The sequence below is a fragment of the Streptomyces racemochromogenes genome (genome assembly GCF_044129415.1).
GTDB classification, from domain to species: domain Bacteria; phylum Actinomycetota; class Actinomycetes; order Streptomycetales; family Streptomycetaceae; genus Streptomyces; species Streptomyces racemochromogenes_A.
Window position 1 is genome coordinate 1 of record NZ_JBBDHD010000044.1, and the last position, 53,599, is coordinate 53,599.

Sequence of the window (53,599 nt, forward strand, 5' to 3'; positions counted from 1 at the left end):
GGCCCGTCGGCCACGGCCGTCCCGGAACAGCCCAGCGGCCGTTCGCTGTCGTTCGGATACCCCACCAGCCGCGGCCGGCTCCGGCTCGGCGTCGGCGGCGGGTTCCGGCTCGGGCTCGGCGTCGGCGGCGGGTTCCGGCTGGGTGGCGTCCGCGTCGGTGCTCCGCACGGCCAGGGGCTCCGGGTCCTCCGCTACGGCGACGGCCTCGGGGGTGCGCGGCTCCTCCGCCTGCGGTGCGGGCTCGGGTTCCGCTTCCACGACCGCGTCGGCGGCCGACGGTGCGGGCTCCACCTCGGGCTCGGCGGCTGCCTCCGGCGCCGGGGCGGTTTCAGGTTCGGCGGTGGCCTCCGGTTCGGCGGCGGTGGCCTCCGGTTCGGCATCGGCCTCCGGCTCGGGGAGGGCCGGCTCGGTCGCCGCGGCGGGCGCCTGCTGCGGCTCCGGGGCCTCCGCTACGGCGGCGGCCTCCGGCTCGGCCGTGGCCGGCTCCTCCGCCTGCGGTGCGGGCTCCGCCTCGGCGGTGGCGGGCGTCGGCTCGGCCTCGGGCGCGGCCGGCTCCGTTTCCGCGGCCGGTTCGGCCTCGGCGGCCGGTTCCTGGGCCTCGGGGGCCGACTCGGGCCCCGGGGGCGGGGTGGGGCCCTGCGGGGCCGGGGGCGACGGGCGGCGGGCCTCCGGGACGGTCGGCTCCGTCGTCGGGGCGGGGGCGGTGAGCAGGGCTCCCGCCTCGCGGTCGCGCGGCGCGGACTGCGGCGGCACCGTCGGGTTGTCGAAGGACGCCGCCACCAGTTCGGCCGCCGACTCCAGGGGAGTGCGTTCGGCCTGGCTGGGGAGGGCCGCCGCTGGGGCGTCCGACGTCTCGGGGACCGGCTCCGCAGCCCTTCCGAACACCTTGCGCAACAAGCTCCGAATACCCATGGGCCAGGCCTTTCGCATGAGTGCGTGCGTCATTTGTCCGTGCTGCGCGGTTGATCCCTGCCCAGAGTGGACACGTAAGGTTATCGGCCCCTTGGCTGGAACATCGGCAGGGGCGCCCTTCGTGGTGCCCGTCCTACCACCCAACCCGTCCGCTCGCACGAACTGGCCCTCCGCCGTGCCGGGTTCATCCACCGTTCATCCCCGCGCCGCCGCACCGGCTCTGCGGTCCGAGACGTTTCACGTGAAACCGGCCCCGTCAACTCCCCTCCGGCAGCCGCCCCACCGGGAGCCGGAGCGTGGTCAGGGCGCCGCCGTCGGGGGCGTTGGCGAAGCTGAGGGCGATGTCCAGGACGGCTGCCTGGCCCACCGCGATCGTCAGTCCCAGACCGTGACCGCGACCCCGGCCGGGGTCTCCCGTGCGGAACCGCTGCGGGCCCTGTTCGACCAGTTCCGCCGGGTAGCCGGAGCCGTGGTCGCGGATCACGACCACCGGCCCCTCCACCGTCACCTCGACCGGTGGCCTGCCGTGCTTGTGCGCGTTGACCAGCAGGTTGGTCAGGATCCGGTCCAGGCGCCGCCGGTCGGTGAGCACCACCGCGTCCCGCACCACCCGGACGTCGGCGGCGAGCCGGGACCCGGCGACGGCCCGCCGCACGGCCCGCCCGAGTTCCACCCGGGCCAGGTCGGCCCGTTCCACCCCCGAGTCCAGCCGCGAGATCTCCAGCAGGTCCTCGGTGAGCAGGTGCAGGGCCCGCAGCCGGTCCTCGATCATCTCCTTGGGCCGGCCTTCCGGCAGCAGCGAGGCCGCCGCCAGCGAGCCCGTCAGCGGGGTGCGCAGCTCGTGCGCGACATCGGCCGTGAACCGCTTCTCCGCCTCCAGCCGTTCCTGGAGCGAGGCGGCCATCGAGTCCAGGGCCTGGGCGACGTCCCGGACCTCGTCGCGGGAGCGGTGGGGGCCGGAGGCGCCCCGGTCGGCGGGGAAACCGACCCGGGCGTCCAGGTCGCCGGCGCTGATCCGGCGGGCGACGGCGGCCGTGGTGGTGAGGCGGCGGCTGATCCGGTTGGCGAGGAACAGGCCGGCCAGGGCCACCACCCCGGCGGCGAGTGCCGAGGAGGCGAGGATGGCGGTGTCCAGGTCGCGCAGCCGGGCGCGGGTGTTCTCGTACGGGACCCAGACCGCGAGGGCCTGGCGGTCGGCGGGCCCGGCCGCCCACATGACGGGAATGCCCTGGCGGGTGCCGACCATGCTGCCCGTCCGCCCGTGGGCGACGAGGTCGCGCAGGGGGCCCGGGAGCCCGGGCGGGTCGAGGGCGGCGTGGACGTCGCCGTGCGCGGTGCCGTACTCGTAGTGGCCGAGGGCGTGCTCCAGTTCCCGGTCCGCCTCCTTGCGGACCTCCCCGACGACCTGCCGGGCGACCACGTTGTGCACGGCGATCCCGAGCGCGGCGGCCACCGTGCAGCACACCAGGGTGGTGGTCAGGGCGATCTTCCAGCGGAGGCTGCTCAGCGCGCGCATCGCTGCCGGTCCGCACTCAGCGGGACGTCGGTGAGGGTGGGGCAGTCGTCGAGGGTGAGCTGCGACAGGCTCATGCTCTTGGTGTTCGGGTCCCAGACGTAGTCGGAGACGGAGATGTACGCCGGGTTCGAGGTCGGTTCGCGGACCGCGAGGTGCTCGGCGGCGACCTCCACACCCTCCAGGACCCCGCGTCGGGAGAGGATGCGGGCGATCCGGCCGTCGTCCTGGACGGTGTAGACGCGCAGTTCGGAGAGGCGGCCGTCCACGTCCAGGGCGGTGATCAGCTCCTCCCTGCCGTTGCCGGTCAGATCGTGCAGGACGCCGGGCCGCACCGGGCAGTACGGGCCGCCGTCCACAGCCTGTGTGCAGAGCGCGAGCCGCCGGACGGCCCGGGGGTCCACGAGGCGGCCCGTACCGCCGTCCTCGGCGGTGGCGGAGGTGATGTCGGCCCGTACGACGGCCAGGGTGTCCACCCCGCGCATGGTGAGCCCCGGCACCTTGGGCAGGCCCGGGACCACGGCCGCCGCGCCGGGCTGCTGGCCGGGGTCCGGCGGGTCGGGGAAGTGGCCCTTCCACAGGGTCCTGGGGGCGTGGACCGTGCCGCGGTCGCCCTGGCTCTTCAGGCCCGCCACGTCGGCGCACCCGGCGGCCGTGACCGCCAGGGCGGCGGCCAGGGCCGGGGCGGCCAGACGGCGGCGGGGGCGCATGCTTCGATGCTGCCGTGCGCCAGGGGCCCAGGCCCTCGGTTAGTGCTCCGGTTGGGCGATGGCCCGGGCGGCCGCCACCTCCTGGTGGAGGGGGGACAGGACGCCGGCCTCCTCGGGTTCCGCCGGGATGTCGACCCGGTACAGGGTGGGACTGCTGCGGACGCCGTCGGCGAGTTCGCGGAGCTGGCCGGCGATCCGGGCCACCTCGGACGGGGGAGGGGCGGGGGCTCCGTGGTTGACGCGGACCCGGGCCGCCGTCGTGGCGTCCACGATCCGTTCCACGGCCACCACCAGCGGCCACCAGGCGGCGGCGCGGCTGCCGGTGGGCGGGGGCTCGGTCAGGGCCCGCTGGAACTCGCTGCGCACCCCCGAGAGGTCGCGGTAGATCCGCCGCCGGCTCTGGAGCCGGGATTGGCGGGCCGCCCGCAGCGCCGCCTCGTCCGCGACCGGGGCGAAGGCGCACTCCACGTAGCGGGCGGCGTCGTCGACGGCGTCGGCGAGACGGTCGCCGACCCGGGTGTGCCAGCTCTCGGGCCACAGCAGGTAGCCGAAGACCAGGGCGATGGCGCACCCGATCAGGCTGTCCAGCAGCCGGGGCCGGATCAGGTCGAATCCCTGGTGGTTGAGGAGGTCCGACAGCAGCAGGATCACCGGGGTGATGGCCGCGGTCTGGAAGACGTACCCCTTCGCGGAGAACGCCGGGATCAGCGCGGCGAGCAGCATCATCACCGGCACGTCCCACCAGCCGCGCGGGACCTCCGCCAGCACGGCGGCGGCCAGGACCAGTCCGGCGGCCGTCCCCAGGGCGCGCAGCACGGCGCGGGAGAACACCGAGCCGAAGTCCGGTTTGAGGACGAAGGTGACCGTCAGCGCCACCCAGTACGAGCGCTCCACCTCGATCAGGGAGACCAGCGACTGGGCCAGTCCGATGCACAGGGCCAGGCGCAGCCCGTACCGCCAGGAGGCCTCGGACAGCATCATGTCGCGCACTGCCCGCCCGGCCCGCACGCGCAGGGCGGCGGGCCGGCCGAGGCGGTCGTCGGCGTGGTGCGGATCCGGTTCCGCGAGGGGGACGACCGTCGCCGCGTGCCGCAGGGCGGCGTCCACGGCCCGTTCGGACCGGCTTCGGGGGGCGGGCAGGTCGAGGGCCGGGGCGCCGGTGCGGCCCTCCTCGACGGCGGCGGCCAGCTCCCGTACCGCCGCCGGGACCTCCGGGGGCAGCGGCCGGCCGTGCAGGTGGGCGGCGGGGGCGGCCTCGACCAGCGGGATGAGCACGTTCAGCTGGGCGAGGATCCGCACCAGCGAGGCGCTGCGCCCGTGCACCCGGGCGCGGCGGCCCAGGACGAGGTCGTAGGCCTGGTTGAGGGCCTGGGTGACCTGCTGCCGGCGTTCGTCGTAGGCGGGGGCCGGTCCGCCCGCGGCCTCCAGGGCGTCGGCGACGGCCCGGTAGGCGGTCGCGACGGCGGCCCGTTCGGGCTGCCGGCCGCGCAGCGGCCAGCCCAGCAGGGTGAGCAGCAGCACGAACAGGCCGCCCGCGGCGAGCAGCAGCGGGGCCGTCCACCAGGGTTCGGGCAGCGGCAGGCCGGCCCCGACGACGGCGTTGAGCAGGAACACCAGCCCGGACGCGGAGGCGACCGTGCCGATCGAGGAGATCATCCCGGAGAGCAGGGCGATCAGGGTGAGGACCGCGACCGCGACCCAGCCGTGCCCGTAGACCAGGGTGCCCAGGGCCACCCCGATCGCGCCGAGCAACTGCGGGAACGCGATGTTCAGGATCCGCATCCGGTAGGCGTCGGCGGTGTCGCCGATCACCCCGGAGAGGGCGCCCATGGACACGAGCGCGCCGTACTCGGGCTCGTCCAGGGCGAAGCCGACGGCGAGCGGGACGGACAGCGCGATACCGGCGCGGACGGCGGCGGCCCAGGGGACGGGGGCACGGTTCGGCCGCAGGCTCGCCAGGAGCCAGGCGGGGGGAGCCAGGGGGTGGGTCCGGGTCCGTCCGTGCGGTATGTGCTCGGTGGGTCGTTCGGTGGTCATTCCGCTTCCGTGTCACCGCTCGCGAATCGGTTTTTCTGGGGCGTTCTGCGGAGGATGGGTATGTTCCGAGCTTATGGGGTGCGGCGCAGCCGGCCTGCCAGCCATGCGGTGAGCGCGGTGCCCAGTCCGACGGCGAGGAGCACCCAGGCGGTGGTCCGCAGGAACGCGGTGAGCGCGTCGTACACCGCTCCGGCGGCGGCCCGGTCGAGGTCGGCCGGGAGGTCGTCGAGGGTCAGTCGGCGGCACACGGTGACCGCGACGCCCAGCAGGACGGCTCCGGCCGCGACGCCGAGACCGGTGGCCAGCACGGCGCGGCGGCGGTGCACCGCGACGGCCACGGCCGCCGCGGCGAGCAGCAGGGTCAGCACGGGGAGCCAGACCCCCGCGATCTGGAGCATCCGGAACCCCTTCCGGAGCGCGCCGAGGTCGTCGTACTCCATGACCTTCACCGACAGGTGCGTCTCGGGGATGCGGTCGGCGAAGGGCACCCCGTCGGCCACCAGCTCCCCCTTGACGGCGGCCGTCACCGGCGCGAGGTCGATGGTGACGGCGTCCCCGTGTCCGGTGGTGAGGGCGTGGAGGAACGCGGCGTGGGCGGCGCGGTTGGCCGCGTCCCAGGCCGTCCGGTAGGCGGGGGTCCCGGCGAAGGAGCGCAGGGCCTCCCCGATCAGGGCGTCGACCCCGCCCTGGAAGGGGCCCGCGTCGATCTGGCCGGAGAGGGCGCGCGCGGCCTGGGTGACGACCACCCCCTGGACGGCGGGGTTCGTGGCGAGCGGGGACATGGCGGCGGTGTAGCGGTCGGCGTCACCCAGTTGGCGGTCGGCCCAGTACGCGACCGCGCTCGCGGGCACGAGGAGGGCCACGAGCACGATGAGGGCCGCCGACAGGTAGGTGCGCACGTCACCAGGGAAGGCGGGCGCCGGGTCCGGCGCCACCCCGGTTGCTGCGTACGGGGCGCGGCGGGGTCCGGCCCGCGTCCGGAGGGGTGATCCACTTGCCGCTCCGGGACGGCGGGTGTGCCCTGGAGGCGGGAAGAGAGGAGTGCGCCATGGCACACGCGGCCCCCCGCACCATCCAGTGGCACCGTCCGATGACGTCGGCGGAGCACGACCTCCACAGGGGCGCCCTGATCCGCGCCCTGCTGCTCGGCCTCGTCTACGGGATCTGGGCCGCCATGATGAAGCGCGACACCGGTCCGGTCACCGTCGGCAACGTCTTCTACGGCATCCTGTGCGGCGTGCTCTTCGCCGCCGTCATGTACGGCCTCGCGCGGTTCGGGCCGCTGCTCATGCGGGAGCTGCACGCCGCGGCGTACGGGGTGTTCGGCGGGATCGCCGTCGGCTATCTGCACAGCCTCACCAACCAGTCCGTGCTCCGCTCCACCGTTGTCGGCCTGTTCACGGGCATCGGCGTCGGGATCATGGCCTTCTACCGGTACTACACGCGGGAGGACTGAATCCCTGCGCACCACCGTGGCGCCGGTTCCCGCGCCCCGTCGCGGGGCACGGGAACCGGCGCCGCCTCACGGCGTCGCCGGGCCGGTTACGCGGCCGGGCCCGCGGTGGGCCGCTGCGGCTCGCCGTCGGCCGCCGCGCCGGGGGCCTCGGGTGCGGTGTCGCGGGCGGTCTGACGGGCCGGGACCTGCGCTGCGGGCCGGTCCTCGCGGGCCGCGGGGGAGTAGCGGACGGCCTCCGCGCGGATCATGGCGTTCAGGGCGGCGTACGGGTCGATGGGCATGACGGAACCTCACGGTGGTCCGGGTGGGTGTGGGGGGAGTTCTGCCGCTCGGCCCGCTCAGCAGCGCAGGACCACACTCCGGACCGTCCGCGGGGACACGGCCGCCGTGGCCGGCCCGCCCTGGACCACACGGGTGGACTCGCCCGCGTGTTTCACGTGAAACGTCCCCGTCGGCAGCCCGCGCAGGGCCGGCGCCGCGCGCACGACCGTGCGTACGTCCGCCCGGGCGTCGGGATCCGCCGCCGGGTCCGACTGCCCCTCGGCGGGATCGGCCGGGGCGGAGGAGGCGGCACGGGGATCGGTGCCCGCGGTGGCGGCGGCCGCCGCACCGGCGCCGAACAGGCACAGCAGGGCCACGCAGGCCACCGTCAGGGCCCGCGCCAGCACCGACCGCGTGTACCGCGCACCGCTCATGGGGCTTCCATGCCCCGCGGCTCCCGGCGACTCCCCGGCCGCCCCCGAGAAGCCCCCGACCGGGGGACGAGAACACCTCCCCCGGCTGACGGGGCGGCCGGGCGCACCGCGCTCAGCCGGTGCGCAGCGGCCCGGTCAGCCGCGCCAGGACGGACGTCTCGCCGCTGACCAGCCGCAGCCGCGCCCGGCCGCCCCGGTCGGGCGCGGTGGCCCCGTACGGGGAGACCCGCTCGACGGTGAAGACGGCCGTACGGTGGTCCGCGCGCGGGACCTCGATGGTGCGGCCGCGCCGGAGCTCGGCGAGCGGGAGGCCGATGCCGCTGACCACGGCCGTCCCGGCCGACCCGGGGGCCGGGCCGGCGGTGTCCCAGCCGGCCGTGCCCTCGCCGCGCGGCTCGCCCTCGGTCAGCGGGAGGTCCACCCCCAGGCTGGGGATCAGCAGTCGCAGCGGCTGTGAGGGGCGCAGCGGTCCGGCGGCTCCGGTCCGGCTCCTGCGGGCGGGGACGTGGCCGTGGGTGCCGGAGTGCTCCAGCTCGCGGACGAGGCGGCGGTGGCCGGACAGGCCCAGCGCCCGTGAGGGCAGTGCGTCCGTGATGCCCGAGTTCCCCGGCTCGGCGCCCTCTCCTCCGCGCAACAGGGCGATGCCGGTACAGAGCAGAGTGACCGTCAGCGCGGCGGCCGCCCATCGGGCGCGGGACATGGCATTCCTCCTGGAGGCCGGCACGGGCGGCCGGTTCCTGGGAGCCTGGCCCAGTCGAGGGGGGTCGGCACGTCGGCGGTATGCGTGAGTTGACGGGGCGTCATCGGTGTGTCGGGGGGTGCGGCGGGAGTCTTCGCAGTTGGCGGTGGGGGGCGGAGGCGGTTGCGAAAGCGGGAGCCCGTACATCCGAAAGGGTGAGGGCGTCGCTACGGAAGGGGTTCCGCGGGCCAGTTCAGGAGGCGGGCCCCCAGGGCGGCCGTCTGGAGGGTGTAGCGGTGGGTCGGGTTGCCGGGGTCGTGGGCCGTCAGGCTGCGGATGCGTTCCAGGCGGTACGTCAGCGCCCGTACGCTCAGCCCCAGCCGCCGGGCGGCTTCCGCCGTCACGCAGCCGGCGTCGAACCAGACGGTCAGCGTGTCCAGCAGCGGGCCGGCCCCGCCGCGTCCGGCCCGCAGCGGCCCGAGGACGCTCAGCACCAGGTCGGCCAGGGCGTCCCGGTCCCGGGTCAGCACCGGGAAGACGAGCAGCTCGGCGGCGCGCACCAGCGGCCCCTCGAAGCCGAGCCGGTCCGCGAGGTCGAGGGCGCGCAGGGCCTCCGCGTAGGAGGCGGCCACCCCGGCCAGCCCCGGGTGCGGGCGCCCGACCGCGACGAGCCCGCCGGGGCCGCGCTCCGCCCGCGCCCGCCGTGCGAAGCGGGCCGGCACCCCCTCTTCCTCGCCCGGGGCCACGCAGACCAGCCGGCCCTCCTTGGTGGCGAGCAGCACCGCCCCCTCCAGTGCCCGCTCCAGCCGCCCGACCCCGGGGCTCCCGTCCGCGTAGGGGGTCGCCGCACGGGCCACGGCCACCGTGTAGGTGCGGGCCGGGCGGAGTCCGAGGTCCTCGGCGCGCTCGCCGAGGCGGCCGGGGTCGCCCCGGCCGAGGAGGAGGTCGTCGACGAACTCGCGGCGCGCCGCCTCCTCCTGGCGCACCGCCAGCCGCCGGGCCCGCTCCCAGCCCTCGGTGAAGGCGTCGACGGCCTGTTCCGCGGCGTGCAACAGGGGGTCCGGGGCGGCCCGGCCGGCGAGCGCGGCGCGGGTGGCGGCCAGGTGGGCCCCGACCAGGGCGGACAGTCCGTGGCCGGCTTCGGCGGCCCTCTCGCCGAGGGCGCGCCGGGCGTCGAGCTCCTCGCGCGCGGGGCGGCGGCCGGTGGCCGAGACCTCCCCGAGCATGTGCACGTACCCGGTCAGGTACTCCTCGGGTATGTCCCGCCCTGCCGCCGTCACACCGGACCCCGTTCCGCTCGAAAAGCCCCATTCTTCCTCGGCGGACGGGCAGTTCGGCGACGGGGGCGCGGGAGGGCGGGGCCGCGGGCTTGGGAGGGCGGGGCCGCGGGCGAGGTCAGAGCACCACGAAAACCACCGCCGCCGCCCCCATGAGGGCGGCGGCGAGGTGCATCGCGGGGTGGCCGTAGTCGCCGTACCAGAGCTGGCGGGCCAGTCCGCCGAGGGCGGCCAGGGCGGTGATGACGCCGATCTGGGCGAAGAGGGGGATCGCGGTGAACGGGGCCAGGCTCAGCAGAGCCGAGTTCAGCCAGAAGGGTGCGGCGCCGGTCCAGCCCCGCCATTCCCGGATCGCGGACTGCATGTCCCGGCTCCCCATCCTCCGCCCGCGGCACGTCCGCAACCGGAGTGCCGACCTCAACTCGTCGGCTGTACAGCCTCCTTGGGTGTGACGGCCGGGGCAATAGCGCGTTCGGCTAGAAAACCGAAGGCCAGGCCGAAAGTCGTCCACACCGTCGCCTGGATGGCCAGCGACGCGAGCCGGAACTGCCAGATCAGCGTCGCCGGGAAGTCCTCCGGCACCTCGTTGACGCCCGGCAGCAGCGCGTAGGCGAGGCCCACGGCCGCCACGAAGGCGAGCGAGGCGACGACCGAGGCGTTCCAGTTGCCCAGGCGCGGAGCGAGCCGCCGCCCCAGGATCAGGGCGGCCGAGGCCAGCAGCACGCTCAGCGCGATCATCAGCAGGTAGAGGGTGGTCCGCCGGACGACCGTGCCCGGGTCGCCCACCGCAGGGGGATTGGCGGGGTACTTGAGGAACGGCACCAGCGCGACGGTGACGAACAGCCCGCCGCTGACCAGGGCCGCCGTGGCGCGGGGGCCGAAGCGGCCGATCCGGCCGAGGGCGAAGCAGAACACGAGCGCGGCGATGCCGCCGAGCGCGAGCCCGTAGAGCAGGGTGCCGGTACCGAGGCCGGCCGTGGCCTGGAGGGCCCGGCTGACCGGGGCGGCCTCGGCGTGGTCGTGTGCGGCCTCGCCGGCCTCCTCGATGGCGATCGCCGCGTCCACCTTCGACTCGCCCAGCAGGTACGAGACGAGGAAGGCGGCGACGCCCGCGAGCAGACCGGCCAGCATGCCCCGGACCAGGAGGGCACGGGGGGAGACGGTGTTCACGTGGGGAGCTCCTTGCGTGATCGGCGGAGGATCAGCAGGAGGTCAGTGGCAGGGGAAGCCGAGCAGGTGGCGGCCGTCGTGCATCCACTCGTGGACGTTCTCGCCCTGGAAGACCGCGGCGGCACCCTGCTCGACGCCGACGAGGTACAGCAGGAAGAGGGTCACCACGGCGGCGAAGACGGCCCAGGGGGCCAGCGCGGAAAGCGAGATGGGGGCGACGGCGACAGGGGCCGAAGCGGGCACGGCGGAGTGGGCCATGGCAGTACCTCCAGGGGAACACGCGTCCCGGTCAGTGGTGCTCTCGTCGAAGGCGGGCGGGTCTGACTTCCCTCCCCCGTCGCGGCGGGAGGATTCACAGTGGCGCGACCGTGCCGGATTCTCACCGGTACTTCCGTCATACCTTCTACATGTCGTCCGTGACGGTAGCGCGGTCCTGGCGTGAACACCACGGCGTGTGGCCGTCGTCTCACGCCCTGGGCGTGCGCTTTACGCTCTTTTTATGCCTCTGACGCCCCCGGTGCGCCTGCACCTGACGACCCCTCCGCTCGACGCCGCCGCCCGCCAGGGCCGGTTCGCGCCCGCGCGTCCCTGCCCGGGACACGGGGGACTGGCCGGGCCTGACACGGGGGAGTGGGCGGGCCGCACCCTGGACGAGGTCGCCGCCGAGGACCCGGAGGCGGTGCGGCGCTGGCTCACCGACCCGGAGTTCGCCCCGCCCGGCGGCGGGGAGTCGGTGACCGCGCTGATCACCCGTACGGGGGAGCACCTGGCGGGACTGGAGCCGGGCCCGCACCGGGTGGTGGTCGCGCAGGCCGTCGTACGGGCGGTCGTGGTGGCCGCCCTGGAACTGCCGGCCGCCGCCTTCTGGCGGCTCGACGTGCGCCCGGACACCGAGACCGTCCTCAGCGGCCGGGCGGGCCGCTGGAACCTGCGGCTCGGGCACCCCCGCCCCGCGGAATGACGGACGGCCCGGACCCCGCGACGCGGTCCGGGCCGACTTCCGCCGGGCGGAGGGGCCTCAGGCCACGATCCAGTCGGAGGTGGCGATCACCGGCTGGACGCCGTCACGGTGGACGGTGCCCTCGATCAGGCCGTACATCCGGTCCGCCGCGAAGTACACCTCGTTGTCGTTCTTGAGGCCGAAGGGCTCCAGGTCGACGAGGAAGTGGTGCTTGTTGGGGAGGTTCAGGCGCACCTCGTTGACCTTCGGACAGTTGTCGAGCACACGCTCGGCCATCTGGTTCAGGGTCTGCTGGAGCGAGTAGGAGTACGTCTCCGCGAAGGCTTCGAGCAGGTGCTTGCGGACCTTCTTGTAGGACCGGTCCCAGTCGTGGTCGGCGTCGTCGGCGGCCAGCGCCGACTGCGCCCAGCGGGCGGTGACCTTGGTGGCCAGGATGCGGTCGTACGCCTCCTGGAGGGTCGTGTACTTGTCCTTGATGAAGCCGTGGAACTCGGAGTTGGTCGAGTTCATCACGGTCAGGTCCTTCAGGCCGGAGATGACCTGGAGACCGGTGGTCTCGCTGTAGGTGATCTGCGCGGTGCGCACCTCCTGCCCCTTGCGGACGAAGGAGTGCTGCTCCTTGCGCGTCGGGACGGGGATCCGCTCCCAGGCGAACTCCTCGATCCGGATCTGCGCCTCGCGGATGGGGGCCTGGGAGGAGACGAAGTGCTTGGCGAGCAGGATGCCGAAGGCCTCGGGCGAGGCGATGCCGTGCTCCTTGCCGAAGGCGTACACCGTGTTCTTGGTGGTGTCGGTCGGCAGGCAGTTGGCGTTGTCGCCGGTGAGGTGGACGTCGCGGAACTCGCCGCGCAGGGCGACCGAGACGTTCAGGTCGCGGATCTCGGCCCAGGAGCCGTCGCTGCCCTTGCGGGTCACCACGACGATGCGGTTCTCGGCCTTGCCGTACTGGTTCTGGCCCAGGACGTGCTTGCTCATGCTGTCTTCCTTCGGGTACTCGGGAACACGGAGTCCGTTGGTCTGGATCCCGTACGCCCGGCGTCCAGCGCCCGCCCCCCGAGGAGGACGTCCCGCTCCCCGCCGTTCGACCCCTCGGGGGCCGCCCCGGGACTGACGTGCATCCCGGTCCGTAGGTGCTGAGTCGTACCTGTGTACTGACGGGATTGCACCATGTGTACGGCGGGTTTGACCAGCGCACGGAACCTCCGAACACCGGCGCCCGCCGGTTGGGCGACCCCACAACCGTGCAGGTCAGGACATGTGCGCGTCCGTGACGGCGAGGGCCTCGTCGAGGATCGCCAGCCCCTTGGCCACGTCCTCGGCCGCGATGGTGCAGGGCGGGGCGACGTGGATCCGGTTCCCGGCGAGGAGGGGCCACAGGCCGCCCTTCTTCAGGGCCGCGCCGAAGGCCGCCATGGGGGCGTTCGCGGCGCCGGAGGCGTTGTACGGGACGAGCGGCTCCCGCGTGGCCGCGTCCCGGACGAGTTCCAGGGCCCAGAAGGTGCCCAGACCGCGGACCTCGCCCACGGACGGGTGCCGCTCGGCGAGGGCGCGCAGGCCGGGGCCCAGCAGCTCGGTGCCGGTGCGGGCGGACTGCTCGACGACGCCTTCCTCCTCCATCACGTTGATCGTGGCGACGGCGGCGGCGCAGGCCAGCACGTGCCCGGAGTAGGTCAGCCCGCCCGGGTAGGTGCGTCGGGCGAAGGTCTCCGCGATGGCGGAGGAGATCGCCACGCCGCCGAGCGGGACGTACCCGCTGGTGACGCCCTTGGCGAAGCAGAGGAGGTCGGGGGTGACGCCCCAGTGCTCGGCGGCGAACCAGGTGCCGGTGCGGCCGAAGCCGACCATGACCTCGTCCAGGATGAACACGATGCCGTGGCGGTCGCAGATCTCGCGGACGCCCGCCAGGTAGCCGGCCGGGGGCACGAGGACGCCGGGGGCGCCGCCGACGGTCTCCAGGATGATCGCCGCGATGGACTGCGGGCCCTCGAAGACGACCGTGTCCTCCAGGTGGCGCAGCGCGCGCTCGCACTCCTCGGCCTCGCTGCCGGAGTAGAAGGGGGAGCGGTAGGGGAACGGGCCCCAGAAGTGGACGACGCCGGCGGTGGCGCTGTCGTTGCCGAAGCGGCGGGCGTCACCGGTGAGGTTGATCGCGGTGGAGGTGGCGCCGTGGTACGAGCGGTACGCGGACATCACCTTGGGGCGGCCGGTGTGCAGCCGGGCCATGCGGACGGCGTTCTCCACGGCCTCGGCGCCGGCGTTGGTGAAGAAGATCCTGTCGAGGTCGCCGGGGGTGCGCTCGGCGATCAGCCGGGCCGCCTCGGAGCGGACGTCCACGGCGAAGCCGGGCGCGACGGTACAGAGCCTGCCGGCCTGCTCCGCGATGGCGGCGGCCACCTTGGGGTGCTGGTAGCCGATGTTGGTGTAGACGAGCGCACTGGAGAAGTCGAGATAGCGGTTGCCCTCGTAGTCCCAGAAGTAGGAGCCCTCGGCGCCCGCGACGGCGAGCGGGTCGATGAGCTCCTGGGCCGACCAGGAATGGAAGACGTGCTTCCTGTCGGCGTCTTTCACGGTGCGGAGGGCGTCGGCATCTGCGTTCATATAGCGAGGGTAGTTGTCCAGGATGTGGACGCGGGGCTGCCCGTGGCCCGTCGTGGGGGCCGGGGCGGCGCGGGAGGACTTGACGGATCGGACCGGCGGTCCTCGACGGTGGACGAGCGGCCGGATTAGCGTCCCGGGGCGACCGTTCCACGGGGGAGAACGGCCGAAAAGCCCTGGCGGGGGCCGCTCGCGCGTTCTCGGGACCCCGCTCGGAGAGCGGCGGGAGGCCCCCGTCGGGACCCTTTCAGGCCGGGCCGGACGGCTCCGGCGGGCCTCCGGCGGCGCCGGGCGAGGGCTCCGGCGGCACGGGGGAGCACCCGCGGGGCGGTGGGCCGTCCGAGCCGTGGGGCCGTTGTGGCGGCCTGGTGGCCGAATCCGTGGGATTTGTCCATCCTGGTCGGGGGTAGGTGCGGCGCCGAGGGGACGGGTGAGGCCGAGACGGGAGTGCGCCGGTGGCGGAACAGACGCGGAGGCTGGTCCTGGGCGGCGCCACGGCGGGCGTCGTCACGCGGTGCCGGGACTTCACCCGGCGGGCCCTCGCCGACTGGCGCTGGGCGCCGGGTACCGAGGCCGAGGAGGACGCGCTCCTGCTCGTGTCGGAGCTGGTCACCAACGCGTGCCTGCACGCCGGGGGCCCGCGTGAGCTCGTCCTGCGGTACGGGCCGGGCGGCCGGCTGAGGGTCGAGGTGACCGACGACAGCCCGGAGCCGCCGCGGCCCCGCTCCACGCAGGACCGTTCCCGGCCCGGCGGACACGGCCTGGTCCTGCTGGACCACCTGGCCCAGGCCTGGGGGTCCTCCCCCCTCACCGGCGGCCCCCCGGGCAAGACGGTCTGGCTGGAACTCCCGACGCCCCTGCCGGAGCCGTAGACCGGGCTGTCCGGGCCGGGCCGGGAAGGTCCGGCCCGGACCCGCGCGCGTCAGGCCGTCACACCCACTCGCGCTGGGCGGCGCGCAGACCCGCCTCGAAGCGGCTGCCGGCGCCGAGACGTTTCATCAGCTCCGCCATCATCCGGCGGACCGTCCGCAGGGACAGGCCCAGCTGGCGGCCGGCGGCCTCGTCGGTGAGCCCGCTGCCCAGCAGCCGCAGCAGTTCCTTCTCCTGCCGGGTCAGGCCCCGGTCGTCGCGGTCCTGGCGGGTGCCCAGCGGCACCGCCGACTCCCAGATCTGGTCGAACAGCCCGGCCAGGCCGACGACCACGCCCGGCTCGGTCAGCTGGACCGCGCCCTTGCGGGTGTTCTCCGGGTCCGCCGGGACGATGACGGTCTTGCGGTCGAAGATGAGCATGCGCAGCGGCAGCGAGGGCACGGTGCGCACCTCGCCGCCCAGGTCGGTGAGCCACTCCGCGTATTCGGTGGTGACCGAGTCGTTGCGGACGCTGTCCAGGTAGACCGTGCGCATCCGGACGCCGCGGTCCAGGGAGTCGCGGTCGAGCGGCTTGCTGGCCTCAAGGCTCGCTTGAGACTGCGCGCCGCCGGGGTTGAAGGTCAGGCATTCGGAGGTAGCCTCGGTGGAGAGCTCCCTGATCCGGTTCTGTACCGACTCGACGCCGAGGAACTGCTGGGCCACGCGCTGGGTCTGGCCGGTGTAGAGCTCGCTGTAGGTGCTGACCAGCTGGGCCATGTCGGCCTCGCAGCGGGCCACCGCCGCCTGTCTGCTCTCCAGCTCGCGCTTGCGCTCGTTGAGCAGTTCGCGCAGCCCCAACGCGGGGTCGGAAGGCTGGAGTTCGTCCCCCGTGGCGGATCTGTGCAAGAGGCGCAGATCGGTCAGTTTCTCCAGTGACTCGCGCACGTCGGCGGGCGTGATGTGGAGTCGGCGTGCGATCTCCGTGATGCCCCATGCGTGGTTCGCCAGCATGAGTCCGTACACGTCCGCTGTTTGTGCGTCCAGTCCCAGTAGTTCCAACATGGTCGTTCCTCTTCGGTCCCCCGCCGCTCACTCTGCACTGAGCCGCGCCGATACGGCCAACATATGAGACGCCGCAGGTGGATGGCTACTTCCGTGCGGACTCCGTTGCGAGGTTGGCACCGACCTGCCACAGGGTTCTTCCTGCCAGCGGATCTGCTTCCGGATGGGGTCCGGCGTAAAGCAAGCTGGTCACAGAACGAAGGAGCACCCGGCGCCGAACGCCCGGGCGGCTCCCGCTTTACGAACGCTTTTCCAGGGGGAAAACCATGCTGCAGTTCCGTCGTGTCTCCGGTGCCGCTTCCGCCGTCGCTCTCGCCGCCGGCCTGTTCCTCTTCGGTGCGGGCCACGCCCCCGGGCAGGGCGGGGAAAACCGGGTCGCCGTCGAGGCCGGGAACCAGAACTGGGACATCGTCGCCCCCGACGCCGACGCGTCGCCCGAGGCGTTCGTCATCACCTCGTACAACCAGAACTGGGACTAGTCGACTCGCATGCTTATGACCGCGGTTTCCCTGCGCGCACCGGCCGGCATGACGGGCGGCCCGCCGGATCCGCTGCTTCTCGCCTCGTTGTTGAGGTCCGTGGCCACTCCCGCGGACGGCCTGGAACACGTGGCGGTCCGCCCCTGTGACGGGCGCGTCGAGCTCGTCCTGTTCCAGACCGTCTCCGGCGTAATGGAACCACCGGCGTCAGGCGACAGCATTTGCCGCCGGGCACTGGAGATAACCCAACAGCTCAGTGGCTGGACCGTGGAAACCGAACGGTAGACACGGCCCCACGGTTCATTCAGGGGATTCAGCATGGCTATCAGCGTCATTGTCGGCGGCAGCCGGATTCTCTTCCTGGAGGCTCTCGTCGAAGCCCTCCGGTCGGCCGGCGGCATAGAGGTCATCGCCGCGGAAAGCGATCCTCAGCACGTCCTATCACTTGTCCACCGTCATTCACCCGATGTCCTTCTCCTGGAGGACACTCCGGTGGGCGATGACGTACTGCGCCTCGCGTCGGCGGTACGGGCCCGGGTGCCCTCGTGCGGAATCGTTCTGATGATGGCCGGAAATCGCCCTGCGGCGGTCGGCCGGGCGATGGCGGCCGGAGTGCACGGCATCGTTCCGACCGATACGGGCCTGCCGCGGCTCATCGCCACCCTCAAGGGCGTGGCGGCCGGCTGCGTGACGATGGCCCCGTCCCTGGCCGGCAGCGCCATGGGCCTGGGCGTTCCGGGCGCCGGCCCGGCGACGAAGCTCAGCACCCGGGAGTCCCAGGTGCTGCGCCTCACGGCCGGCGGGGCCACCGTCAAGGAGATCGCGGCCGAGCTCTACCTGGCGGCCGGAACCGTACGCAACGTCACCTCGGCCTCCATCAAGAAGCTCGGCGGCCGCAACCGTTTCGACGCGGCCCGCATCGCCGTGGAGCAGGGCTGGATCTGAGGCCGGCCGGACGGGGCGCGGCCCCTTCCGGCCGGCCTCAGGCCTTGCGGGCCCGCAGCCCGGAGAGGGCGGTGCCGCCCCACAGCACGGCCGCGCAGCCGAGTCCGGGCACGTACCGCCAGGCCTGCTCGTCCGCGCCCAGCCCGAGGACCGCGGCCGCGGCGAGGGCCACGGTGGCCAGCATGGCCGCGCCGATCCAGCGCAGCATCGGGGCGCGCAGGGTCCGGGCCAGCGGGAAGAAGTGCGCGCCGACCACCAGGGCCGACCAGGTCAGCATCAGCTCGGGGCGGTCCAGGGTGGTGCGTATGTAGTTGTTGCCCGCGCCCAGGACGGCGACCTCGATCAGCAGCACGGTGAGGAACTTCGGGCCGCCGCCGCCCGGGGCCGGGGGCGTGCCCTTCGCTCCGGCCGGGGTGCTCCGGGCCAGGAGGAAGAGGCGGACGGCCGTGGCGGCGCTCGCGGCGAACAGGACCGCCCCGGCCGCGAGGACGTACGGGCGGGCGGCGCCGTGGACGACGGCCTGTCCCAGGGCGAACCACATCACGCCGAAGGCGGTGCCGATGAGCGATGCCCGGCCACCGTTCTTGAGCTGGTCCCGTCGGGTCCGCAGGACGGGACGGGCGGCGGTCTTCTCCACGGGTGTTGCCTCCTGAGTGCGTGGGTTTTACATCTTCTCGCAGCGGGTGTACCGGCCCTCCCACGGAGACCGGTCGCGGCGGTCTAGCGGAAGAAACCGGCCAGTTCGGCCTTCAGGATCTTCCCCGTCGGCCCCACGGGAAAGGCCTCGGTGAACACGATCCGGCGCGGGTACTTGTACCGTGCCAGCCGCTCCCCGCTCCAGACGGTGATCTCCTCCGCCAGGCGCGGGTCGGGCCGTACGCCCGGCACGGTCCGCAGCACCGCGCAGACCTCCTCGCCGAGCCGGTCGTGGGGCACGCCGACCACCGCGGCCTGCGCCACCGACGGGTGGCCGAGGAGGACCTCCTCCACCTCCCGCGGGTAGACGTTGTAGCCGCCGCGGATGACCACGTCCTTCTTGCGGTCCACGACGCGCAGGTAGCCGTCCTCCTCGCGCAGTCCGATGTCCCCGGTCCGCAGCCAGCCGTCCACCAGCACCTCCGCGGTGGCCTCCGGACGGTTCAGGTAGCCGGCCATCAGCCCGTGTCCGCGTACGACGATCTCCCCGCGCTCCCCGTCCGGCAGCAGCCGGATCCGCCGTGCCTCGTCCGGCGCCGCGATGCCGACCTCGACGCCGGGGATCGGCAGGCCGACCGTTCCGGGACGGCGCGGGATCCCCGGCTGGTTGTAACTGACGCTGGGGGAGGTCTCGGTGAGCCCGTACCCCTCGTAGACGGGGGCGCCCAGCACCTCCTCGACGCGCCGCAGCACCGCCGGGGGGAGCGAGGAGCCGCCCGAGTAGGCGCGGTCCAGCGGCGGCCGGCGGGGGTCGCGCCCGGCCGCGTCCAGCAGGGCCAGGTACATCGTGGGGACGCCCATGACCACCGTGCAGCCGTGGGCGGCCATCAGGTCCAGGGCGCGGGTGCCGCAGAAGCGGGACATCAGCACCAGGGTGGCGCCGGCGTGGAAGCACACGCCCATCCCGCAGATCTGGCCGAAGGTGTGGGACAGCGGCAGTGTGCCGAGCAGGACGTCGTCCCCGTCGAAGGCGAAGGGTGTGCGGGCGGTGGTCGTGATGTTCATGAGCACGCTGTGGTGCGTGAGCATGACGCCCTTGGGTGCGCCGGTGGTCCCCGAGGTGTAGAGGACGACCGCGATGTCCTCGGGGGCCCGGGGCACGAGCCCGTCGAGCGGCCGCGCGCGCTCCGCCTCCCGGTCGAGCCGGGGGAGCTCCGCGGAGACGTCCCGGCCGCCGCCGTCCCCGTCGCAGCCGTCTGCGTCGCCGTCCCCGTCGTGTACGCCGAGCAGCGCCACGCCCGCCGCCCGGGCGCCGGCCGTCCCCCCGGGCAGCAGGGAGGCGGCGCAGACCAGCGCCACCGCGCCCGAGTCCCGCAGGACGTGGGCGATCTCCGGGGCCCGGGAGTGCTCGTGGACCGGAACGGCGGTGCAGCCCAGGGCGAGGACCCCGTAGTAGGCCATCGGGAACGCGGGGGTGTTGGGCAGCAGCAGCGCCACCCTGTCCCCGGCGCCCAGACCCCGCTCGCGCAGCGCGGCCGCGTACCGCAGGGCGCCGTCCCAGAGTTCGGCGTAGGAGTACGAGCGCTCCCCGAAGACCAGCGCGGGATGCGCGGGCCGGCGGGCGGCCGACTCCGCCAGGACGGACGCCACCGACGAGGACGGCGGGGACACCGGGGACGGGGAGCTCATGCGCCGGTCCGGGGCAGGCCGAGTTCGAGCCAGACCGAGTCGAGCGCCTCGACGAACTTCTCCACCTCGGCCGGCTCGGGCAGCGCTCCCGGTGCGATCCGCAGGATCTCCTCACCGGTCTTCACGCTCGGCGCGTTGATGGACTGCACGTAGATCCGGTACCGCTCCAGCAGCAGGGCCGAGGCCTTCTTGCAGGCGGCGTCCTCACCGATCAGCACCGACACGATGTGCGACTCGTCCGACAGGAACGGGATGCCCCGCTCCCGCAGCAGCCCGTGCAGCAGCCGCGCGTTGCGGTGCAGCGCGGTCCGCTCGGCGTCCGAGCCCGCCAGGTGGCGTACGGCGGCCAGCGCGCCCGCCGCGACCGCCGGCGGCAGGGAGGTGGTGAAGACGAACGGCCGCGACAGGGTCCGTACGGCGTCGACGAGCGCGGCCGGACCGGCGATGTAGCCGCCGGCGGTGCCGAAGCCCTTGCCGAGGGTGCCCATCACCACGTCGATCTCGTCGGCCAGCCCCTCGCGGGCGGCGATGCCGGCGCCGCGCGGCCCGTACATGCCCACCGCGTGGACCTCGTCGAGGAAGACCGTCGCCCCGTACCGGCGGGCGATCTCGGTGACCTCGCGGATCGGCGCGACGTCACCGGACATCGAGTACACGGACTCCAGCACGATCAGCTTCGGCCGCTCCGGGGCCTCCGCCGCGATCAGCTCCTCCAGGTGCGCCGTGTCGTTGTGGCGGAAGATGCGCTTGGCGGCACCGCTGTGCCGCAGCCCGTCGATGATCGAGGCGTGGTTCAGCTCGTCCGAGAAGACCACGCAGTCCGGGACGGCCCCGGCGATCACCGTCAGGGCGCCGTCGTTGGCGGTGTAGCCCGAGGTGAAGATCAGTGCCGCTTCCTTGCCGTGCAGCGCGGCGAGCTCCGCCTCCAGCTGTACGTGGACGTGGTTGGTGCCGCCGATGTTGCGGGAACCGCCGGAGCCGGCGCCGAAGCGCTCCAGCGCCTCCCGCATCGCCGCCATGACCTTGGGCTGCTGGCCCATGCCGAGGTAGTCGTTGCTGCACCAGACGCTGATCTCGGCCGTGGCGTCGGCCGGGTCGGCGGAGGTGGAGGCGCTGGGGAAGCGGCCGGCCCGGCGGCCGAGCTCCAGGAACTCCCGCTTGCCGTCCGCGATGGCGGCGGCGGCGCGGTCCGTGAAGAACGCCAGGTGGGCCTGGGGGGACGCCAGGAGGGTCGGGGTCGTGGAAGTCGTCACGATGTCAGCTCGCTTTCTTCGTCAGTTCGAGGCCGCGCCGGAGACCGCCGCGCCCGCGAGGCGCCTGTGGTCGGGCTTTCCGGATTCGGTCAGGGGGAGTTCGGGCCACCGCACGATCCGCGCGGGGGCGTGGGCGGCGGAGAGGGAGGCCGCCACGTGCCGGCGCAGCTCCTCGGGCTCGCAGGGGACGCGCAGCACCACGGCGGCGTGCACGGCCTCGCCGGTCACGGGGTCGGGCGCGCCGAACACCGCGCAGTCGGCGACGGCGGAGTGCGTGAGCAGGGCGCGTTCGACCTCGGCGGGCCGGACCTTGACCCCGGCGGCCTTGATCACCCGGCCGATGCGGTCGACCAGGTGGAGGCAGCCGTACGCGTCCAGGTGTCCGAGGTCGCCGGTCCGCAGCCAGCCGTCCGGCAGCAGGACGGCGGCGCTCTCGGCGGGCAGCCCCTGGTAGCCGGCCATCGCGTACGGGGAGCGCACCTGGACCTCGCCGCGGTCGCCCCGCGGGGCCTCGCGGCCGGTGTCGGGGTCGCAGACGCGGATCTCGACCCCCGGGAACGGCCGGCCCACGCTGGGCAGCAGCTCCGGTTCGAAGTGGTCGAGCTGGTCGAGCAGGGTGATCCGGCCCGCCTCGGTGGAGCCGTAGCACTGCACGAGGCGGGGCCCGAAGACCCGTACGGCGCCGGCCAGCCGGGCCGGGGAGGCCACGCAGCCGCTGTAGATGAGCTGGCGCAGCGCGGACAGATCGGTGCCGGTGGTGTCCGGGTGGTCCAGCAGCCGGTACAGCTGCGGGACGGTCAGGTAGACGCGGGTGATCCGCTCGGCGGCCAGGGCCCTCAGCACCTCGGTGGCCTCGAAGTGGTCGTGGACCACGAGGGTGCCGCCGGAGGCCAGGACCACGTCGGCCATGACGGCGACGGTGTGGCTGGTCGGGGTGACGATCAGCATCCGCTCCGGCGGCCGGCCCGCGAGGGAGGCGGCGTCGCCGAGCACGAGCCGGTTCCAGGCGGCGAAGGACTGCCGTACGCCCTTGGGGCGGCCGCTGCTGCCGCTGGTGTACGTCACGACGGCGCAGTCGGGGTTCCGCGGGGCGAGGACGCCGCCGCCCCCGGAGTCGGCACCGTCCCCGGTGTCGGCGGTGTCGGCGGTGTCGGCGGTGCCCGCGGTGTCGGCGGTGTCGAGCGTGACGACGGCCGGCGACCGCGGCAGCAGACGGGCGAGTTCGCTGCCGCGCGCGGCATGGGCCGGGTCCGTCACGAGGACGCCGACCCCGCACTCCGCGAGGAGCACGGCCTGTTCGGCGGCCGGCAGCGGCAGGTCCGAGCCCGGGTTCACCGACCGGACATACATCACCCCGGCGCCCAGGAGGTGGGCGGCGTACCGGGCGGTGAAGGTCAGGGGGTGGTTGGCCCCGGTGAGGATCCCGACCATGGCGCCCGGCCCGGCGCCCGCCGCCCGGAGCGCGGCGTGGGCCCGGTGCACGGAGCGGACGAGCGCGGCCCCGTCGAGGGCGCCGGCCCGGCCCCGGACAAGGGACCGCCGAGGGGTGCGGGCGACTACGTCGAGGATCCGGGAGACGTAGTGCCCTTGCGCAGTGGATGGTCCGGTCACGCCGTCATTCCGTTCCCTGTGAAGCAGAGTCACCCGCATGCTCGGCCGCGGGAGGGGGCACGGACAAGGTTTTCCGGCAAGACGCTGACACCGGTCACGTGACCTCGTGACATGTGTCATTCCGGCCGCCTCGAAAACCATGGGGGGAATCGGGCGCGCGTACGTGTGAAAGGTCGCCGTGACGAATGTAACGGGGCCCCATTACCTGTGTCAGGGGAAGTTCTGGAGGCCTTCCGGAAGCAGATTCCGGCAGGCAATGATTCTTCTCGTCGGGCCGACCGGCCGGACAACGGGAAAACCTGAAAGGGAATTCACATGGACAAGAACCTGGGCACCGAGGACTTCGCTTCCTTCGAGCTGGAGGAGATCGAGGTCCTCGACGTCGCCGACGGTGCGGCCCTCCCCGAGGTCGGCGCCTCCAGCGGTGACTGGCTGTGCTGCTCCTCGTCGTCCTCCTCGTCCTGCTGCTGAGCTGACGAGGCGGTACGCCGCAGGCAGGTCCGAGCAAGGCGCCCCGCCCACCGTCGGAAGACGGCGGGCGGGCGCCTGCCCCGCTGTATCCGCTGGAAGCCGAGAAAAAGAAAGGGAATTCGCATGGACAACCTGACCGCCGAGGACTTCGCTTCCTTCGAGCTGGAGGACCTGGAGATTCTCGACGTCGTCGACGGTGTCGCCCTCCCCGAGATGGGCGCCTCCAACCTGGGCAGCTGGCTGTGCTGCTCTTCGTCGTCGTCCGGTTCGTCCTGCTGCTGACGCCGGATCCGAGAACGAGAGGTGACACCCATGGAAGGCGCCCCGGACGAGCGCACGATCGGCATGCGCTTTCATGCGCAATCACCGATCGAACCCGCATGGATTTCGCAGGTGATGGTGCCGCTGGTGCGGTCCCTGCGCATCGAGCACAACGCCACCGTGGCCTATCTGGCCCGTGGCTGGAAGCACGGCCCCCACGTCGAGCTCATCGCCCGCGGCCCGGACGGGATCCCGTGGCAGGACATCGCCGGCTCCGTCGACTGGCGGCTGGAGGAACTCCCCGAGCCCATCACCGGGGAGCAGTACCTCGCCCAGGCCCGTGAACTGGGCCGGCTGGAACGCGTCGAGCCCCCCTACCTGCCGCTCCGCCCGCGCGGCACCGTCGAGTTCTTCGACCGGCACTCCGGCATCACCTACCCCGAGGCCCTCGAAGCCCCCCGCGACCTCGCACTGACCCGTATGTTCACCCCCCTGGCCCGGCTGCTCGACCTCGCGGCCCGCCGGGACGCGGGCGTTCCCGTGACGGCCCTCGCGGAGGCCTTCACCGCCCTGTGCACGGCCCACCCCGGAGGCCCCGCCTACGGGGTGTTCTCGCTGCGCTCCCACGCCGAGGCCTTCCTGCACTGGGCGGGCTCCGTCAAGGACCCCCGCCCCTCCTTCGCCCGCAGGCGCGAGGCCGACGCGCCCATGCTGCGCGCGGTCGTCGAGCGGGCCCGGGACGGCGCCGAGAGCGCCGAAGCCGCCGAGTTCCGCGCGGCGTTCGCCTACGGCATGGGGGTCTTCGACACGGCGGCGGCCCGCGGCGACCTCAGCGCCGCGGTGCTCGACGGGCTGGCCCCCGTCCTGGACCGCGCGTCCACGGCCCCGCCGGGACACCGCGGACCCGTCGGCGAGGGCCGCAGCGAGTTCCACGCGACCATCGCCGAGAGCCGGGTCGCGGACCGGACGCCGTCCTGGTTCGCCTCGTACCGGCTCCTCATCAACCTGTTCTACAGCCGGCTCCCCCTGCTCGGCGTGACACCCATCCAGCGCTACTACCTGTGCTTCGCCATCGCCGAGACCGTCGACGAGGTGTACGGGGAGGACTGGCGCGAGCGGCTGCGGCGCGCAGCGGAGAGGAAGGCGGCGTGAGCACGCCCACCCGGCCCGGCACCGAGACCCCCGCCGAGGCGGACACCGCCGCCCGCGCGGCGGCCGGCGGACCCGCGGACCACGCGGACCTCGCCATCCGGGCCTCCGGCCTGCACAAGGCGTACGGGTCGCACGTCGCCGTCGGCTCGGTGGACCTGGAGGTCCGCCGGGGCGAGGTGTTCGGCGTGCTCGGCCCCAACGGCGCCGGCAAGACCACCACCATCGAGATCCTGGAGGGCTTCCGGCACCGCTCCGGCGGCTCCGTCAGCGTCCTCGGGGAGGACCCCGGCCAGGCCGGACGCGCCTGGCGCAACCGCATCGGCATCGTCCAGCAGAGCGGCACCGACCACGAGGGCTGGCGGGTCGGCGAACTCGTCGAGCAGATCGGCCTGTGCTACTCCGACCCGCTCCCCGTCCGGGAAGCGCTGGAGCTGGTCGACCTCGCCGACCGCCCCAAGGCCCTCCTGGGCTCCCTCTCCGGCGGCCAGCGCCGTCGCCTCGACCTGGCGCTCGCGGTCGTGGGCCGCCCCGAGCTGCTGTTCCTCGACGAGCCGACCACCGGCCTCGACCCGCAGGCCCGCCGCGACTGCTGGCACATGATCGAGCGGCTCCGCGACGAGGGCACCACCGTCCTGCTGACCACCCACTACCTCGACGAGGCCGAACGGCTCGCGGACCGCGTGGCGGTCCTGGCCGGCGGTCGCGTACGGGAGGTCGCCCCGCCCGCCGAACTGGGCGGCGGCGACGCCGGCACCGAGGTGTCGTGGCGCGAGGACGGCCGCACCCGGACCGTCACCACCGCCGAGGTCGGACCCGTCCTGGAGGAACTGCGCGCCCGGCTGGGCGCGGACGTCCCCGGACTGGAGATCCGCCGCCCCTCCCTGGAGAGCCGCTACCTGCGGCTGATCGAGGACGCCGGACGCGACCGCGCCGGCGAGGACACGCACGAAAGGAGCAGGACCCGATGACGCCCGCCCCGGCCCTCCAGGCCACCGCGCCGGCCCCGGCCGCCGCCCCCGCCACCCGCGCCGGCGCCACCGCCGCCGCGAAGGCCCCGATCGGCGCCGTGGCCGCCCGCGGCCCGCTGCCCGGCGTCTGGCGCACCGGCGTCCTGCGCGCCCGCGCCGAACTGCGGGTCTTCTTCCGCAACCGCACCGCGGTGGCCATGAACATGGCCCTGCCCGTGGTCCTCATGCTGCTCTTCGGCTCGGTCTTCACGATGAAGGCCGGCGACCACACCGTGCCCATGCACGACGTGGTCGTGGCCGGCGTCCTCGCGTCGGGCGTCATGTCCGCCGCGTTCGGCGTCCTCGCCACCGGCATCGCGCTGGAGAGCGGCGACGGCTCGCTGAAGCGGCTGCGCGGCACCCCGTTCGCGACCGGCGGCTACTTCCTGGCCAAGACGGTCCTGGTCCTCGTCCTGGCGCTGCTCCAGTCCGTCGCCGTACTGGCCCTGGCCGTGGCCGTGTTCGACTTCCCGCTGCCCACCACCCCCGGCCGGTGGGCCACCCTGGCCTGGGTGTTCCTCCTGGGCTCCGCCGCCACCGCCCTGATGGGCATCGCGGTCGGCTCGGTGATCACCGACCGGCGGACCATCACGGCCGCCGTCCAGTTCCCGTTCGTCCTGCTCCAGTTCGTCTCCGGGGTCTACTACTCCTTCTCCGGCCTGCCGGACACGGTGCAGCACATCGGCGCGGTCTTCCCGCTGAAGTGGATGGCCCAGGGCATGCGGGCGGCCCTCCTGCCCGACGACATGGCCGCGCTGGAGCCCGCGCACAGCTGGGAACTCGGCCGGGTGGCCCTGGTCCTGGGCGCCTGGATCGTCGGCGGACTGCTGCTGTGCGTCGCCGCGCGCACGCACCGGATCCGGAAGGACTTCCGGTGACGGTCACAGAGGAACGCCCGGCGGCCGCCCTGCGGGCCACCGCCGGGGAGCCCACCGCCGGGGCGGACACCCCGGTGAGCGGCTCCGGCACCGCACCGGGGGCCACCGCCGGGGAGAACACCCCGGTGAGCGCCTCCGCCGACACCCCGGGGCGCCCCCCGGCGGAGCGGACCGAGCCCGTCTGGATGCTGCGCGTCAACCCCCTGCGCCGCACCCGGCTCGCCGACCCGGCCCTCGCCGGGATCCTCGACGAGCTGGCCCGCGTCGAGGCCGAGCTGGCCGTACGGGCCACCGCGTGCACCGACGCCCTGTACGAGCGGATCGGTGCGGCCCCCTCCGACGAGCGGGCCGCGCTGGTCGCCGTACGCCGGGCCGTGCACAACGACCGGGTCCCGGCCACCCTCCCGGACCCGGCCCCGGCCGAGTTCCTCGCCTGGCTGGAGCTGCGCGTCCTGCGCGACGGCCTCCTCGCCGAGGCGGCCGCGGAGCACCCCCGGGCCCTGGCCCGCGAGCGCGGCACCCTCTCCGGCCTCCTCGGGGACGAGGACCTGCTGCGCTCGCTGGCGCTGCTGGCCCCCGAGGTCCACCGGGCGGCCGTCGGCTACCGCGAGGGCACCCTCTCCCGGGCCGCCAAGTCCGAGCGCGGGCTGCTCCAGTACGTGACCCGGGCCATGATGCGCACCAGCCCGCTCGCCCGCTTCACGGCGGTCGGGCTGGCCGTTCCCTCGCCCGGCGGGACCCGCCCCGACGAGGTCGACGTCACCGGCGCCCGCTCCTTCCCGCACCTCGACCAGGCGATGCTCGGCTACGTCGCCCGCACCGCCGACCCCGCGCTCCCGCCGGGTCCCGCCACCTGGGTCCGGCAGTCGCCCAGCCTCTCCCCGGGCCCCGGCCCGGACCGGATCTCCTTCGTGAAGGCCGGCGCCGACAGCAGTCGGCTGCTGTCCACCGCCCTCACCGAACCCCTGCGCCGGCTCCTGAACGCCACGGACATGGGCCCTCGCACCGTCGGCGCCATCGCCGGCGACCTCGCCCGCACCCTCGGCACCACCCCCGAGCAGGCCGCCGGCGTCGTCCTGGGTTCCCTGGACGCCGGGCTGCTGTGCACCACCGACGGCCCCGAGGACTGCGCCGCCGACCCGCTCGGCGGGTCCGCGCGCCACGAAGGCCTGCGCACCGCCCTGGCGGGGCTCGCCGACGCCGGGCACGCCGAACGCGCCGATGCCCTGCGCGGCATCGGCGCCCTCACCAAGGCGCTGACCGAGGAGGCCCGCCGCCCGGCCGTCCTCCTGGTGTCCGAGAACTACCTGCTGCCCCCGGCGAAGGTCGACACCCGGGGACTCGACCGGCAACTGCGCGACCTCGCGCACGCCATGGAGTTCCTGTCCGCCTTCGACCGGCTCCACGACATCCGCGCCGTGCTCACCGACGTGTTCGTGGAACTCCACGGCCGCGGCGCCTGCGTCAGCCTCACCGACCACGCCCGCCACCTGGTGCGCACGGTCAACGAGCGGGTGATCGCGGGCAGCGACAGCCTCACCCCGCTGCGCGCGCTGCGCACCCGGATGCTGGGCGAACTCCGCGCCGACCTCGCCTCCCGCGGGGGCGACACCGAAGTGGTGTGGGACGCCGAGTGGCTCGCGGAGCTGGCCGCCCCACTGCCCGAGCGGTTCCGCCGGGACGCCGTCGCCTACAGCGTCCTGGTCCAGCCGGCCGGCGACCGGCTGGTCGTCAACGACTCCTACCCCGGCCACGGCATGCTCTACGGCCGCTTCCTCGGCCACGACGCCGAACTCGGCGGTCAGGCCCTGCAACGGCTGCGCCGCCGCCTGACCGAGCGCCACGGCACCGGGGCGACCGTCCTCGCGGAGGACCGCGGCCTGCACGGGGTCAGCGTCAACGCCCACGCGCCCGTCCTCGACCGGCGGCTGCGCGCCGACGACTGGTACGGGCTGCGCCTCGTCCACGACCCGGACCTCGACCGGCTGTACGTCCAGGACGCCGACGGCCGCCCGCTGCACCTGGTCACCCTCGGCACCGGCCACCCCGAGCTGCTGCCGCCCCCGCTGCGCCTGGCCAACTGGCTGGTCATGGGCGGCCGGCTGCTGCCCGACCTCGGGATGCCCGGCGGCCTCGGCGGCCCCGGCCGCGGCGGGGTGCCCGCCGAGCCGGCCACGCCCCGGCTGCTCGCCGGTTCCGTCGTCCTCCAGCGCCGCCGCTGGTACCCGGGCGAGGACTTCGAGCAGGCCGTCCGGCAGGGCCCCGGCGAGGCCGACCGGATGCTGGCCCTGACCCGCTGGCGGGCCCGCCACGGGGTTCCGGCCGAGGTCGTCCTCAAACCGGCCCCCGCCACCGGCCCCGCCACGGGCTCCGGCCGGTCCGGCGCCAAGCAGCGCAAGCCGCAGTACGTGGACCTGACCAGCGCGCTGCTCGGCCGCGTGCTGCCCCGCTTCCTCGACCGCGACGGCAGCGGCTTCGTGGAAGAGGCCCTGCCCGCCGCGGGCGCGTCACCGCACGCCTACGAGTGGGCGGTCGAGATCAGCAGGCCGTCCGGCGGACGGTTCACCTACGACAAGGACCAGGGAGAGCGATGATGAGGATGAGGCTGCGCCCGGCCCTGCACTACGCACCGGTGCGGGACGGCGTCTACTTCGGGGCCGAGGGCACCTCGTTCGTGGTGCGCGGCCCGGCGGCGCTGTTCCGGGTGGCCGACGTGTGCGTGCCGCTGCTGGAGGACGGCGCGGACGAGGACTCCCTCGTCGCCGCCCTCGGCAACGAGGCCGCCCGGCCCGTGGTCGCCACCCTGCTGAACACCTTCAGCCGGCAGGGCCTCCTCCTCGACCTGGACGCCCTGAGCGTCCCGGAGCCGGACGCGGAGACCCGCGAGCGGTACCGCCACGTCCTCGCGGACCTGGAGACCCTGCACGAGGACCCGTACGCGGCGTTCGCGCGGCTGCGTGCCGCCACCGTGCTGGTGTCCGGCCCGGCCGCGTCCGTCCTCCCCGCCGCCCGGGGCCTCGCCCGGACGGGCGTCGGCCGCCTGGTCCTGGCCGTCCCGGCCGCGGAGGCGGCCACCGCGGCCGACACCGCCGCCCGCCTGGGCGCCGAACTCCTGCCGCAGCCGCCCGCCGCCGCGGTGCCGGCCGATGCCGCGATCGTGTGCGCCCCGGGCGAGCTGCTCGGTGCGGAGCTGGCGCGGGTGGCGGCGCTGCTGCCGGCGGACTGCCCGGTCGTGCCGGTTTGCCTGGACTCCCGCTTCCACCTGGCCGGCCCCGAGGTCTCCGGCGCCTCCGGGCACCTGGAGGCGGTGGCCGCCCGGGTCGGCCACTGGGTCCGCACCCCCGGCGCCGCCCCGCTGGGCGCGGCGGCCGGCGCGCTGGCCGGGGCCCTCGCCGGGCAGCTGGCCTACCGCGTGCTGACCGGCACCGCCGGAGCCCCCGGCGAGAGCGCGTACGTGGTCCACGGCGCCGAACTGAACGCCTCCCTGATCACCCTGCCCCCCGTGCCGTCGCCCACCGGGGCCGGTCGGGCCGGCCCGGCTTCCGGGGCCGTCGCTGACCTGGACGAGGTCGTGGCGCGGGTCCAGGAGGTCGCCGCCCGGTGGACCGGTCCCTTCGCGCTGGTCACGCCCGAGAACCTGCCGCAGCTGCCGCTGGGCGTCGCCGAGGCCGAGCACCGGGACGGCACCGCCGGCTCCGTCGCCGCCTGGGGCGCCGACCAGCGCTCCTCCTCCGTGGCCGCCGCCCTCGCCGCCCTGCGCGCCCAGCAGCGGCCCGGCCCGGAGGCCGTCGCGGCCGCCGGCGCGACCGAGGAGGGCTGGCTGCTCGACGGCACCCTGCGGCTGCTCGCCGGGCGGGCCGAACCCGCCGGGGAAGCCCCCGCGTTCGAGGAGCTCGACAAGGCCGCCCAGGTGCTCTGGCGCACCCTGGAGGACCACGAGTTCGTCGGCGTCGGGCTGAGCCTGCTCACGGTGCCGGGCGTGGACTGGCGGCTGGCCGTGGTCCACGACCGCACCACCGGGCAGGACGTCGCCTCCGCCTGGGGCCCGGACCGCGCCGGCGCGGCCGTCGCCGCCCTCAGCACCGCGCTGACCCGCGTCCAGACCCGGCGGATCCGCGGGCGCGAGCTCGTCACCGCGGGACCCGACACCACCGCGCTGCTGCACGCCGGCACCACCGCGCTGACCGCCCTGGCCGCCCAGACCCGGCTCTGGCTCACCCCGGCCGGGACCCGCGCCGCCGACCCGGTGGCGGGCGAGACCCCGCTGTGGTTCGGCCCGGTGACGGCCCGTCCGGCCACGGACACGGTCACGGACACGGTCACGGAAGCCCTCCCGAAGGAGGCCCTGGCATGACGGCCACCCGCACCCCGGCGGCCCCGGTCGCCGTTTCACGTGAAACATCGACCCCGGCCGGACTGGCCACCCTCCCCGACCTCGTCGGGCTCCTCGGGGCCTCCGCCCGGGCCGCCGGGCTGGACGCCGGGTCCGTGGTCCTGCACACCGGCTGGGACCTCGGCCGGGAGCGGGAGCTGTACCGGCGGGCCCTCGCGGACGGGCGGCCGTACCTGTCCGTCCGGGTCCTCGGCGACGAGGCCCAGGTCGGCCCCCTCTGGGTCCCCGGCACCGACTCCGGCTGCCCCGGCTGCGCCGAGACCCGGTCCCGGATCGCCGTCGACCACCCGCTGGCCGACCGGATCGAGCAGCCCCTGCGCGGCGCCCGCCCGCCCCGGCCCTTCCTCGCCGAAGCGCTCGCGGCCGCCCTGGACGCCCTCACCGCGCACCCCCTCGCCCCCGGCGAGCTCCTCGCGGTGGGCGGCTCCGGCGTCTCCCGCCACCGCGTCGTCCGCACCTTCAACTGCCCCGTCTGCGCCGGACCCGCCACCGCCCCCGACCCGTCGGCCCGGCCGCCCCGGCTGGTCCTCGACGACCCCGCCGCCTCGCCCGACGACCCCGTCCGCGGCACCGGCGGCGACGCGCTGCTCGCCCCGGGCGTGCTGCGCCGCCGCCTGGTCGACCCCCGCTTCGGCCCGGTCCTCCAGGTGATGCGCGACCTCGACGCCCCGTACGCGATGAGCAACGCCGTCCTGCCCGAGTCGCCCGCGTACGGCTACGGCCGGGCGCTGACCTTCGACCGCGCCGAGTCCGTCGCGGTGCTGGAGGCGTACGAGCGCATGGGCAGCTTCCCGCACCACGGGCAGGTCCTCACCGGCCTCCCCTACCGCGACGTCGCCGACCGCGCCCTCGACCCGGTCACCCTCGGCACCTACACCGAGGAGCAGCTCGCCCACCCCCTCTCCCGGGTCATCCCGAGCACCCCCGACACCCCCCTGGACTGGGTGTGGGGCCACGACCTCGCCACCGGTGAACCGACGCTCGTCCCCGCCGAGATCGGCTTCTACCGCTACGAGTACCTGCACCGCCACGACCGCCACGGCGCCCGCCGCGACCAGCACGCCGACCGCCGCCGCAGCCACTTCCCGGACTCCTCCAGCGGCTGCGCCCTCGGCTCCGGGCTCACCGAGGCGGCCCTGCACTCCCTCCTCGAACTCGCCGAGCGGGACGCGTTCCTGCTGTCCTGGCACCGGGCGCAGCCGCTGCCCGCCATCGACCCGGCGAGCCTGGCCGACCCGGTCTCGCGCCGGCTCCTCGACACCATCGACATCCACGGCTACGACGCCCACCTGCTGGTCGCCACCCAGGACATCGACATCCCCCTGGTGTGGGCGATGGCCGTCAACCGCACCGGCGGCCACCCCGCCAGCTGGTCAGCCGCCGGCTCCGGCGCCGACCCGGAGTCCGCCGTGCGAGCCGCGCTGTGGGAGCTCACCCAGATGTGCACCCGGCCTCCGGCCGACCCCGAGGCGGGCGCGGCGATGGTCACCGACCCCTGGCAGGTGGACGTGCTGGAGGACCACGTTGACCTGTACAACCGGCCCGAGACGCTGCCCCGTGTCACGGCCGTCCTCGGCGGGCCCCGTGTCACGCTCCAGGAGGCCTTCCCGGACTGGCCGGACCGCCTGCTGCGGGCCGCCGGCGGCACCGTACGGGGTGCGCTGGACTTCGTCCGGGCCCGGTTCGCGGACGCCGGCCTGGACCGGATCGTCCTGGTCGACCAGTCCACCCGCGACCACGCCGACCTCGGCCTGGCCGTGGCCAAGGCGGTCGTCCCCGGGATCCTCCCGATGTGCTTCGGCCACGCCCAGCAGCGCCTCGCCGGCCTGCCCCGGCTGGCCGCCGCGCTGCGCGGCACCCCGCAGGAGCACCGCAGCGCCCCCTACGACCCCCACCCCTTCCCCTGAGAGGCAGGACCCCGATGAGCACGTCGACGACGCCGGACACCCTGTCCCGCCGCGTGCTGCGCTACGCCCACGCGCAGGGCACCGGCCGCTCGCAGTTCCCCACCCCGGCCCAGGTCGCGGAGGCCTCCGGGCCGCTCCCGGACGGCGCGGCCGGGGCGGCCGGCACCGCGTTGCCGTACGGGACCACCGAACTGCTGGAGCGCGCCGCGTTCCCCGCGGGGCGGGTGGCCGGGGCGGACCGGCTGCCGGAACGGGCGCTGCTCGCGGCGTTCGGTCTCCAGCGGGCCGAGCTGACCAACCCCTACTTCGAGCACCGCGCGCTGCCCTCCGTCCGCAGCCTCTTCCCGGTGCACGCCTTCCTGACCGGGGACGGCCCGGCCCGGGTCCTCGACGTGCACCGGCACGCCCTGACCGAGCTCCCCGGCGCGGCCGGCGACACCGCCCGCCGCATCCTCCTGGCCGGCCGGTACACCCGCCTCCCGGCCTTCTACGGTCCGCTGCGCGGCACCCTCACCGAACTGGAACTGGGCATATCGCTGCGCGCGCTGGCGGTGGGCCTGGAACTCTTCGGCGTGGAGGGCCGCCTGACCCTCCCCACGTCGGGCGAGGCCCTGACGGAGCTGGGCCTGTCGGACGGGGAGTGGAGCTGGCCCCTGACGGTGGACCTGGCCGACGCCGGCCACCGCCCGGCCCACCCGGGCGCGGAGCGCCTCCGGGGGGCGGCCGCCGCCACCGACGCCTCCCTCGCCGAGATCCTGGCGGTCAACCGCACCCAGGCCGCCCTCCCCCGGCAGGACCCGGCCCCCCTGACCCCCGCCATCCCCCGCGAGGCCCCCGCCCGCGCCCTCTCCTGGGCCGAGGCCCTGTGGGAGCGCGGCTCCGGCCGCATGCCCCGCGGCCTCACCGGCATGGCGGGCCGCCTGCGCCGGGTCCCGGAGGGTTCCCTGGCCGGGGCCGCCGCCTGGGCGGCCGTCCCCCCGCCAGGTGAACTGCTGCGCCGGGTCGCCGAGCACGTCACCGTGACGGTGGCCGTCCAGGCCACGGACGGCTTCGAGGACGGCGTCCACCGCCTCACCGGCGGCCGGCTGCTGCCGCACCGCCCCGGCCCCGGCGCCCTGGCCGACCTGGAGCGGGACTACGGGTACCACCTGGCCCCGGGCAACGGCTGCGACGTCCGCCACGCCTCCGCGGTCTGGTTCTGCTCGGTCCGCCAGCACGCGCTCGTCGCGGAACTCGGGCCGGGCGCCTGGACCCTGGCCCAGTACGTGGCCGGCTGGATCACCCAGGGCCTGTGCCTGAACGCCGCCGCCCACGGGCTCTACGCCCGTCCGGCGCGCGCCTTCGACGGGCTCGCCGTCCAGCGGCCGCTGGGGCTCGCGCCCGACGAGACCGTCCTGCTGTCCGTCATCAGCGGTACCCCGCGCTTCAACGGACTCCCCCTGGACCTGAGGTTGTGACATGAACGAAACCCCGAACGCCCCGGAACGGACCTGGACCTCCTGGCACCTGCACCTGGCGGCCTCCGACCGCTCCCTCGGCGACCGCGTGGTCACCGACGTGGTCGGCCCCGCCATGGCCGGACTCCCGTCCGGCAGCTGGTTCTTCATGCGCTACTGGCAGGGCGGTCCCCACGTCCGCCTCCGTGCCCGCGACCTGACCGCACCGGCCGCCGGCACGCTGGGCCGCGTACTGGAGGAGCGGCTCGCGGCCGCGAACGTCCTGCTGCCCGGCGAGACGCCCCTGGACCCGGCCCGGTTCGCCGTGCAGTCCCGGCGGCTGGCCACGGCCGGGGAGGGCGGGGTCCCCGTCGAGGAGCGGGAACTGCTGGCGCCGGGGGTGTACGAGAGCCCGTACGCCCCCGAGTTCGAGCGGTACGGAGGCCCCGGCCTCATCGCCCTCTCCGAGGACCTCTTCGGCACCTCCAGCGAGCTGTGCCTGGCCTTCCTGCGCACCCGGCCGTCCGACCGGGCGCGTACGGCCCTCGCCCTGCGGGCCACCGCCGTGGCGGCCTCCGTCCTCGACGCCGGGCTGTTCGCCGCCTTCGGAGCGGGCTCGTGGAGCGACTGGGCGCTGCGGGCCGGTTATCCGCAGGAGGTGCTGACCGCGCTGGAGGCGGAGTGCGTGATCGCGGCCGACCGGCTCACCGCCGAAGGCCACGACCTGGTCGCACGCGCCACCACCTCCCCGGGTCCGCTGCGTTCCTGGCGGACGGCGCTGGCGGAGGCGGTCTCGGGGCGGCTCGGTGCGGAGGGGACGTACACGGCACGGATCGTCTTCTCCCACGTCCACATGCTCCACAACCGGCTCGGCCTGGGCACGCTCGACGAGCTCCGCAGCTACCTCCTCCTGGCCCGCCAGTCCGCCGCCGCGGCTCCGGCGGCCACCCCGGCCACCCCGACCACCCCCCTCCCCACCGCAGCGAGGACGGCATGACGACGACGGCGATCCCCACCACCCCCTCGGACCTGTCCCGGCCGGCCTTCGCGGCGCTCGGCCGGCTGACCGCCGACCCGGAGGCCTTCCGTGCCGACCCCCCGGCCGAGCCGGTGGTGTTCCGCGCTCCCGGGGGCTTCTCCGACCTCTTCGGCTGGGCGGCCCTCGACGCCTCCCTCGCGTCGTCCGGCCGCCGCCTGCCCGACTTCCGGGTGATCAGCGGCGGCGCCCAGATCGCCGACCAGCGCTACACCCGGCCGACGCTGATGTACGCGGACGCGCCCGACGTGCGCAGGACGGCCGGCGAACTCGCCGAGGGGGCTTCGCTGGTGATGCAGGGCCTCCAGGAGTACAGCGAGCCCCTCGCCCGCTTCACCCGCGCCCTGGCCCACGACACCTCGCGGCCCGTGCACGTCAACGCGTACGTCACCCCGCCCAAGTCGCAGGGCTTCGCCGCCCACTTCGACCCGCGGGACTCCTTCATCGTGCAGGTGGAGGGCACCAAGGTGTGGACCCTGCGCGAGCCGGTCCTGACCGCCCCGCTCGCCCACGAGTCCTGGGACCGGCTGCGCGAGCGCCCCGAGTGGACGACGGAGCGGCTGGAGGCCATGGAGCCGTGGAGGGTGCTCACGCTGGAGCCCGGCGACGTGCTGTGGCTGCCGCGCGGCTGGGTGCACTCGGCGCGCAGCGAGGGCGTCTCCTCCCTCCACCTGACGCTCAGCCTGACGGCGTGGACCGAGCACTGGGCGGTGGGCGAACTGCTGTCGCGCATCGTGGAGGTGCCGGGCCGTACGGCGTTCCCCGCGGACTTCGTGCGCGATCCGGCCACGGCCGCCGAGGCGGTGGCCGGCCTGCGCCGGGGCCTGGCCGACTGGTTCGCCGGGACCTCCGACGAGGAACTGGCCGCGCTCCTGGCCGGGGCCGCGATCCGCGCGTTCCCGGCGCCGCTGCGCCAGGTCTCGGCGGTGCTGGCCGACGCGCCGATCACCCCCGACACGGTGTTCGAGGTGCACCGCGAGACGGTGCTCAGCGCCGTGGTGGAGGGCGGGCACCTGCTCCTGCGCCTGGCGGACCGGGTGCTGACCTTCCCCGAGGCGGCCGCACCGGTCCTGGCGGAGCTGCTGGCCCGCCGCCGTTTCACCCCGGCGGAACTCCCCGTCGCCGAGGACGTCATCCGCCGCCTGTGGCACGAGGGCCTCCTCACCCGCGCCTGACCCGGTCCTGCCCCGTGCGCCTTCCCCCGGCGCGCGGGGCGACCCCTCCCGCAAGCCCTTCCCCCTCCTGAAGGAGAACCGTCATGCAGTCCCGCCCCGTGATCACCGTCGCCCTGGTCGTCGCCCTCACCCTCGCCGTCGTCGTCGCGATCGGCGCGCTGCCCCACGACGTGCAGCCGATGCCCCGCATCCTGGCCCTGGCGATCGGCATCTCCACCGTGATCTACACGCTCCGCCGGCCCCGGAACGCGGCTCCGAAGACCTCCCGCTGAGGGGTGTCCTCCGGCACGGTGAAGATCCGGTCCAGGTGGTGGCGCAGCACCGCGGTGGCCGATTCGGGCCCGCGCTGGCCGACCAGGATGCTCGTGCCCAGGGTCCCGGCCATGGCGAGCAGGCTGATCGCCTCCGTCCGCGCGTCCGCCCCGGGGTCGGCGAGGCCCGCCTCCTGCGCCCCCGCGATCAGCCCGGCCAGGGCGTCCTCGGCGGCGTCCGGGTTGTCGATGAACGGCTGGGCGGCCAGCGCCTCGTCGGTCACCGAGAGGATCGCGTACGAGGTGTAGAGGAGGTGGAAGGTGCGGCTCTCCTCGTCGGTGGGCAGCGAGGCCAGCACCAGCGCCTCGGCCGTGGCGCGCGGACCCGGGGCCGGGCCGGCGGCGGCGAGGCGCGCGCCGACGCGGGCGGTGAACCGGTCGGTGAGGTGCTGGAGCCCGTAGAGGAGCAGCTTCTCCTTGGTCTCGAAGTAGTACTGCACCAGCCGCAGCGACACCCCGGCCTCGGCGGCCACGTCCCGCATGCCGACGGCGTGCAGCCCGCGCCGCCCGGCGACCCGCACCAGTGCCTCGGCGATCTGTCCGCGCCGTTCCTCGTGGTCCACTCGCCTGGGCATGCCCGCTGTCTCCGTTCGTCCGCCGCCTTCTTCATGGTACCGCCGTACCATCAACATGGTACGGTCGTATCACGAAGAGCGGATCGACAACGGAGGTGCCGCCGTGCCCGAGAACAGGACCCGTGTACGCCGTGACGTCGGCCGCTGGGTCGACGACGAGCTCCGCGACCGCTACTTCGCCGCAGCCGACGTGCTCCACGCGATGGGCGCCCCCATCCGTTCCGAGACGGACGTGGAGACCGGCTTCGGCACCACGCACGTGTACCGGTACGGGCCCGCCGATCCGGCGGCCGAGTCCCGCACCCCCGTCGTGCTGATCCACGGCGCCGGCTACTCCTCGGCCATGTGGTTCCCCAACACCCCCGGGCTCAGCCTCGACCGGCCCGTCTACGCCCTCGACACCCCCGGCGACGCCAACCGCAGCGTCCACCGCGAGCCCATGTGGCGGCCCGAGCACGCCGCCCGGTGGATGGACGAGGCCCTCGGAGCCCTGGGCCTCGACCGGGTCCACCTGGTCGGCTCCTCCTACGGCGGCTGGCTCGTCCTCAACCAGGCCCACCGGCGTCCCGAACGGCTCGCCTCCGTGACCGCGCTCGACCCCGGCGGCCTGGAGAAGGTCGGACTGCGCTTCTTCGCCTGGGTGTTCATCAGCCTCTTCGCGAGCTTCGCCCCCAAGGCGCTGCGCCCGCGCCTCGCCGCCTGGCTGGACCAGCCCGTCCTCGCCATCCCCGAGATGCGCGAGTGGATCCAGCTCGGCGCCCGCGCCTACCGCATCCGCCGGCCCGCACCCCTGCCGCTCACCGACGACGAACTGGGCTCCATCCGCACCCCGCTCTACGTCGTCATGGGCCGGCACAGCCTGCTCCTGCACCCGAAGCGCCAGCTGGAGCGCGTACCGCGGCTGGTCCCCGGCGCCCGCGCCGAGATCATCGCCGCCACGGGCCACGGCCCGCAGATCGACCACCCGGACGTGGTCAACGCCCGCATGCTGGCCTTCATGGACGACGCCGACACCCCGGAACGCCCCGCCGCCCTGTGACCGTCCGTCCGCCCCCTCGTTTGGCATCCACCAACGATCACGAGGCGGAGGCCGGGCATGACCCACCGACGGACGACCGATCCCAGGCGGCCCACCCTGGAGAACACCGAGGACGTACACGCCGCCGCCCGCTCCCTGGCCGAGGGCCGGGCCGTCGCGCACGGCTTCGGCAACTTCTACGCCCTGACCGCCCGACCCGACCGGGCGGTGGTGGAGCGGGTCAACCGGATGAAGGGCCGCCCGCCCGCCCAGGTCGCGAGCGTCACGACGGTACGCGAGCACATTCCCTCGCTCTTCGACTGGAGCCGGCTGCCGGCCGCCGTGCGGCGCCGGCAGGTCGAGGACCTGATCGAAGACCTCTTCACCCTCGGCCCCTTCGGATTCCGCGGCCCGGCCGCCACCCGGGTGCCGGGCCACCTCACCGCCACCCACGAGGGCGTGCCCACGGTGCAGCTCATCGCCCCCGGCTACCACTGCCCGTCCAACGACTTCCTCGCCGCGGCCCTGGACCGCACCGACGGCGACTTCCTCGCCGTCACCTCGGTGAACCCCTCGCGGCACCGGACCGGTACGGCGTACGAGCCGGCCCACTGGCGCGCCGACGGCGTCCTCGCCGACTTCGGCGACGAGCCCGGCGTCACCCTCCTCGCCCACCGCGACGAGGCCGCCGCCCGCCGGCGCCACCCCCACCACGCGACGGCGTCGACGACCGTCCTGTCGTTCCACCACACCACCGCCAGGGGCCGCTCGGGCCTCCCCGCGCTCACCCTGGAACGCCACGGCTCCCTCTCGGCGGCCCACACCCGGGCCGTGGCCGCCAACCACGGCTTCGCCCTCGTCGTCGCCCCCCGGGCCGCCGATCCGCTCCCGCCGCGCGCCTACGCGGACTGACTCCCGGCCCCCAACCCACGTGCCCGGCAACCCGGTTGGACGTGAAAGAAGTGCACCTGTGTACGCCGATGGTTGTATGGCCGGGGCGGCGGGCCGCTTCCTAGGGTGGCGCCCGTGATCAATCTCAGTGGGCAACTGATCGTCACCAGGCCGGCGCGGTCCTTGGACATCCGCTGGCACTCCCTCGCGGAGACCGCCCGCCTGTGCTGGCAGGAGGCCCGGCCGGTCGTCCAGGTCGCGTTCCTCCTGAGGTTCGCGGTCGGAGCCGTCTGCGCCGCGCAGCCGCCGCAGTCGCCGGGCCGCCCCGTACTCGGGCTGGCGTCCCTGTGGTGCGCCGTGGTCTGCGCGTACCTGCTCAACGGCGTCACCGACGTCCAGGAGGACCGGGTCAACGGCTCTTGGCGCCCGATCGCCCGAGGTGACCTCCCCGAGCGCACCGCGGCACGGGCCACGGTGCTGCTGGCCTGCGCCGCGCTCCTGCTCGGCGGGCTCGCCGGGCCGGGCGTCGTGGCCTGGACGGCCGCCTTCCTCGGACTCGGCTGGGCCTACTCGGCCGAGCCGGTGAAGGCCAAGTGCTCCAGCGGGCGCTGCGCGCTGGTGGTGTGCGGGCTCGGTCTGACCGCGTACGGGGCCGGGGTCGCGGCGTCCGGCGGCGGGTGGACCGCGACGGGCGCGCTGGTCGCCGGGGTGATGTCGGCCTGGATGGCGCTCGTCGGCGCCGTGGCCAAGGACCTGGGCGACGTCAGCGGCGACGCGGCCGGCGGCCGGCGCACGGTCGCTGTCGTCCGCGGCCCGGCGGCGGCCCGGGCCCTCGCGGTGGCCGGCGCCCTCGCCGTCGGCACGGCCGCGCCGACGCTGGCCCTGCTGTGGGCGGAGCCCGCGCTCGCGGCCGCCGTACCGGTGGCCCTGGGGGCGGTCTGGGTGGTCGTGCGGGTGCTGCGCGGCGCCCGCCGGGAGCACGCGGGCCGCGCGGAACGGCGCGGCGCCTACCGAGCGTTCATGGTCACCCAGTACGCCGCGAACCTCGCCGTGCTGACCGTCCCGTTCGTCCTCCGCGCCACCGGGTGAACCGGCCCGAGCGAACCGGCCCTCCGGCCCGGGCCCTCCCGTACCGCCCGGTCGCCCGGACGACTCCGGCCGCGCCGACCACCCTGACCGCGCCGCGCCCGCGGCGCGGTCAGCCGCTCTCCCGGAACGTCTTGTTCAGCGCCTGCACCCGGGAGCTGATGCCGAGCTTGCGGTACGCGTTGTGCAGATGGCGTTTGACGGTCGCCTCGGTGATCTCGAAGCGGCGGCTGATCTGCCGGTTGGTCAGTCCTTCCCGCACCGCCGCGAGGATCTCCCGCTCCCGCAGCGTGAGCAGTTCCAGGGCCTGCGGCTCCGGCTCCGCGCCGGGCGCGGCCGGAGCCGGCCGCGGTGGCCGGCCGCCGGCGGGGGGCGTCGGCCGCGCCGCCTCCTCGTAGCCGCGGATCCCCTGGTAGAGGCGGGCTCCGGTGACCGTACGGAAGACGGTGCTGATCTCCTGCTGCACCGCGTGCCGTTCCGCGGCCGGCATCAGGGCCGCCGCCCGCGCCACCGCCTCGCGCATCGCCTCCCAGAGCACCTCCGCCGCCCGGACCGACTCGGACACCGGGATGTCCTGCGTGACGCGGTGCGCCCCGAGCAGCCGCGAGTACTCCCCGCCCCCGGTCACCTCCGCCGGACGGCCCGTCTCCAGCGACTGCGCGCACTCCGCCACGATGTTCTGCGCCTGGTACCGGCACTGCCCCCAGGCGTCGTCGCGGAGGGCCAGCGGGCTGCCGAGCCGTCGCAGCTCCGCCCGGTAGGTCTCGATGACGGCGGGCGCGGCGTCACGCAGTTGCCGTGCGGCTGCCTGGCGGCTCAACTCGCGCCTCCCCTTCGGTCCGGCGGCTTGGACGCGCAGAACGTAGCACCCGCAAGATCCGAAGGAAAAGGTCGTCCGAGGGGTGAGAATGCGTCGGTCCGGCGCGCCCTCCGCCACGGATTTCGTGGTTCAGGGGACGCCGGACCGTTGGTTCAGCCGACTCAGGCCGTCCTGGCCCGCTGGGTGACCACGATGCAGGCGAGCACGACCACCGCCGTCAGCGGTACGGCCGCACCGATCTCCTCACCGAGCAGCAGCACCGCCCACACCAGGGTCAACAGGGGTTGCGCGAGCTGGAGTTGACTCGCCCTGGCCACCCCGATGAGCCCCATGCCCTTGTACCAGACGACGAACCCGCCGAACTGGGAGACGGCCGCGATGTACGCCATCCCGACCAGGGCCTTCGCCGTCAGGTGCACCGGCTCGTGCGGCAGCGCCCACACGGACACGGCGAGGTTGACCGGGGCGGCCAGGACCACGCCCCAGGCGATGACCCGCCACCCCGGCATCCGGGCGGAGAGCCGCCCGCCGAAGGCGTACCCGGCCGCGCAGACGACGAGGGCGCCGAAGAGGAAGAGCTCGGCGACCGTCGGCTCCCCGTGGCTCTGCGTGAGCGTGAACGCGATGACGGTCGCCCCGCCGGTCAGGGCCGCGGCCCAGAAGACCTTCGAGGGGCGGCGCCGGGTCAGCACCGCGGAGAACGCCGCCGTCGCCATCGGCAGCGCACCGATGACGATCGCCGAGTTCGCCGTCGACGAGGTCTGCAGCGCGAGCGTGGTGAGCAGCGGGAAGCCGACCGCGCAGCCGCCGGCCACGACGGCCAGAGCGGGCCAGTCCCCGCGGGCCGGCAGGGGCGCCCGGGTCAGCAGCAGGGCCGTCCCCGCGATGACGGCGGCGAGCACGCCGCGCACCCCGATGGCGCTCCACGGACCGAACCCGTCGAGGGCCCACACCGTGCCGGGGAAACTGAAGGAGAAGCTCAGCACGCCGAGGGCGGCGTAGAGGGTGCCGCGCGGCACGACGGAGGCGGGAGCGGCGGGCGCGGGCGCACCGGCGCCGGGCGCGTCGGCCGCGGCGGCGGGAGCGGCGGCCGGCGCCGGGGCGGTCGGAGTCTGTCGGGTAGCCATGGTCATCCGTTCTTGCGGTCTCGGGTGATGTCTTCCAGCCGTGCGGCGAGGGCGCGCGCGAACCGGGTCGCGGAGCCTTCCGCGAAGGGCATGCTCAGCGACGGTTCGCACACTTCGAGTTCGAGGAGCACGGGCCGGCCGTCCCCGTCGCGGATGAGGTCGACGCGGCCGTAGAGCAGCGGCCGCTCCAGTTCCAGCCGTGCCACCACCGCCCGCAGCGCCGCCGAGGCGACCGCCCGTTCGTCCTGGGCGGCGTCCCGCGCGGTGCGGGCGTCCTGCGTGGGGACGTCGACCGTACCGTCGGGCAGGAGCAGCGCCCGCTTGCGGATGGCGTGGCTGTACGCGCCGTCGAAGTAGATCAGGTCGGTCTCGCCGTCACGGTCGACGGCGTCCAGGTAGGGCTGGATCAGCGCGTCACAGCCCTGCCGGAGCAGCTTGGCGATGTGCCGCACCGCCTCGGGCTCCTGCGCGCGGGAGTACCGCTGCACGTCCCGGGAGTACGCGCCCACGGTCGGCTTCACCACGAACTCGGCGGAGGCCGGGTGCCGTTCGAGGAAGGCGCGCAGCGCGTCGGCCGGCTCGGCCCCCGGGGCGACGAAACTGCTCGGCACGACGGGCACCCCCGCCGCGTCCAGATCGCCCAGATAGCTCTTGTCCAGGTTCCAGCGCACCACCGGGAGCGGGTTGAGCAGGTGCGTCACGGCGGTGACGTGCTCGCACCAGCGCAGGAAGCGAGGCAGCTGTTCGACGTAACTCCAGGGGGACCGCAGCAGTACGGCGTCGAAGGACCCCCAGTCGATGTCCGGGTCCTCCCAGCTGCATATCTCCGCCCGTACTCCGGCCGCCCGGCACGCCTCCAGCAGCAGCGGCATGTCGTGGTCGATCGGCAGGCTGGTCGTGTCGGTGGCCAGGGCCACGTGGTTGCCCATAGGTGTGCTCCATTGATGTGCCGGGATTACCAGGGGACGGTTTCGCCGCGGTGCGTGTACGTGCCGGTGGGGCCGTCGTCGCCGAGCAGGGCCATCGCCGCCCCCGTGCGCGCGCCCTCCGCGGGCGTGAGGTCCCCCGCGCCGTCGTTCAGGCCGGTCCGGGTGTAGCCGGGGTGCACGGCGTTCACCTTGACCGGGGTGTCGCGCAGTTCGTAGGCGAGGTGCACGGTCCACGAGTTGAGGGCGCTCTTGGAGGCGCTGTAGGCCGGCAGCGACTTGAACGTGTCGCTGTGGGCGTACGAGGCGGGGTCGCCGTGCGTGCCGACGGAGCCCAGCAGGCTGGACAGGTTGACCACGCGTCCCGCCGGGGAGCGCCGCAGCAGGGGCAGGAAGGCCCGCGTCACCTCGACGACCGCGAACAGGTTGGTGTCGAAGGTCCGGCGCCACCGTTCCAGGGGCTGCTCGGACGGCTTCCTGCCGTACTCCTCGACGCGGATCGCGGCGTTGTTGACGAGGATGTCGAGGCGGCCGTACGACCGCTCGACCTCGGCGGCCGCGGCACGGATGCCGTCGCCGTCGGTCACGTCGAGGACCAGCGGCTCCACCGGGAGACCGCTCCCGCGCAGCTCCTCCACCGCAGCCTGGACCGCCTCGCGGTCCCGGCCGGAGAGGAGCACGCGGACGCCCTCGGCGGCGAGCAGGCGCGCCGTCTCGAAGCCGATGCCGCGGTTGGCTCCGGTGACCAGGGCCAGCCGGAAGGGATGGGGGGACATGTCGGACCTCCGCAGGACTAGAGCGTGGTGAGGAACTTCGCGACGGGCAGGCCGAAGCGGTCGGTGTCGACGAGGAAGGCGTCGTGGCCCTCGTCCGACTCCAGGGCCAGGAACCCGGCGTGCGTACCGCCGGCGCCGAGCCCCTCGGCGATCTCCCGCTGCTGTCCGAGCGGGAAGAGGATGTCGGTCTCCACCCCGATCACCAGCGCCTTCTCCAGCCGGATCCGGGCCAGGGCCTCGGCGGTCGCCGATCCGCACGACTCGCCCAGGTCGAAACGGTCCATGCAGCGGCTGAGGTGGAGGTAGCTGTTGGGGTCGAACCGGCCGGAGAACCTGCGGGCGTGGCGTTCGAGGTAGGCCTCGACCTCGAACTCGGGGCCGAAGGGCCCGGCCTGCGCGCGGCGCTCGGCCGGGATGCGCCCCCGGCCGAACCGTCGGTCCCATTCCCGGGCCGAGCGGTAGGTCGTCATGCCCAGCTTGCGCGCCGTGAGCATGCCGCGGTGCGGATAGTGCTCCGTGTCGGGACCGGCGTAGCGGCCCCCGTTCCACCGCGGGTCGAAGCGGATCGCCTCGCGCTGGAGGGAGCGGACCGCGGTGGCGAACGGCAGCGACGTCGCCGCCCCGCAGATGTTCAGGTGGGCGCGGGCCAGCCCCGGGTGCCGGGCCAGCAGGGACAGGGCGCTCATCCCGCCCATGGAGGCGCCGATGACGCAGGCCAGCCGCTCGATGCCCAGGGCCCGCACGGTGTGCGCGGCGGCGTCGGCGATGTCCTCCATCGACAGTTCCGGGAAGTCGGGCCCGTACGGGGCCCCCGTCGCGGGGTCCACGGACGCGGGCCCGGTCGAGCCCTTGCAGCTGCCCAGCGCGTTCACGCAGATCACGTACCAGCGGTCGGTGTCCACCGGCTTGCCCGGGCCCACCATGGCCTCCCACCAGCCGGGCGCCGGGTCCCCGGGGTGGGAGGCGACATGGCTGTCGGGGGAGAGGCCGGTCAGTACCAGGACCGCGTTGTCCCGTTCGGGGGCCAGGCGCCCGAGCGTCTCGTACGCGACGCGCGCACCGGCCAGGGTCCCGCCGCGCAGCAGGGGGAAGACGCCGGGCAGGGCGCTGAACCGGGCGGCCGGCGGCACGAATTCGGTGCTCACGTCAGTTCCCGGCGTCCGGTCCGGAGCCGAGCGACGCCAGCCACTCGTCGTCCGACCCCTCGTTGACGCCTTCCATCAGGAAGGTGGACAGGTACCTCTCCCCGGTGTCCGGGAGCATGGCGAGCAGCACCGACCCCTCCGGGGCGGTCTCCGCGACGCGCAGCGCGGTGGCCAGGGTGGCGCCGGCGGAGATGCCGGCGAAGATGCCCTCCTGCGCGGCGAGCCGGCGGGAGGTGTCCCGTCCCACCGTCTCGTCGACGGTGACCAGTTCGTCGATGACCCGGTCGTCCAGCACGCTGGGCACGAAGTTCGGCGACCAGCCCTGGATCCGGTGGACGTTCCACTCCCGCTTGCCCAGGATGGCGGCGTTCTCCGGCTCCGTGGCGACCACCCGCACCCCGGGGCGGGCGGTCTTCAGCATCTGCCCGACGCCGGTGAGGGTGCCGCTGGTGCCGAAGCCGGTGACGAAGTAGTCCAGCCGCCTGCCCGCGAAATCGGCGAGGATCTCCGAGGCCGTGGTCTCCCGGTGGTAGGCCGGGTTGGCCGGGTTGTCGAACTGCCGGGCCCGGAACCAGCCGTGTTCCGCCGCGAGTTCGTCGGCGATCCGGTTGCCGCCGCTGCTGCCGAGCTCACCGGGGAAGAGGATCACCTTGCCGCCGTACGCCCGGATGAGCTGGCGCCGCTCCCGCGAGTAGGTGTCGCCCATGACGGCGACGAACCGGTAGCCGCGGGCCGCGGCCACCATCGCCAGGGCGATGCCGACGTTGCCGGAGGTGCACTCGACGATCGTGTCCCCGGGCTTCAGCTCCCCCCGGGCCTCCGCGTCGAGGACGACGGAGAGCGCGAGCCGGTCCTTCACCGAGCCGCCGGGATTGAACGCCTCCACCTTCACGTACACCGTGGTGTGCGCGGGGGCGAGCCGGTTCAGCCGGACGATCGGGGTACGGCCGACGGTGTCGAGGATGCTGTCGTACAGGGGCATGGGGGATCTCTCCAGGGCGGCTGGTGGGAGCAGAACGGGAGTTTGACGACAGGCCCTAGCGGCCTGCGAGGGCTTCGACCGGCCCGAAGACGGGGGCGACGATGTCGAGGATCACGGCGACGGCCCGCTCGTTGAGCGCCTCGTCGGGGGAGGCGTCGAACTCGGCCAGCTCCACGCCGAGCAGCCGGTCGGCCGGGATCGTCTCGAAGACGGTCCGGATCTGCTCGGGGAGCAGGCCGTCGGGGACGGTGTAGTCGGCCGGCACATGGCCCGGTTCGAGCACGTCCCAGTCGATGTGCACCCAGACGGGGCGGTCGCCGATGGCGTCCAGGATGGTCTCCGCCGTCGTCTCGGCGGGCGGGACGACCCGCACCCCGGCCGTCGCGATCAGCTCCGCCTCGCCCTCGTCGATGTCCCGGGCGCCGACCAGCACCGCCTGCGAGGCCGGCAGTCCGCCCCCGTGGCCGCTGTCCCACAGGCCGCACGCGGCGGAGAGCACCATCCCGCCCAGGTAGCCGGTGCCGGTGGCCGGCGTGTTGAAGTCGCCGTGGCCGTCGATGTAGAGCACCACGGCGTCCGGGACCTCACGGGCCACCACCGGCAGCGTGCCGATGCTGGCGGGGCAGGTGTTGGAGACCAGGACCGTCCGGCGTCCGGCGCGGATGCCGTCCCCGACCGCGCGGCCGAGTGCCCGCAACTGGCCCTCGGCCTGCGGGAGGCTGACGCTCCAGTCGTCGACGGCGGCCGGCGCGGGTTCCCCGATCCAGCGGCCGGTGAGTCCGTACCGCTCCTCCAGGGCGCGCGCGAGCCGGGCCGCGCCCTCGATCATGCGGGGCTTCCGGTCGGCCACCCGGCCCTGGGAGACGATGAGCTCGATCATGGTCAGGAGGTCCTCTGCGTGTCGTCGTCGGCGTGGTGAGGGAAAGGGCAGGCGTCGGTCCGCCGGGCGTTCTCCTCGATCAGGCCGTACTGCTGCCATTCGAGGGCACCGATTCCGTAGGAACCCAATTGCGGGGCGTGCGGGACACCGTCGTAGCGGTGTATTCGGCCGCGAATGTTGGCGCGCACTTTCCGTCCGCTCGGAGTGTCTCCGGCGAACACGTCGAACCGCTCCCGCGGATTGACGACCAGAACGAAGGAACGGCCGAGGTTCCGGCTGCGGCGGACCCGGTGCGCGGGGCTGCTCATATTGCAGAAGAGCGGCATTCCGTCGAAGCACATGGACCAGGTCTCGTCGTCGGGACGCGGGGCGACCCCGGCGGGCCAGGGCGCGGGGTCGGCCCGGTGCAGCTCCCGCAGGACGTGCCAGCCGAAGGCGTGGTGCTCCTCGACCGAGTCCCCGGGCACGGCGTCCGGCGCGAACACCACGACCAGCGGATACGCGGTGTCCAGCTGTCCGTCCCAGTCCCTGGCCCGCTCGACGTACTCCCCGAGGGCCCCCGCCAGGTGCCGGATCCCGTCCGCCCCGCCGTCCGCCACGAAGACGAACCCGAGGAGCTCCTTGCGCAGGGCGTTCCGGGAGAACACGCAGGGGAAACCCGGGTCGGCGATCCGTGCGGTGATCTCCTCGACCGCCGTACGCTGCCAGCCGTCCCGGAATTCTGCCGTCCGAGCCTGGGAAACAATTGCTGTGGTGTGTTGCGACGTGTGCACCGAGCCATCCGTTTCTGCGGTTACGGGCTGTGGCGGTGGCCATCGTGGCCCGTGGAATCGGGCCGCCGCAACGGAGGAAAACGAAAGGCTGAGGAAGGGTGTAATTCCCGTACACCCAAAGGTGTAGGCGTCATGCCTGCCGGAAAACGAAGAAACCCCCAGGCGTCGCGTACCTGGGGGTTTCGAAACGGAGCGGAGGACGGAGGACGGGAACCGTACCCGTGGCACAAGCGCGGGGGTGACCCGGGGCGGGCCGGGCCCGCGCCCCCGGGCCGTCCTCCGGCCGGTCGCCTCACACCTGCTGCGGGGGCGTGCCGGCTTCGGCGGCGCGGCGGTACTCGGCGTTGATGCGCTGGGCCTCTTCGAGCTGGTCCTCAAGGATGATGATGCGGCAGGCGGCCTCGATCGGGGTGCCCTGGTCGACGAGTTCCCGGGCGCGGGCGGCGATGCGGAGCTGGTAGCGGGAGTAGCGGCGGTGGCCGCCCTCGGAACGCAGCGGAGTGATCAGGCGGGCTTCGCCGATGGCGCGGAGGAAGCCCTGGGTGGTGCCGATCATCTCGGCGGCTCGGCCCATGGTGTAGGCGGGGTAGTCGTCGTCGTCGAGACGGGCGTACGAGTCGTCTGCTGTCATTTGCACCTCTCCGTGACACGCATAGAGGGGCCCTGGCGCCAGTACCGGCACCAGGGCCCTGAAGGAACTACTACACCACCTGCCGGCCCTGATGAAGCGCCGGCCTTCTGTGTCCGCACACCCGGCCCGGTAGCTGCCGTCGGTGCGGGGATCGCGGTTGCTCGACCGAAGACCACCTCGCTATCGATGTCCTGCGGTACCCGGACCTGAGACTTCCGCCCGGGCGATCCCGATGGCGCCGCGTTCCTCCGTTCTTCTACCGTCTCTCCTGGTTACGAAAGAAAACATAGCCCGACCGACGGCCTATGTCTACTGTGGCCGCGATAGATTTTCGTGTTCCCGGACGGTAGATGGAGGGTGGCCTGCGCGCCCCGGTCGTTCTTCCCACCCGGCAGGACGACCTGTGGACGGGGGCGAGTGCCCCGTAGGATCGGGTTCCATGTCGAAGATTGACGAGCTGCTCGTTGACGTCGCCAAGCTGGTGGAGTCCGGGCAGAGCAACCAGATGTCCCTGACCGTCGTGACCGGGGGCGCTGTCATCACAGGTCGGCTGGCGCCCGAAGCGGTGTGGCGGCAGCGGGTCTCGGAGGTCCTGGCGGACTCCGACCGGCTGTCCGAGTTCGCCGCCGTCTTCGCCACCCCGGCGGCGAAGGACGGTCCCCCGGCACACCTGCACTTCCACCTGGCGCGGATCCTCCAGGGCACGATGGGGATCCCGGAGACGGGCGGGATGTACCGCGTCTCGATCGCGGACATCAGCGCCTGGACCATGGGCGACGTCAGCTACTCCGACCGCTGACACCGCCTTCCCCCCCCCAGGATCCGCCCACCGACGCACGAGAGGACCCGGCCGGCAGTGCCGGCCGGGTCCTCCCGGCTGCCCGGGCGCCTGCCCGTGTCCCCCGGGGACGGCGGTCAGGCCCCCGGACCGCCGAGCGCCGCGGAGGCGCGCCGGAAGGGCCCGAGGTCGCGAGCGGGCGCGCCGCCCTGCGGGAGGCCGCGACAGGTGAAGCCCAGCCTGGTCATGGCGCGGACGACTTCACCGGCGGTGAAGTCGCGGCGGTCCTGGCCGGTGATGACCTGGCCGACCTGCTTGACGGGGTAGACGCGGCGGCCGATGGTCACGGACGCGCCGAGGAGTTCCTCGGGTCTGACCCCCTTCATGGATTCCAGGACGCCGGGCTTGGTGAGGTCGAAGGGGAAGCGGGCGATGACACAGCGCACGATGCCTCACAGGGAAGAAGGAAGCGAAGAGGGGCGTCCGGAAGCCGTGGAGGAGGCGGACGGCTTGCGCCCGGAGAGGTCGCGCAGCCGGAGCCGGTCCGTGTAGGCGGGGCTCTCACGGGCGGCGGTGAGCTGGGCCCCGGTCACCAGGCCGGTGCACTGCTCGTCGCTGTCGCAGACGCGCAGGTGACCGGTGCGGGCCCCGGCCATGACGGCCAAGGCCACTTCGACGGTCATGTCGTCGCAGACCTGGGGTGCGGCCGGCTCCGGGGTCGGATGTGTGGAACGGGACTGCGTGCGGAACGGCGTCACAACGTGCCTCCTGGGGGACGGGCGGCCTACCTGCCATGTCACGCTCGGGCAGCCGTGCCGGCGGGACGCCGCCGTGCGGCGGTGCGCGGGAACGCCGGGACGGGACCGCGACGGCCGCGGACGACAGGACCGCGCCCGCGCTGCTCCGCGGGCGGTGCGGTGATCTCCACGGGAATGCCGGAGGGGGTGCGCGCGCCCGTGATCCGGGCGAGCGCGTCCTCGCCGGAGCGGACCCGGGTGGTCTCGGGCGCGATGCCCGCGGCCGTCATGAGGCGTGCCACGGCGCGCCGCTGGCCGGCGGTGACCAGGGTGACGACGCTGCCCGACGCGCCCGCTCGCGCGGTACGGCCGCCGCGGTGCAGGTAGTCCTTGTGGTCGGTGGGCGGGTCCACGTTGACGACGAGGTCGAGCTGGTCGACGTGGATTCCGCGGGCCGCGACGTTCGTGGCGACCAGAACGGTGACGTGCCCGTTCTTGAACCAGGCCAGGGTGCGGGCGCGCTGCGGCTGTGACTTCCCGCCGTGCAGCGCCGCTGCCCCGACGCCGAGGCCGAGGAGGTCCTCGGTGAGGCGGTCCACGGCGTGCTTGGTGTCCAAGAACATGATCACCCGGCCGTCCCGCGCCGCGATCTCGGCGGTCAGCCTCTGCTTGTCGGCGCCCTGGACGTGCAGGACGTGGTGCTTCATCGTCGTGACCGCGCCCTGGGAGGGATCGACGGAGTGGACGACGGGGTCGGTCAGGTAGCGGCGGACCAGGAGGTCGACGTTGCGGTCCAGGGTCGCGGAGAACAGCATCCGCTGGCCCTCGGGCCGGACCTGGTCCAGCAGTGCGGTCACCTGGGGCATGAAGCCCATGTCGGCCATCTGGTCGGCCTCGTCCAGCACGGTGACGGCGACCTGGTCCAGCCGGCAGTGGCCGCGGTCGATCAGGTCCCCCAGCCGCCCGGGGGTGGCCACGACGACGTCGACGCCGCTGCGCAGCGCGTTCGCCTGCCGGCCGATCGGCATCCCGCCGACGACGGTGGCCAGGCGCAGCTCCACGGCGCGCGCGTACGGGGTGAGGGCGTCCGTGACCTGCTGGGCGAGCTCCCGGGTCGGGACCAGGACCAGGGCCAGCGGCTGCCGGGGCTCGGCGCGCCGCCCGGCCGTACGGGCGAGCAGGGCCAGCCCGAAGGCGAGCGTCTTGCCCGAACCCGTCCTGCCGCGGCCCAGCACGTCGCGTCCCGCGAGGGAGTTCGGCAGGGTCGCGCCCTGGATGGGGAACGGGACGGACACACCGTGAGCGGCGAGCGCGGCCAGGAGACGCCCGTCCAGGGGAAGGCCGGCGAAGTCCTCGACCGGAGGCAGTGCCGGGGTGACCGTCCTGGGCAGGGCGAATTCTCCCCGTACCGAGGCCGGCCGCCCTTCGTTTCCGCCCCACCGGCGGCCGTTCGTGCGTAGGGGGTTCATTCAGAACCTTTCGTGATACGGCACGTGCCGAGGAATTCCGACGGCGGCTGAGCGCGTCGAAACCGCGGGAACCGGCTGAAGGGCCCGCGGTGATGCGAGTGCGCGGGGAAGTCCCGGGAAATGAATACAGCTGGGGCCCGCACCCCGAAGGATGCGGGCCCCAGCTGCGTATGACGCGTCAGTGTCAGGCGGGAACGATGTTCTCGGCCGTCGGGCCCTTCTGGCCCTGCGCGATGTCGAAGGAGACCTTCTGCCCCTCCTGGAGCTCGCGGAAGCCCTGGGCGGCGATGTTCGAGTAGTGGGCGAACACGTCAGGGCCGCCACCGTCCTGCTCGATGAAGCCGAAACCCTTTTCCGCGTTGAACCACTTCACGGTGCCAGCAGCCATGTCATATCTCCTTGGGGCAGTGCAGCGGAGTCCGCACGTCGCGGATTCCGTGTCGCCGCGATGATTCCCTGCCCGGAAGAGACCGGAATGCAAAGCACTTCCGTGCGGCATGAAGCCGGCGGGGCGCCTGGAATTTTCGGGTACCAAAACTGCAACTGATTCGACAGTAGCACGCCGATGCGGCCCGCACGGGTTCCGATTTCTGTTCCCGTGTCGCGCCGATAAAAACTCTCCCCGGGTTGCCACCCAAAACCTCTGCCCGCGAACACAGATATGCGCACAAACGAAAAAGGCCCAGGTCGTCGACCTGGGCCTTTGTTCGAGAGCGGATGACGGGAATCGAACCCGCGCTATAAGCTTGGGAAGCTCATGTTCTACCATTAAACTACATCCGCAGGGTGGGCCAGCTGCCTGGATCCCTACCGTTGCACACTGTACCCCATGATCGACCCCCGGTGAATCCACCCGCCGGGTCGGCGTCCTCGCGGTGGGGCACCAGGCGTCCCGCGGGCGGGAGTTGGGGCGTACCTTTGGGGGGCGGAGCGGCGGCTGGAGTGGGTCTTGTTCATCCCCTAATGTGGCGATTCATCGCAGTACGGCTCGTTGGGGAAAGGGACTCGATGGAGCACACAGTCGTCCGTTGTGCCGAAGGGCACGTTTTCAGCACCGCCTCCTTCCCGCTGCAGCACCTCGGTGCCGGCCGGATCGGTCCGGGGCGGCTGCTGCGGTGTCCGCGGTGCGCGCGTCTGCGGCACGCGGTGCCCGTGGGCGGCGTCAAGCGGTAGGGCCGTCACAGACGGCTTTCCGGGCGCGCGGGCCCGCTCTCGATTGGGGGCGGCCCGCGCGCTCTGCGTATCCTCGGGACGTGCTTCTCTCCGACAAAGACATCCGGGCCGAGATCGACAGCGGACGGGTTCGCATTGACCCGTTCGACGAGTCGATGGTGCAGCCCTCCAGCATCGACGTACGCCTCGACCGGTTCTTCCGGGTCTTCGAGAATCACCGCTACGCGCACATCGACCCCGCCATCGAGCAGCCCGACCTGACCCGCATGGTCGAGCCCGAGGGCGACGAGGCCTTCATCCTGCACCCGGGTGAGTTCGTCCTCGCGTCGACGTACGAGGTCATCTCGCTCCCCGAGGACATCGCCTCCAGACTGGAGGGGAAGTCCAGCCTGGGCCGCCTGGGTCTGGTGACGCATTCGACGGCCGGGTTCATCGACCCCGGCTTCTCCGGCCACGTGACCCTGGAGCTGTCGAACCTGGCCACCCTGCCGATCAAGCTGTGGCCGGGCATGAAGATCGGGCAGCTGTGCATGTTCCGCCTCAGCTCGCCCGCGGAGTTCCCGTACGGCAGTGAGCGGTACGGCTCCCGGTACCAGGGGCAGCGCGGGCCGACCGCCTCGCGCTCCTTCCAGAACTTCCACCGCACCCAGGTGAGGCACGAGGCATGAGCGAAGTACGCGAGACCCTGACGTACGAGGCGTTCGGCAGCGCCGTCCGCGAGCTGGCGCAGACCATCGCCGCCGACGGCTTCGAGCCGGACATCATCCTCAGCATCGCCCGGGGCGGGGTGTTCGTCGCCGGCGGTCTGGCCTACGCGCTGGACTGCAAGAACATCCACCTCGTGAACGTCGAGTTCTACACCGGTGTGGGCACCACGCTGGAGATGCCGGTCATGCTGGCGCCCGTGCCCGAGGCGATCGACTTCACCGACAAGAAGGTCCTCATCGCCGATGACGTGGCCGACACCGGGAAGACGCTGAAGCTCGTCCACGACTTCTGCCTCGGCCACGTCGCCGAGGTGCGCTCCGCCGTGATCTACGAGAAGTCCCACTCGCTCGTGAAGTGCGAGTACGTGTGGAAGAAGACCGACGACTGGATCGAGTTCCCGTGGTCCACGGAGCCGCCGGTGGTCAAGCGCGAGGGCCAGATCCTCGACGCCTGAGACCCGGAACGCGGAAGGGGGGGGGGGGGCCGCCCCGCGGGGGGGCGCGGGGGGCGGGGGCGCGGGAGTCTCGTGTTGTGCCTGTTGGCGGGGG

General features: G+C 74.0%; 54 protein-coding genes, 1 tRNA gene and 2 pseudogenes. 23 read left to right on the forward strand and 34 right to left on the reverse strand.

Going from position 1 to position 53,599, the window contains the following annotated elements; translation table 11 throughout:
* From WDV06_RS18300 to WDV06_RS18320, 5 genes and pseudogenes are all read right to left on the reverse strand, one after another.
* Positions 1-912: pseudogene (locus tag WDV06_RS18300) on the reverse strand (hypothetical protein); the annotation flags it as partial.
* 256 nt (positions 913-1,168) lie between these two features.
* A complete protein-coding gene (locus tag WDV06_RS18305; protein WP_395510828.1) occupies positions 1,169-2,428 on the reverse strand; it encodes a sensor histidine kinase in 1,260 nt (419 codons plus the stop codon).
* The gene (locus WDV06_RS18310; RefSeq protein ID WP_395510829.1) at positions 2,416-3,135 is read right to left on the reverse strand and encodes a hypothetical protein; all 720 of its coding nucleotides are present in this window, start codon (positions 3,133-3,135) and stop codon (positions 2,416-2,418) included. The genes WDV06_RS18305 and WDV06_RS18310 overlap by 13 nt, the downstream gene beginning before the upstream one ends.
* Positions 3,136-3,174: 39 nt before the next feature.
* Complete coding sequence (locus WDV06_RS18315; RefSeq protein ID WP_395510830.1) at positions 3,175-5,172, reverse strand: FUSC family protein; 1,998 nt, start codon at positions 5,170-5,172, stop codon at positions 3,175-3,177.
* 71 nt (positions 5,173-5,243) lie between these two features.
* Entirely contained in the window at positions 5,244-6,071 is an 828-nt protein-coding gene (locus WDV06_RS18320; protein ID WP_395510831.1) for a hypothetical protein, read from the reverse strand.
* Positions 6,072-6,220: 149 nt separating this feature from the next.
* Between WDV06_RS18320 and WDV06_RS18325 the strand changes: the two genes are divergently transcribed.
* A complete protein-coding gene (locus WDV06_RS18325) occupies positions 6,221-6,628 on the forward strand; it encodes a hypothetical protein (RefSeq protein WP_395510832.1) in 408 nt (135 codons plus the stop codon).
* A gap of 86 nt (positions 6,629-6,714) precedes the next feature.
* Here WDV06_RS18325 and WDV06_RS18330 read toward each other — a convergent pair whose 3' ends face one another.
* The 7 genes from WDV06_RS18330 to WDV06_RS18360 form a co-directional block, all read right to left on the reverse strand.
* On the reverse strand, positions 6,715-6,909 hold the full coding sequence (locus tag WDV06_RS18330) for a hypothetical protein (protein WP_395510833.1): 195 nt from the start codon (positions 6,907-6,909) through the stop codon (positions 6,715-6,717).
* Positions 6,910-6,966: 57 nt separating this feature from the next.
* Positions 6,967-7,323: a hypothetical protein gene (locus WDV06_RS18335; RefSeq protein ID WP_395510834.1), complete on the reverse strand. Its 357-nt coding sequence runs from the start codon at positions 7,321-7,323 to the stop codon at positions 6,967-6,969.
* A 112-nt stretch (positions 7,324-7,435) separates the two neighbouring features.
* Positions 7,436-8,023, reverse strand: coding sequence for a class F sortase (locus tag WDV06_RS18340; protein ID WP_395510835.1), 588 nt, complete (start codon positions 8,021-8,023; stop codon positions 7,436-7,438).
* Between the two features lie 206 nt (positions 8,024-8,229).
* A complete protein-coding gene (locus WDV06_RS18345; RefSeq protein WP_395510876.1) occupies positions 8,230-9,228 on the reverse strand; it encodes a PucR family transcriptional regulator in 999 nt (332 codons plus the stop codon).
* A gap of 169 nt (positions 9,229-9,397) precedes the next feature.
* Complete coding sequence (locus WDV06_RS18350; RefSeq protein ID WP_395510836.1) at positions 9,398-9,643, reverse strand: hypothetical protein; 246 nt, start codon at positions 9,641-9,643, stop codon at positions 9,398-9,400.
* A gap of 53 nt (positions 9,644-9,696) precedes the next feature.
* Complete coding sequence (locus WDV06_RS18355; RefSeq protein WP_395510837.1) at positions 9,697-10,449, reverse strand: CbtA family protein; 753 nt, start codon at positions 10,447-10,449, stop codon at positions 9,697-9,699.
* 42 nt (positions 10,450-10,491) lie between these two features.
* A complete protein-coding gene (locus tag WDV06_RS18360; protein WP_395510838.1) occupies positions 10,492-10,707 on the reverse strand; it encodes a CbtB domain-containing protein in 216 nt (71 codons plus the stop codon).
* Positions 10,708-10,948: 241 nt separating this feature from the next.
* On the opposite strand from WDV06_RS18360, the gene WDV06_RS18365 reads away from it, so the two are divergent.
* Positions 10,949-11,410, forward strand: coding sequence for a histidine phosphatase family protein (locus WDV06_RS18365; protein ID WP_395510839.1), 462 nt, complete (start codon positions 10,949-10,951; stop codon positions 11,408-11,410).
* A gap of 57 nt (positions 11,411-11,467) precedes the next feature.
* On the opposite strand, the gene pucL is transcribed toward WDV06_RS18365, so the two are convergent.
* Both pucL and WDV06_RS18375 read right to left on the reverse strand, forming a co-directional pair.
* Positions 11,468-12,385, reverse strand: a complete 918-nt coding sequence (gene pucL, locus WDV06_RS18370; protein WP_395510840.1) for a factor-independent urate hydroxylase — start codon at positions 12,383-12,385, stop codon at positions 11,468-11,470.
* 273 nt (positions 12,386-12,658) lie between these two features.
* Positions 12,659-14,008, reverse strand: coding sequence for an aspartate aminotransferase family protein (locus WDV06_RS18375; protein ID WP_395510841.1), 1,350 nt, complete (start codon positions 14,006-14,008; stop codon positions 12,659-12,661).
* A 452-nt stretch (positions 14,009-14,460) separates the two neighbouring features.
* On the opposite strand from WDV06_RS18375, the gene WDV06_RS18380 reads away from it, so the two are divergent.
* The gene (locus WDV06_RS18380; RefSeq protein WP_395510842.1) at positions 14,461-14,877 is read left to right on the forward strand and encodes an ATP-binding protein; all 417 of its coding nucleotides are present in this window, start codon (positions 14,461-14,463) and stop codon (positions 14,875-14,877) included.
* Positions 14,878-14,935: 58 nt separating this feature from the next.
* Here the strand turns inward: WDV06_RS18380 and WDV06_RS18385 are convergent, their stop codons facing one another.
* Positions 14,936-15,916: a LuxR C-terminal-related transcriptional regulator gene (locus tag WDV06_RS18385; protein WP_395510843.1), complete on the reverse strand. Its 981-nt coding sequence runs from the start codon at positions 15,914-15,916 to the stop codon at positions 14,936-14,938.
* 266 nt (positions 15,917-16,182) lie between these two features.
* Here WDV06_RS18385 and WDV06_RS18390 point away from each other — a divergent pair, with 266 nt between their 5' ends.
* Both WDV06_RS18390 and WDV06_RS18395 read left to right on the forward strand, forming a co-directional pair.
* Positions 16,183-16,395, forward strand: a complete 213-nt coding sequence (locus WDV06_RS18390; RefSeq protein ID WP_395510844.1) for a hypothetical protein — start codon at positions 16,183-16,185, stop codon at positions 16,393-16,395.
* Between the two features lie 492 nt (positions 16,396-16,887).
* A complete protein-coding gene (locus tag WDV06_RS18395) occupies positions 16,888-17,340 on the forward strand; it encodes a helix-turn-helix transcriptional regulator (RefSeq protein WP_395510845.1) in 453 nt (150 codons plus the stop codon).
* 37 nt (positions 17,341-17,377) lie between these two features.
* On the opposite strand, the gene WDV06_RS18400 is transcribed toward WDV06_RS18395, so the two are convergent.
* The 4 genes from WDV06_RS18400 to WDV06_RS18415 form a co-directional block, all read right to left on the reverse strand.
* Positions 17,378-17,977, reverse strand: coding sequence for a hypothetical protein (locus tag WDV06_RS18400; protein WP_395510846.1), 600 nt, complete (start codon positions 17,975-17,977; stop codon positions 17,378-17,380).
* Positions 17,978-18,060: 83 nt separating this feature from the next.
* A complete protein-coding gene (locus tag WDV06_RS18405) occupies positions 18,061-19,665 on the reverse strand; it encodes a long-chain-fatty-acid--CoA ligase (RefSeq protein WP_395510847.1) in 1,605 nt (534 codons plus the stop codon).
* Complete coding sequence (gene hemA / locus WDV06_RS18410) at positions 19,662-20,870, reverse strand: 5-aminolevulinate synthase (RefSeq protein ID WP_395510877.1); 1,209 nt, start codon at positions 20,868-20,870, stop codon at positions 19,662-19,664. The genes WDV06_RS18405 and hemA overlap by 4 nt, the downstream gene beginning before the upstream one ends.
* 69 nt (positions 20,871-20,939) lie before the next feature.
* The gene (locus WDV06_RS18415) at positions 20,940-22,529 is read right to left on the reverse strand and encodes an ANL family adenylate-forming protein (RefSeq protein ID WP_395510848.1); all 1,590 of its coding nucleotides are present in this window, start codon (positions 22,527-22,529) and stop codon (positions 20,940-20,942) included.
* A 315-nt stretch (positions 22,530-22,844) separates the two neighbouring features.
* Here WDV06_RS18415 and WDV06_RS18420 point away from each other — a divergent pair, with 315 nt between their 5' ends.
* The 12 genes from WDV06_RS18420 (at position 22,845) to WDV06_RS18475 (ending at position 36,517) form a co-directional block, all read left to right on the forward strand.
* Complete coding sequence (locus WDV06_RS18420; protein ID WP_351877899.1) at positions 22,845-23,000, forward strand: thiazolylpeptide-type bacteriocin; 156 nt, start codon at positions 22,845-22,847, stop codon at positions 22,998-23,000.
* A 123-nt stretch (positions 23,001-23,123) separates the two neighbouring features.
* The gene (locus WDV06_RS18425) at positions 23,124-23,282 is read left to right on the forward strand and encodes a thiazolylpeptide-type bacteriocin (protein ID WP_094191377.1); all 159 of its coding nucleotides are present in this window, start codon (positions 23,124-23,126) and stop codon (positions 23,280-23,282) included.
* A 30-nt stretch (positions 23,283-23,312) separates the two neighbouring features.
* Positions 23,313-24,413, forward strand: a complete 1,101-nt coding sequence (locus WDV06_RS18430; protein ID WP_395510849.1) for a hypothetical protein — start codon at positions 23,313-23,315, stop codon at positions 24,411-24,413.
* Positions 24,410-25,381, forward strand: a complete 972-nt coding sequence (locus WDV06_RS18435) for an ABC transporter ATP-binding protein (RefSeq protein WP_395510850.1) — start codon at positions 24,410-24,412, stop codon at positions 25,379-25,381. Before WDV06_RS18430 ends, WDV06_RS18435 begins: the two co-directional genes overlap by 4 nt.
* Positions 25,378-26,298: an ABC transporter permease gene (locus WDV06_RS18440; protein WP_395510851.1), complete on the forward strand. Its 921-nt coding sequence runs from the start codon at positions 25,378-25,380 to the stop codon at positions 26,296-26,298. The genes WDV06_RS18435 and WDV06_RS18440 overlap by 4 nt, the downstream gene beginning before the upstream one ends.
* A complete protein-coding gene (locus WDV06_RS18445) occupies positions 26,295-28,892 on the forward strand; it encodes a hypothetical protein (RefSeq protein WP_395510852.1) in 2,598 nt (865 codons plus the stop codon). The genes WDV06_RS18440 and WDV06_RS18445 overlap by 4 nt, the downstream gene beginning before the upstream one ends.
* Positions 28,892-30,652 carry a hypothetical protein gene (locus tag WDV06_RS18450; protein WP_395510853.1) on the forward strand — a complete coding sequence of 587 codons (1,761 nt, stop codon included), beginning with the start codon at positions 28,892-28,894 and terminating at the stop codon, positions 30,650-30,652. The genes WDV06_RS18445 and WDV06_RS18450 overlap by 1 nt, the downstream gene beginning before the upstream one ends.
* Positions 30,649-32,598 (forward strand): TOMM precursor leader peptide-binding protein, encoded by a 1,950-nt coding sequence (locus WDV06_RS18455; RefSeq protein ID WP_395510854.1) that lies wholly within the window; start codon positions 30,649-30,651, stop codon positions 32,596-32,598. The genes WDV06_RS18450 and WDV06_RS18455 overlap by 4 nt, the downstream gene beginning before the upstream one ends.
* A 14-nt stretch (positions 32,599-32,612) precedes the next feature.
* Positions 32,613-34,055: a hypothetical protein gene (locus WDV06_RS18460; RefSeq protein ID WP_395510855.1), complete on the forward strand. Its 1,443-nt coding sequence runs from the start codon at positions 32,613-32,615 to the stop codon at positions 34,053-34,055.
* A 1-nt stretch (position 34,056) separates the two neighbouring features.
* On the forward strand, positions 34,057-35,031 hold the full coding sequence (locus WDV06_RS18465; RefSeq protein WP_395510856.1) for a thiopeptide-type bacteriocin biosynthesis protein: 975 nt from the start codon (positions 34,057-34,059) through the stop codon (positions 35,029-35,031).
* A complete protein-coding gene (locus tag WDV06_RS18470) occupies positions 35,028-36,245 on the forward strand; it encodes a JmjC domain-containing protein (RefSeq protein ID WP_395510857.1) in 1,218 nt (405 codons plus the stop codon). Before WDV06_RS18465 ends, WDV06_RS18470 begins: the two co-directional genes overlap by 4 nt.
* An 83-nt stretch (positions 36,246-36,328) precedes the next feature.
* The gene (locus WDV06_RS18475) at positions 36,329-36,517 is read left to right on the forward strand and encodes a hypothetical protein (protein ID WP_395510858.1); all 189 of its coding nucleotides are present in this window, start codon (positions 36,329-36,331) and stop codon (positions 36,515-36,517) included.
* On the opposite strand, the gene WDV06_RS18480 is transcribed toward WDV06_RS18475, so the two are convergent.
* Positions 36,469-37,131 carry a TetR/AcrR family transcriptional regulator gene (locus WDV06_RS18480; RefSeq protein WP_395510859.1) on the reverse strand — a complete coding sequence of 221 codons (663 nt, stop codon included), beginning with the start codon at positions 37,129-37,131 and terminating at the stop codon, positions 36,469-36,471. The genes WDV06_RS18475 and WDV06_RS18480 overlap by 49 nt on opposite strands.
* A 103-nt stretch (positions 37,132-37,234) precedes the next feature.
* Between WDV06_RS18480 and WDV06_RS18485 the strand changes: the two genes are divergently transcribed.
* From WDV06_RS18485 to WDV06_RS18495, 3 genes are all read left to right on the forward strand, one after another.
* The gene (locus WDV06_RS18485) at positions 37,235-38,170 is read left to right on the forward strand and encodes an alpha/beta fold hydrolase (RefSeq protein ID WP_395510860.1); all 936 of its coding nucleotides are present in this window, start codon (positions 37,235-37,237) and stop codon (positions 38,168-38,170) included.
* Between the two features lie 57 nt (positions 38,171-38,227).
* Positions 38,228-39,061, forward strand: a complete 834-nt coding sequence (locus tag WDV06_RS18490) for a hypothetical protein (protein WP_395510861.1) — start codon at positions 38,228-38,230, stop codon at positions 39,059-39,061.
* A 114-nt stretch (positions 39,062-39,175) separates the two neighbouring features.
* Positions 39,176-40,129 carry a UbiA family prenyltransferase gene (locus WDV06_RS18495; RefSeq protein ID WP_395510862.1) on the forward strand — a complete coding sequence of 318 codons (954 nt, stop codon included), beginning with the start codon at positions 39,176-39,178 and terminating at the stop codon, positions 40,127-40,129.
* A 109-nt stretch (positions 40,130-40,238) separates the two neighbouring features.
* Here the strand turns inward: WDV06_RS18495 and WDV06_RS18500 are convergent, their stop codons facing one another.
* From WDV06_RS18500 to WDV06_RS18540, 9 genes are all read right to left on the reverse strand, one after another.
* Complete coding sequence (locus tag WDV06_RS18500; RefSeq protein ID WP_395510863.1) at positions 40,239-40,946, reverse strand: response regulator transcription factor; 708 nt, start codon at positions 40,944-40,946, stop codon at positions 40,239-40,241.
* 161 nt (positions 40,947-41,107) lie between these two features.
* Positions 41,108-42,073, reverse strand: coding sequence for a DMT family transporter (locus tag WDV06_RS18505; protein ID WP_395510864.1), 966 nt, complete (start codon positions 42,071-42,073; stop codon positions 41,108-41,110).
* A 2-nt stretch (positions 42,074-42,075) separates the two neighbouring features.
* Positions 42,076-43,002: an ATP-grasp domain-containing protein gene (locus WDV06_RS18510; protein ID WP_395510865.1), complete on the reverse strand. Its 927-nt coding sequence runs from the start codon at positions 43,000-43,002 to the stop codon at positions 42,076-42,078.
* A gap of 26 nt (positions 43,003-43,028) precedes the next feature.
* The gene (locus WDV06_RS18515) at positions 43,029-43,775 is read right to left on the reverse strand and encodes an SDR family oxidoreductase (protein WP_395510866.1); all 747 of its coding nucleotides are present in this window, start codon (positions 43,773-43,775) and stop codon (positions 43,029-43,031) included.
* Between the two features lie 17 nt (positions 43,776-43,792).
* On the reverse strand, positions 43,793-44,920 hold the full coding sequence (gene metX / locus WDV06_RS18520; protein ID WP_395510867.1) for a homoserine O-acetyltransferase MetX: 1,128 nt from the start codon (positions 44,918-44,920) through the stop codon (positions 43,793-43,795).
* A 1-nt stretch (position 44,921) separates the two neighbouring features.
* Entirely contained in the window at positions 44,922-45,902 is a 981-nt protein-coding gene (gene cysK, locus WDV06_RS18525; RefSeq protein ID WP_395510868.1) for a cysteine synthase A, read from the reverse strand.
* A 55-nt stretch (positions 45,903-45,957) separates the two neighbouring features.
* The gene (locus WDV06_RS18530) at positions 45,958-46,782 is read right to left on the reverse strand and encodes an arginase family protein (protein ID WP_395510869.1); all 825 of its coding nucleotides are present in this window, start codon (positions 46,780-46,782) and stop codon (positions 45,958-45,960) included.
* Between the two features lie 2 nt (positions 46,783-46,784).
* Positions 46,785-47,555 (reverse strand): YqcI/YcgG family protein, encoded by a 771-nt coding sequence (locus WDV06_RS18535; RefSeq protein WP_395510870.1) that lies wholly within the window; start codon positions 47,553-47,555, stop codon positions 46,785-46,787.
* A 292-nt stretch (positions 47,556-47,847) separates the two neighbouring features.
* A complete protein-coding gene (locus WDV06_RS18540) occupies positions 47,848-48,186 on the reverse strand; it encodes a MerR family transcriptional regulator (protein ID WP_395510871.1) in 339 nt (112 codons plus the stop codon).
* Positions 48,187-48,625: 439 nt separating this feature from the next.
* On the opposite strand from WDV06_RS18540, the gene WDV06_RS18545 reads away from it, so the two are divergent.
* Positions 48,626-48,985, forward strand: coding sequence for a hypothetical protein (locus WDV06_RS18545; RefSeq protein WP_395510872.1), 360 nt, complete (start codon positions 48,626-48,628; stop codon positions 48,983-48,985).
* A 116-nt stretch (positions 48,986-49,101) separates the two neighbouring features.
* Here WDV06_RS18545 and WDV06_RS18550 read toward each other — a convergent pair whose 3' ends face one another.
* The 5 genes and pseudogenes from WDV06_RS18550 to WDV06_RS18570 form a co-directional block, all read right to left on the reverse strand.
* Complete coding sequence (locus WDV06_RS18550; RefSeq protein ID WP_395510873.1) at positions 49,102-49,410, reverse strand: SCO5918 family protein; 309 nt, start codon at positions 49,408-49,410, stop codon at positions 49,102-49,104.
* A gap of 69 nt (positions 49,411-49,479) precedes the next feature.
* Positions 49,480-49,722, reverse strand: a pseudogene (locus WDV06_RS18555) (CBS domain-containing protein); the annotation flags it as partial.
* A 38-nt stretch (positions 49,723-49,760) separates the two neighbouring features.
* Complete coding sequence (locus WDV06_RS18560; protein ID WP_395510874.1) at positions 49,761-51,170, reverse strand: DEAD/DEAH box helicase; 1,410 nt, start codon at positions 51,168-51,170, stop codon at positions 49,761-49,763.
* A gap of 184 nt (positions 51,171-51,354) precedes the next feature.
* Positions 51,355-51,558, reverse strand: coding sequence for a cold-shock protein (locus WDV06_RS18565; protein ID WP_042817427.1), 204 nt, complete (start codon positions 51,556-51,558; stop codon positions 51,355-51,357).
* A gap of 324 nt (positions 51,559-51,882) precedes the next feature.
* Positions 51,883-51,953: transfer RNA gene (locus tag WDV06_RS18570), tRNA-Gly, on the reverse strand.
* Between the two features lie 470 nt (positions 51,954-52,423).
* On the opposite strand from WDV06_RS18570, the gene dcd reads away from it, so the two are divergent.
* On the forward strand, positions 52,424-53,011 hold the full coding sequence (gene dcd / locus WDV06_RS18575) for a dCTP deaminase (RefSeq protein WP_007265045.1): 588 nt from the start codon (positions 52,424-52,426) through the stop codon (positions 53,009-53,011).
* The gene (locus WDV06_RS18580; protein WP_395510875.1) at positions 53,008-53,505 is read left to right on the forward strand and encodes a phosphoribosyltransferase; all 498 of its coding nucleotides are present in this window, start codon (positions 53,008-53,010) and stop codon (positions 53,503-53,505) included. The genes dcd and WDV06_RS18580 overlap by 4 nt, the downstream gene beginning before the upstream one ends.
* Positions 53,506-53,599 lie beyond the last annotated feature (94 nt).

What these genes read in the sequence shown, in the direction of transcription:
- WDV06_RS18305 (WP_395510828.1), bottom strand. Translation starts at nt 2,428, where the DNA reads ATGCGCGCGCTGAGCAGCCTCCGCTGGAAGATCGCCCTGACCACCACC.
- WDV06_RS18310 (WP_395510829.1), bottom strand. Translation starts at nt 3,135, where the DNA reads ATGCGCCCCCGCCGCCGTCTGGCCGCCCCGGCCCTGGCCGCCGCCCTG.
- WDV06_RS18315 (WP_395510830.1), bottom strand. Translation starts at nt 5,172, where the DNA reads ATGACCACCGAACGACCCACCGAGCACATACCGCACGGACGGACCCGG.
- WDV06_RS18325 (WP_395510832.1), top strand. Translation starts at nt 6,221, where the DNA reads ATGGCACACGCGGCCCCCCGCACCATCCAGTGGCACCGTCCGATGACG.
- WDV06_RS18330 (WP_395510833.1), bottom strand. Translation starts at nt 6,909, where the DNA reads ATGCCCATCGACCCGTACGCCGCCCTGAACGCCATGATCCGCGCGGAG.
- WDV06_RS18335 (WP_395510834.1), bottom strand. Translation starts at nt 7,323, where the DNA reads ATGAGCGGTGCGCGGTACACGCGGTCGGTGCTGGCGCGGGCCCTGACG.
- WDV06_RS18340 (WP_395510835.1), bottom strand. Translation starts at nt 8,023, where the DNA reads ATGTCCCGCGCCCGATGGGCGGCCGCCGCGCTGACGGTCACTCTGCTC.
- WDV06_RS18345 (WP_395510876.1), bottom strand. Translation starts at nt 9,228, where the DNA reads ATGCTCGGGGAGGTCTCGGCCACCGGCCGCCGCCCCGCGCGCGAGGAG.
- WDV06_RS18350 (WP_395510836.1), bottom strand. Translation starts at nt 9,643, where the DNA reads ATGCAGTCCGCGATCCGGGAATGGCGGGGCTGGACCGGCGCCGCACCC.
- WDV06_RS18360 (WP_395510838.1), bottom strand. Translation starts at nt 10,707, where the DNA reads ATGGCCCACTCCGCCGTGCCCGCTTCGGCCCCTGTCGCCGTCGCCCCC.
- WDV06_RS18365 (WP_395510839.1), top strand. Translation starts at nt 10,949, where the DNA reads ATGCCTCTGACGCCCCCGGTGCGCCTGCACCTGACGACCCCTCCGCTC.
- pucL (WP_395510840.1), bottom strand. Translation starts at nt 12,385, where the DNA reads ATGAGCAAGCACGTCCTGGGCCAGAACCAGTACGGCAAGGCCGAGAAC.
- WDV06_RS18375 (WP_395510841.1), bottom strand. Translation starts at nt 14,008, where the DNA reads ATGAACGCAGATGCCGACGCCCTCCGCACCGTGAAAGACGCCGACAGG.
- WDV06_RS18385 (WP_395510843.1), bottom strand. Translation starts at nt 15,916, where the DNA reads ATGTTGGAACTACTGGGACTGGACGCACAAACAGCGGACGTGTACGGA.
- WDV06_RS18390 (WP_395510844.1), top strand. Translation starts at nt 16,183, where the DNA reads ATGCTGCAGTTCCGTCGTGTCTCCGGTGCCGCTTCCGCCGTCGCTCTC.
- WDV06_RS18405 (WP_395510847.1), bottom strand. Translation starts at nt 19,665, where the DNA reads ATGAGCTCCCCGTCCCCGGTGTCCCCGCCGTCCTCGTCGGTGGCGTCC.
- WDV06_RS18420 (WP_351877899.1), top strand. Translation starts at nt 22,845, where the DNA reads ATGGACAAGAACCTGGGCACCGAGGACTTCGCTTCCTTCGAGCTGGAG.
- WDV06_RS18425 (WP_094191377.1), top strand. Translation starts at nt 23,124, where the DNA reads ATGGACAACCTGACCGCCGAGGACTTCGCTTCCTTCGAGCTGGAGGAC.
- WDV06_RS18430 (WP_395510849.1), top strand. Translation starts at nt 23,313, where the DNA reads ATGGAAGGCGCCCCGGACGAGCGCACGATCGGCATGCGCTTTCATGCG.
- WDV06_RS18440 (WP_395510851.1), top strand. Translation starts at nt 25,378, where the DNA reads ATGACGCCCGCCCCGGCCCTCCAGGCCACCGCGCCGGCCCCGGCCGCC.
- WDV06_RS18450 (WP_395510853.1), top strand. Translation starts at nt 28,892, where the DNA reads ATGAGGATGAGGCTGCGCCCGGCCCTGCACTACGCACCGGTGCGGGAC.
- WDV06_RS18455 (WP_395510854.1), top strand. Translation starts at nt 30,649, where the DNA reads ATGACGGCCACCCGCACCCCGGCGGCCCCGGTCGCCGTTTCACGTGAA.
- WDV06_RS18460 (WP_395510855.1), top strand. Translation starts at nt 32,613, where the DNA reads ATGAGCACGTCGACGACGCCGGACACCCTGTCCCGCCGCGTGCTGCGC.
- WDV06_RS18465 (WP_395510856.1), top strand. Translation starts at nt 34,057, where the DNA reads ATGAACGAAACCCCGAACGCCCCGGAACGGACCTGGACCTCCTGGCAC.
- WDV06_RS18470 (WP_395510857.1), top strand. Translation starts at nt 35,028, where the DNA reads ATGACGACGACGGCGATCCCCACCACCCCCTCGGACCTGTCCCGGCCG.
- WDV06_RS18475 (WP_395510858.1), top strand. Translation starts at nt 36,329, where the DNA reads ATGCAGTCCCGCCCCGTGATCACCGTCGCCCTGGTCGTCGCCCTCACC.
- WDV06_RS18480 (WP_395510859.1), bottom strand. Translation starts at nt 37,131, where the DNA reads ATGCCCAGGCGAGTGGACCACGAGGAACGGCGCGGACAGATCGCCGAG.
- WDV06_RS18490 (WP_395510861.1), top strand. Translation starts at nt 38,228, where the DNA reads ATGACCCACCGACGGACGACCGATCCCAGGCGGCCCACCCTGGAGAAC.
- WDV06_RS18505 (WP_395510864.1), bottom strand. Translation starts at nt 42,073, where the DNA reads ATGGCTACCCGACAGACTCCGACCGCCCCGGCGCCGGCCGCCGCTCCC.
- WDV06_RS18510 (WP_395510865.1), bottom strand. Translation starts at nt 43,002, where the DNA reads ATGGGCAACCACGTGGCCCTGGCCACCGACACGACCAGCCTGCCGATC.
- WDV06_RS18515 (WP_395510866.1), bottom strand. Translation starts at nt 43,775, where the DNA reads ATGTCCCCCCATCCCTTCCGGCTGGCCCTGGTCACCGGAGCCAACCGC.
- cysK (WP_395510868.1), bottom strand. Translation starts at nt 45,902, where the DNA reads ATGCCCCTGTACGACAGCATCCTCGACACCGTCGGCCGTACCCCGATC.
- WDV06_RS18530 (WP_395510869.1), bottom strand. Translation starts at nt 46,782, where the DNA reads ATGATCGAGCTCATCGTCTCCCAGGGCCGGGTGGCCGACCGGAAGCCC.
- WDV06_RS18540 (WP_395510871.1), bottom strand. Translation starts at nt 48,186, where the DNA reads ATGACAGCAGACGACTCGTACGCCCGTCTCGACGACGACGACTACCCC.
- WDV06_RS18545 (WP_395510872.1), top strand. Translation starts at nt 48,626, where the DNA reads ATGTCGAAGATTGACGAGCTGCTCGTTGACGTCGCCAAGCTGGTGGAG.
- WDV06_RS18560 (WP_395510874.1), bottom strand. Translation starts at nt 51,170, where the DNA reads ATGAACCCCCTACGCACGAACGGCCGCCGGTGGGGCGGAAACGAAGGG.
- WDV06_RS18565 (WP_042817427.1), bottom strand. Translation starts at nt 51,558, where the DNA reads ATGGCTGCTGGCACCGTGAAGTGGTTCAACGCGGAAAAGGGTTTCGGC.
- WDV06_RS18580 (WP_395510875.1), top strand. Translation starts at nt 53,008, where the DNA reads ATGAGCGAAGTACGCGAGACCCTGACGTACGAGGCGTTCGGCAGCGCC.